The sequence below is a fragment of the Flavobacterium anhuiense genome (assembly GCF_900101855.1).
GTDB lineage: Bacteria > Bacteroidota > Bacteroidia > Flavobacteriales > Flavobacteriaceae > Flavobacterium > Flavobacterium anhuiense.
Window position 1 is genome coordinate 115,343 of sequence record NZ_FMVC01000002.1, and the last position, 47,975, is coordinate 163,317.

Here is a 47,975-nt window from a genome sequence, read left to right on the forward strand (position 1 = left end):
TTCCGAAAAACAAAGATCCAGCAGTTCCCTTTCTCTGTCTTTCATTTTTTGAACATTCATCTTATCTTTTAATTCCAGACACAGAGCTGTACGCATGACTTGCAGAAACCCAGGAGTTCCTCCATCTTCTTTAGTCTCGATCTCATCGCTGTAATGATAGCCGCCCCAGGGATTGGTAAATTTTACATTTCCTCCTCCCGGATTATCCGGAAAATCAGATCTGTATAATTTTTCATTGAAAACTAAAATCCCGCAAGTTCCGGGTCCGCCTAAAAATTTATGAGGAGAAAAGAAAATCGCATCCAATTCCTCTTCTGGATCTTCAGGATGCATATCGATTTGAACATACGGCGCCGACGCTGCAAAATCAACAAAACAATAACCATTATTCTGATGCATTATTCTGGCTAATTCATGATATGGCGTGATGATTCCCGTTACGTTGGAACACGCTGTAAATGACCCAATTTTAAGCGTTCTGTTTTTGTATTTTTTGATTTCTTCTGCCAATATTTTTGGGTCGGCCACATTGTCTTTTCCACAGGGCAAAACCACAACGTCGGCTATGGTTTCGTACCATGGAACCTGATTAGAATGATGCTCCATGTGTGTAATAAAAACAACCGGCCTTTCATCATCAAAGTTGATTTCTACATTAAAAATATTGTCTTTGGAACGCAGCCCCATAATACGCTGTAATTTGTTTAAAGCAGCCGTCATTCCAGTTCCGGCCGCTACGAGACAGTCTGATTCGGATGCATTCACATGTCTTTTGATCAATTCTCTCGCATATTGATACGCATACGTTGAAGCTTTTCCCGTCTGGCTGGAAAACGAATGCGTATTGGCAATCATTGGGCCTATTTTTCGAAGCATAATATCTTCGATAGGAAAATATAATCTTCCGCTGGCAATCCAGTCTGCATAAAGAACTTTTTGCGGTCCGTAAATCGATTCGAAAGTATGGTTGGCGCCAATTGTATTTTCTCTGAATTCAGAAAAATATTTTTCCAGTTCGCTTGGCTTTGTTTTCAAAATAGTGTCCATTTCATTTATATCTTAAGGCATTTTACTTTTTGAAGTTTTTAATTCCGCTTTGCAGCCAATTGTAATATTCTTTGACATCAGGATTGTAGGCTGAAGTTTCTGTTAAAGAATTGCTTTTGTGATCCACAATTACATAAAACGGCTGCGCATTTGCTTTGTAGGTTTTTATCTGTAAATCGCTCCATTTGTTTCCAATGGTTTTGATTTTTTTTCCAGTTGTTTCAGAAATGTATTGTTCGTTTTCAGGAAGTTCTTTTTTATCGTCCACATAAAGCGAAATCAAAACGACATCATTGTTTAAAACGCCTAAAACTTTCGGATCCGACCAAACCAATTCTTCCATTTTTCGGCAGTTTACGCAGGCATATCCTGTAAAATCTAATAAAACTGGTTTTTCTGCTTTTTTAGCGTAATCCATTCCTTTATCGTAATCGTGAAAAGTGATAATATTCTGCGGACCGTGTTCCGCCTCTGCCGGTAGCGGACCTGTTATTTTCAATTCTGAATTGCCCGAAACTCCAAGTCCGTTTGTTGATTCGCTGTATTGCATTGGAGGTGGAAATCCGCTGATTAATTTTAGCGGAGCGCCCCAAAGTCCTGGAATTAAATAAATGGTGAAGCTTAAAACAATCAATCCGAAACCTAATCTTCCAACTGAAATATGATTTAAAGGCGAATCATGAGGCAACGTAATTTTTCCGAATAAATAAAAAGCCAGCATTCCGAAAACGGCAATCCAAATTGCTAAAAAAACTTCTCTTTCCAGCCAATGCAATTGCAAAACTAAATCGGCATTGGATAAAAATTTGAAAGCCAAAGCCAATTCTAAAAATCCTAAAACCACTTTTACCGTATTGAGCCATCCGCCTGATTTTGGCAGTGCGTTTAACCATCCCGGGAAAGCTGCAAATAAAGAAAACGGCAATGCAATGGCAATAGAAAATCCTAACATTCCAACAATTGGCGCAATGCCGCCTTTTGAGGCCGCTTCAACCAATAATGTTCCTACAATCGGACCTGTGCAAGAAAATGATACGATGGCTAAAGCCAAAGCCATAAAGAAAATCCCGATCAGCCCTCCTCTATCGGCTTGCGAATCGACTTTGCTGGCTAATGAACTTGGCAATACTATTTCGAAAGCACCCAAAAACGAACAGGCGAAAACAACCAGTAAAATAAAGAAAACTAAATTAAACCAAACGTTTGTTGAGAGCGCATTCAGCGAATCGGCACCAAAAACTGCCGTTACGATTGAACCTAATAGAACATAAATAATTACGATTGAAATTCCGTAAATCATGGCATTTCTAATTCCAGCCGCTTTGCTTTTGCTTTGTTTGGTAAAAAAACTTACCGTCATCGGAATCATCGGGAAAACGCAAGGCGTCAGCAAAGCAGCAAAGCCAGATAAAAAAGCTAAAATAAAAATCGTTAGCAGTCCTCTCGATCGGGTTTTCTTTGGTGAAGCTGTAATTTCTCCTTGTGATTTTTTCTCTCCGGTCTTAGAAACAGTTTTTTCTTCCGTAATTATAGAATCTTGTTTTACTGCTGCAGTTTCCTCGGCGGAAGCCAATTTCTTCCCAGTCGGAATTTTAAAAGCCAATTCTTCTGCAGAGGGCGGCAAACAATTGCTGTCATCGCAAACCATAAAATCAACTTCAGCCGCAACATTTGAAATATTGTCTGAAATGAATTTGATTTTTTGAGTGAAAAGCGCTTTATCTTCAAAATATTTGATTTTCATATCGAAGATTTTATCCACTGTTTCGTGCCCTTTATCTTCAGTTGTTTTTCCGATTAATTCGAAATTATGCGGCTGATTTTTAAAGGTAAAAGCCGTTGGCGAAGGCCCGCCTTCTTCAATATATTGTCCGTACAGATGCCAGCCAGATTGAATTACGGCCTTCGCTTTTAAAATATATTCTTTCTCTGAAATTTTTTCTACGGATGTACTCCACTTTACTGGATTGTACATTTGCGCAAACGCACTTGCAGAAAAAAGCGACAGCAATGTTATGATGATGTTTTTCATTGTTTATAGTTTATAGGTTTAAAAAAGAGCTGTTGGCAAAAACAGCTCTTTTGGTCTTTCATAGAAAATGGCTTACTAATTCAGATTCTAAAATGAAATAATGAAAGACGACTATTAAAATTAAGTTTTCAGTCGCAGTTTTTAAGCCTTAGTCACTACAGAGGACTTTGCCAAGGTTTGAAACTTTGACAAAGTTGAATTCGTAAGACTGAAACCTGTAACTGCGAATGCAATTTATTTATCAAGAGAACCGGCTTTAATGATAATCATTTTATCCAGCTGAATGTATTTTTTGATCGCGTCGTTTACCTGCTGCAAGGTTGTTTTTTCGATATCTTTTGGATATTGATCGATGTAACTTGGCTCTAACCCTCTTTCGATGAAACTTAAAATCGTTCTTGCCATTCCGTTTGTGGTTGACATTCCCACTTTAAAACTTCCTATTAAATTGGTTTTCTTGTTTTCCAATTCTTCGGCTGTGATTCCGTTTTTTACCCATTTCTCAACCTGAACCATTGTCGCATCAAGACCTTTTTGAAATAAATTTGGGTTAAAAGAAGCATTTACGTACCAGTATCCTCCCGTTTCGATATTTCCGCCTACACCTGAAGAAATGCTGTAAGTCAAACCGTCATTATCACGAACCGTCTGCATAAGGCGCCCCGCGAAACCTGCTCCTAAAGTGTAATTTCCGATGTAAAACGGAATATAGTCGGCATCGGCCCTTTTTAAACCTGTAAACTGTCCGATATACAATTCGGCACTTGGTTTTTCTGGAATGGTTACCACTTGTGTTTTTGCCGGAGATTTTGAAGCTTCTTCAAATTTCAGTTTTTCTGTAACGCCGCCATTCCAGTTTTTGAATGATCTTTTTAGAGAAGAACTTAGGCTGGCTCCATCAGTATCGCCCACAATTACCAGACGCATTGAAGCTGTCCCGAAATATTTTTTGTGGAAAGCTTTTACTTCGTCTAAAGTTGCATTTTTGATATTCGCAATGTTGTCTTCTACGCTCAGGCTGTAATTTGGATTCCCTTTCGGATAAATCGCCTGAGATAAAGCAATGCTTCCTCTTTCGCCCGGATCGTTCAAATCCTGTTGTGTATTTCCAATAAACTGCTGTTTCAAGTTTTCGAATTCTTTAACATCAAACAACGGATTTCTCAATTCTTCAGCCAATAAAGCGATTACCTGATCTAAGTCTTTTTTTAAACATTTAAATCCGATATTGATTTTAAATGTTGATGCATTTACATTTAATGTAACGCCCAATTTTTGCAATTTTTCTGAGAATTTAAACTTGTCATTGAATGTTGTTCCTTTTGACAACATTGATGCTGTTAATGCCGGAATAACATCATTTTTAGTTTCACTTGCATAATTTCCTAACGAAATGCTTGCTGCAACTGTCACGAAATCTTTTGCCGAAGTTTTTACTGAAACCACATCGATTCCGGATATTTTTTCTCTTTTAAAAGCCGAAGCTGATTTCTCTATTAAAGTTTCTGCACTAGCAATTTCTTCTGTTGTATTTTTTACTAAAGCTGGAGCGGATGAAGTTTCCTCATGAATATGTCCTTCATCTGAATGTCTGTAATAAAACGGACCATTTTCTGGCATATAATTATTCGCTTTCGCTGAATCATTATTTTGATTTCCAGATTGTTTCGGAATAAAATATCCTGTTGTGCTTTGATCATCAACCAGATATTTATTTGCCACGCGCAGAACATCTGCGGGAGTTACTTTTTTTAGTCGGTCAACTCCTGTAATATAATCTGTCCAGTCGCCAGCTGCAATCGATTCATTTAATGCCGATGCAATCACACCAGAACCGTCGCGTGCTAAAATAGTCTGCGCACTGATTTTGGCCACAACTCTATTTACTTCGTCCTGAGTCACACCCTCTTTTTGAATTTTAGCTACAACTTCGCCGATTTTAGCATCGATGTCTTCGTGCTTTGAAGTTGCTGGAAAACCAACGCCAATGGTGAAAAGCCCGACCTCTTTAAAGTTTGATGCGCTTGCATAAGTATAAATTCCTAAACGCGTATCAACGAAAGTTTTGTTTAAAATCGCTGAAGGGCCAACACCAATAATCTGAGCCAAAATATTCAACGCAGGAAAATCTTCGTGTAAAGCGCCTGGAATTTTATAGGCTTTGTTTACAACGCCCGATTCTCCTGGTTTTCTTACTGTAATTTTACGTGCACCATATTGCTGAGGCTCTTCGGTATAAGGCTGAGGAATTGCATTTGGCGCTTTTGCAATTTTCCCGAAATACTTTTCAATCAATTCAAAAACATTCTCTTTTTTGAAATCTCCAATAATGGTTAAAGTTGCATTATCTGGCCAATAATACGTATTGTAGAAATTTCGCAATACTTCAATCGGAGCTTTTTCTATGTCCGATTTCCAACCGATTGTGGAATGGTGATACGGATGAGCAATGTAAGCCGCAGCCCAGATTTCTTTGTCTAATAAACTATTCGGATTGTTTTCGCCTCTTTCAAATTCGTTACGAACTACGGTCATTTCGGCTTCTTTATCTTCTTTCAATAATAAAGAATTACGCATTCTGTCGGCTTCGATCTGAATTGCCAATTCGATTTTATCGCTTGGCAGCGTTTCAAAATAATTTGTACGATCGTACCAAGTTGTCGCATTCAACTGTGCTCCTGTATTTTGCAGAACATCGGTAATGGTGCTTCCGTTTTTCTTATTGAAAGTCGGCGTTCCTTTAAACATTAAATGTTCTAAAAGGTGTGTTGATCCTGTGTTTCCTAAAACTTCGTGTTTAGAACCTACGCGATATACAATTTGTACGGTTGCAACTGGCGAAGCATTGTCCTGCAAAAGCAAAACGTTCATTCCGTTTGGCTGATATAAATATTCTTCGATTCCTCCTAATTCTTTTATTTTCTTGAAGTTAACCGATTTTTCCTGTGCTGACATAAGGGCGCAGAAAGCTAATGAGCAATAGCCCAGAAAGATGTATTTTTTCATTTTTTTTTGAGAATTTTTATCTTGAAGTAACTTTGTCAAAGTTTGAAACTTTGACAAAGTTGAACTGTATATTTGAATTTAAGACTTGCTGAAAATTTCTTTTAATTTAGACTGCAATTCAGCTTCTCTAAGGTTTTTAGCCACGATTTTTCCGTCAGGTCCAATTAAGTAGTTGGTTGGAACCATTTTTACACCGTATAAAACAGCTGCTTCGTTCTGCCATCCCTTTAAGTCTGAAACATGTGTCCATGTTAAACCGTCTTTCTCGATTGCTTTTTCCCAAAGTTTCTTCTTGTCGTCTAAAGAAACTCCCAAAACATCAAATCCTTTGTCATGATACGTTTTGTACGCCGCAACTACGTTTGGATTTTCTTTTCGGCATGGACCGCACCAGCTTGCCCAGAAATCTACTAAAACATATTTTCCTTTGTAATCTGATAATTTCACTACTTTTCCGTTTACGTCCGTTTGAGAAAAATCTAAAGCCGGAGAGCCAATTGCTGTTTTTTCGTTCAGATCGATTGATGCTTTTAATTTTTTTCCGTAAAATGATTTTTGAATTTCCGGAGATAAAATTCCGTAATATTCCTTTACTTTTTCCGGAGTTCCGTAGGACACAATTCTGTCTTGTATTACCAATGCTCCACCTAAATTGTCTTTATTTTTTCTAATGAATTTATCGGTCAAATCATCCGCGAAAGTGCCAAGATCTTTCCATTTTTTATCCATCATAGTTTGCTGTTCTGGAGTCAATTTTACTTTACCTCCTTGTGTCAGCGAATCAGATAATTTGTAAATAGGACCTGCAACTGCTTGTATTTTTTTGAATTCGTTATCATAATATGATTTGTAGAATCCGTTTTGCGTAGCTCCGGTTACTTTTGCTTTAAAAACAGAATCTTTTTTTGCTTCAATCGTAATGTCTTCATTATCTAAAAGAAAATATGCTCCGTATTCTTGCCCTTTAATTTTAACGGTATGGAACAATGGCTCTCCTGTTTTTCCCGTAAAAGAAAATGCACCTTCTTTTACCTTTGCAGAATCAATAATTTTCTTCTCTCCTTTTTCATCTGCATATTCCAAATAAACCATGCCTTTATCCAGTCCTGCAATTTTTCCGTTGATTGTATATCCTTCTTTCTTCGCGCAAGAAGCAAATGCCGTCGCCATTGCTACTGCAAATAGGCTAGATTTTAAAATTTTACTTTTCATGTTATATTTTTTTTGTTCGTTAGATTGCGATATTTTTTTATGGTATTCGCTATAGAACTTTGTCAAAGTTTGAAACTTTGAGAAAGTTGTTTTCAAAACTGAAAACTGTCACTGCTACTAAAATTAAGATTTCAGAAGTTCTTTCAACTTAGCTTCCAATTCTGCACCTCTCAAATTATCGCTGATAATTACACCATTATTATCAACTAAATAGGTTGCTGGAATTGCTTTTACATTAAACGCTTTGCTTACTTTATCATCGTCTAAAAGGTTATGCCACTGCATGTTTTCTTGTCCTATTGCTTTCTGCCACGCTTTTTCGTCTTTATCAATTGAAATACTTAAAATTTCAAATCCTTTTTCTGAATAAGCTGAGTATGCTGTTTTAAGATTTGGAATTTCTTTTCGGCATGGACCGCACCAGGAAGCCCAGAAATCAACCAAAATGTACTTTTTTCCAGCTGTAATGTCTTTTGCGGCATATGATTTTCCGTCTTTGTCTTTTAAAGTAAAATTGGCAATGCTTGTTCCGATTAGGGATTTCGGATTCAAATCTTTATCTAAAATTTGTCCGTAGTAACTTTTCTTTGCCGTTTCAGAAAACTGATCGTACAATGTTTTTTGATCCGGGGTAAAATAGGTGAAGTTGGTCATCATAAAAAATGGTCCCCACCATGTTTCTTTATGTTTTACAATAAGAGCTAATGTTGTTTTTTCTACTTTAGTAAAAAATGCTTTTTCTTTAGCTTCAAATATTTTCCATTGTTCTGTATTGTAAATTGAGTCTAAGGCTTTTTTATTTCCTTCTTTTCTGGCTTTGCCTACTTTACTGCTCAATTCATCTATTCCAACATGATAGTCTTTGTAATCTTTGTCTAGATCTTCTTTAAAAGCAGTTTCTTTTTTATAATAATCATGTGATTTTGAACCTGTAATTGTTACGTCTTTAAATGTTATTCGTTCACTTTCCTGATCTGAAACTGTACCAGCCGCTGTTATTTTTATTTTTGAATTTTCGACCATTACAGAAATATTTCCTTTGCTTTTACCAAAGACAACATAAAAAAAACGAGGTTCATTTAATTTTCCTGAGAAAGAAAATTTACCCTCTTTTAATGTCGTTTCAGCAACTGGCAGTTCAGAAGAATGTGTTGCTCCTGGAATTAGTTTTACAGTTGTTCCGTCGGCTAAACCAGTGATATTTCCTTCAATTGTATATGAAGAAGCCGCTGTTGAAGCGCTTTTTTTCTTTTGTGCCTGAACGTTTATAGAAACCATAAACAAACAAAGGCAAAATCCTACTATTTTATTTTGAATGACGTTCATTTTTTGATTGATATTTTTAGAAAAGCTTCCCTTTCGGAGTTTCTAATCAGGAAGCTTTTTAGTTATTATTTGGCTACATTTTGTGTGATTGTTCCGTTTCCTGGGTTCTTTATTGCCCCTTGTGGAAATGGCATTGTCCATAAATGAGAATCTGATTTTAATGTGTAAGCAGTTCCGTTTACCGTTTTGGTAAAACTTACTTTATAAATACCTTCTGCATTTAAACGACGTGCATCTGCAAAAGGAATCAGCGTGTTAATAAGTTCATTCCTTTTTGTTCTGTAAATAGCGTTTAAAGCAGTTGTTTTATCAGTAGTTGCAATGTCTTGATAATATGAAGGAAGAATACGAGTTTTGCGAACCGCATTTAAAACAGCTAATGCCTCGCTAATTTGCCCTGCTCGAGCCAGACATTCGGCTTTAATTAGATAAACCTCAACAGTTGTGATTCCACCAAAGTTGAAAGCTCCCGATAGGGTTCTTCTGTAATAGGTTTCTGCTCCAACAGTATATATTTTCCAACGAGAAATAAAACGGGCATCTCCAGCTTCAAAACGTTGTGCACGCTCTATCGGAATACTGTTTTCTGTTGTTAAATTATTAAAAGTACCATGACGATACGTGTAGTTTTCTACATAATTGTAGCTCATTGGCGATGTTGTGGTCGTATACGAATTTGGTACATCAATTATGGCTTTATTGGTATTGTAATATCCAATCCAGTCGTACAATTTATTGTTTTCTGCCAAGGCTAAATCGGCATATTTTAAAGCTTCTGTGTAGTTATTCATTTGAAGATAAACTCTTGAATAAAATGCGTAACCTGCACCTAAATTTGGGTGTAAAGGAGTTTGTGAAACTTTCAACAAATAAGGTAAAGCTTCTTTAACATCATTTAGTATAAAATCATACATTTCCTGAATTGTGACCTGCTTACTTGGTGCATTAATATTGGCACTTGTAATTAAAGGAACTGATAGTTTTGTTGAAGCAGTTGAAGCCAAATACGTATCGGCATAAAAATTAACGAGATTAAAATAGTTCATGGCGCGCAATATTTTTGCTTCTGCCCAAACTACTCTTTTTTCTGCTTCAGTCGCTTTAGTGGTATTTAATGCATTTTCTATAATTAAATTAAAAGTAGAAATACCGGCGTAACCTGAATAGTATGTTGTTTCATCTGAGACTTTCAATGCAATTCGGTCTGCATTTTCATCCCACAAATAAAGCGCATTGTATAATCTATTACTTGATAAAGTGGCAATAGTTACATATTGGTCGTTTAATAGTTGCGAAGCTCCTGTAATGTCAACTCTATGATTGGTGTATTCGTCACGCAAAAAAGCTTCATAATCTGCTAATGTAGTAGGTGATTTAAATCCTTTAGGGACATCGTCTAAATAATTTTCGCAAGAAGCAAAAGTTAATCCTAAAGCTAATAAACACGCTATTTTTTTATATATATTTTTCATCGTCTAGTTATTATAAATTAGAAATTAACATTTACACCAAAAACAAAGCTTGGAGATATAAAACCGCCCAGCATGTATTTGGCATCTCTACTTTTTGCAAATGTGTAGACATTTTCGGCGTTGAGATTGAAACGTACCCCGTCTAATTTTACTTTCTTAATAATTGAACTTGGCATTTGATAGGCTAGCGAAATGTTACTTAATCTCACATTTGAAGCATCCAAAATATTAACATCGGCATACGAATAAATGGTACGGGAATCTGAATTAAATTCTGGTTCATATTCATAAACCGCTCTTGGGACATTTGTAAAGGCTTCGTCTCCAGGTTTCATCCATCTATCGGCAATATGATTGTTTACTACTGTAATATCTGTAACATAACCTCCCATTGCACCGTTGTAATTATTATTTAACATGGGCAGAAAGGTATTTCTAACTTTATGTCCTAACTCGTAAATGAAAAGTGCTGAAAGCGAAAAGTTTTTATAATTGGCAGAAGTATGGAAAGAACCGCTATGCATTGGAACTGTAGAACCAAAATCTTTAATAGCATTTATTTGTCCTGGATTGTATTTTACTGCTGTTCCTGATGCATCATAAACTTGAGGAACTCCTGTATTACTTAGTCCTGCCCATTTGTAACCATAAATGGTGTTATAACTTTTTCCTATTCTAGGAAACGCTTGCGAATAATCCAGCTGCAGGTAATAAACAGGTGCTTCTACGTTTACATAATCTACTTCGTTTTTGTTGTAAGCATACAAAACTGAGGCATCCCAAGAGAATAAAGGTGTTTTGACAATAGTTCCTCTTAAACTCACTTCGACACCTTTGTTGGTCATTTCACCATTGTTTATGGTGTAAGTAGAATACCCCCAGCCTTCTGTTGGAATTCCTTGTGTGTTTGCTAGTAAATCCTCTCCTTTTTTATTATACAAATCGACAGTTCCGCTTAATCTGCTTTTGAAGAATGAAAAATCTAAACCAATGTCTGCAGTAGTTGTTTTTTCCCAAGATAATTCTGGATTTGGTCTTTTACTTACCGTTCCTTGATTACCTCCTACATTTGAATTAGAATTGTAATACGCTGTTAAATACGGCGCTGAATCTTTGGCTATATTTCCGCCAATACCATAAGAAGCACGAAGTTTAATACCATCTACCCAAGCAACATCAAAAAATGATTCTTTATCGATGTTCCATCCTGCTCCTGCAGACCAAGTTGGTTTATTTTGGTATTTGCTGTCGGTTCCCCAAAGGTTTGAACGATCCCAGCGAACACTTCCAGAAAGAGAATATCTTCTGTCATAAGTATAACCTCCGGTACCATAAACTGAAACATAACGGTTTTGCAATTCTTTTTCTAATGAAAATTCGTTTTGTGACATGTAGCCGCTAAAAATTGTTCCATATACTTTTAGTAAATCGGCTTGATTTATTGGAGCAAAACCTAAAGTCTGTGCATCATAACCATAGCGGGTGTTATCGTTATATTCTTGTTTAGAATGACGAATTTCCATACCTGCAATCGCAGAAAAGTCATGTTTCTCTGCAAAAGTCTGATTGAAATTTAACTGCTGACGGAAATTATAAGCGTTAGAATACTGATTCGTTTCTTTAATGATATCTCCGTAAGGCAAATTGTAAACAGCTTTATTATTAGCAATTGTGACCATACCATTTACTTTGCTTCTTACATAATACGAGTCTCTATCAAATAATTGACTAGCACGATCTGAACCAAATTCGTACTGAAACATGGCATTGTAAGTAAAGGCGTTACTAAATTTAACATTAAACTTGGCGAAGGTTCTATTTAGGAAGTTCTTGCTTTCAATAAGATTTCTTTTAAATTCATCCATTGGCGTGATATCCATGTTATAAAGACCATAAGTCTGCATAGAATTAAGCGTGAAATTATTGTAGCGAGATGCCGCTGTAGAAACAAAGTTAGTTCCGTCGTTATTTACCAGCTGATTGTATGGTAGATATTTAAACATAGGAGTATTAGCAAAATAACTCTGCGTATCTCCTTTTCCAAAATTGGTATAAGTTCCTAAATCCAGAGACAGCCAGCTGTTAATTTGTGTTGAGTTTTTCAAATTAATTCCTACCGACTGATTCTCAGAATATCTGTCTTCAAGCTGATTGTCTTTGTAAGTAATCGATGCATTAAAAGCATTAGTTCCAGTTGCTTTGCCTAAACTAAGGTTGTGCTGCAAAAAATACTGGTCGCGTTTTGCATATTTAGCAATATCATCAAAATATTTATACCCTTGCGAACCAAGTTGATCTAAACTACTGTTCATTTCTGCCATTGAAGTTTTTCCTGCATAACCATTTAAAATAGTCTGCATTCCTAAACTTGTATATACTGCATTATTTAGTAAAGATTGTGCATAAGTTGAGGCATTAGCCGTTTTCAAATTCGGGTTTCCTTCTGCCCATCCTCTTTCTAAACCAATAATATCAGCAGAATCCGTAAGATTTTCTGTGTAATTTCGATACGGCGTTATCGTTAAATTGCTTGAAAAAGAAATATTTGTTTTTCCTGCTTTTGCTTTTTTGGTTGTAATGACTACCACTCCATTTGCAGCGCGGGCACCATAAATAGACGAAGCGGCAGCATCTTTTAAAACTGTGATTGTTTCAATATCTTCTAAGTTTAAATTAGGAAGATTTTCTTCAATAGTATTGTACGGAGTTAATCTTGTATTTTCAACAGGAAAACCATCAATAACATATAAAGGTGCTGTTACGCCATTCATAGAGGTGGTTCCACGAATTCTTCCATCTTGATATCCAACAATACGTCCTTCTAAAATTTTATCTAAACTATTTAAACGCTGTTCTTGAAAATCTTTTGCTTTTAAACTAGAAAAAGATCCTGTTACTTTTTCTTCTGTAATATCCTGATAACCTGTTTTTAAGACTAAGCCTTCCAATTCCTGCACGTCTTCTTTTAAAACAACATTAATAACGCTTCTTCCTTCTACCTTTATTTCTTGTCTTACATATCCTAAATAAGAAAACGCTAAAGTAGTTTCGCTGCTTACAGCAATAATCTGATATTCACCATTAAAATCAGTATTTGCACCTCTTCCAGAACCGTTGTCAGCAACTGCTGCTCCTACCAAAGGCATTCCTTTTTCATCTGTTACTCTCCCTTTTACCATAAAATCTGCTACAGGCTTTTTCTCTTCGGGTTTTTCTGCAGAGATTTTTCTTGGCGTCAGAATAATATGGTTTCCAGATACTTTAAAATCAGTACTGGTATCATTAAAAATTTTGCTTAAAATAACTTCGATTGAAGTTTCGTATCCATTTACGTCGATTATTCGGTTCAAATCAACAGATCTTACGTTGTAAACAAATCGGTAGTCCGTAGTATATTCAAGTCTTTCAATCGCTTTGCCAACGGTCATTTTGCTGGCATTAAAAGAAATCTTATTTTTTTGAGAATAAGTGGTTCCAGCATGCATTACAGTCAATGCAGTTAACAGAAATAATGTAGTCAATTTCATTTTCAAATCAAATTTCAAAAAAGGCTTATCAAACCTGATTCTGTTCAATAGTTTTTTCATACTTTTAAAATGTTTTTTAATGTTGGTTGGTTAATTAACTGACCGCATGTACTCTACCGGGAAATGTTGGCGCATTTTCCGGTTTTTTTATAACGATCCTTTCATTTTGGATTTTTGTTACATAGGCTTCTTTAATTTTTAATTATAAATCATTAATTGTTAACTACTTAATAGTTATTTTATCCTTATCAATATTATAATCTATGGCGTAACTGTCGCTGAAATATTTCAAGACTGATTCAATCGGTTCATTGTCAAAACGGGCGTTAAAAATTTCTTTCCCGAGTGTTTTATTTCTGTTGATGAAAGTCACGTTGTATTGGCGTTCCAGTTTTTTGATGATGTCATCAAACGAAGCATTTTTAAACACCAAACTTCCTTTTATCCAATCAGTATAATAATCGGTATTAACCTGTTCGATTTTAATTTCGTTTTGTCCTTTTTGAGCAGAACCTTTAAAACCAGGCGCTAAATAAACTTGATTTTGGTTTGTTTTCTCTTCCTTATAAAGCGAAACTTTACCTTCAACCAAGACAACATCTGTACTAGGATTGTTAGAATAAGAATCTACATTGAACTTAGTTCCCAAAACCTCAACATTAACTTCCTGAGCATTTACCGTAAACGGATGACTCTTGTCTTTGCTTACTTCAAAATACGCTTCTCCAGTTAAATACACTTGTCTGTTTTGGTTTCTGACAAACTGAACCGGATATTTAAACAAGGTTCCAGAATTTAAATGCACCAAAGTTCCGTCTGATAATTGCACTTCAAATTTTTTCCCGTATGGAATTTTCAAGGTGTTGTAAACCAATTCTCCTTCAGCTAAAACTTTGTTATAAACCAATCTGTTTTTTTCTTGTTTTCCAATAATGTTTCCGTCTTTATCCGTAATATTTTTTTCTTCAGAAATATCAATATTCTCAGATGTTCCGTTACCGAATTGTAAAACAATTTCATCAACTCTTGGCACGATCACATTTTGTTTAACTTGTTCTGAGGTAGAATTTTTATAAAAATAAAATCCTCCCAGTGCCACAATCAAAACCGCTGCATACTTATAATACGATGAAAATCTCCTTTTGTAGAAAACATTATTTTCCTTCTTGATTCGCTCTGAAAGCTGTTTCTTAACTTCAGTCGAATCAAAAGTGTTCAAAGCAGTATCAATTGCATAATTGGTTTGCACAAAATCTTTAAATACAATTTGATTCTCTTCTTCTTTTAACCACTCTGTAAGCTGCTCAATCTCTTCTTGGGAAGCCTCGTTTGTGATAAATTTAACAATTAATCTCTCTGGCTTTTTTGCTATCATTTTAGTCGTTTTTAATATTATTACGAAGCCAAAAAACAAAACCCTAACAATTTGATAAAGTTTTTTTCATTTTACTGATTTTTTTATTTTTCACAAGTCTTTTCTTTCAACAAAACTCTACTAAATTAGTAGAAATTATAAATCAAAAGATTTACATTTGCATCTTCTAGGTTTTTTATTTGTAATAATTTTCAAATAGAAAAGACAAAAAAGAGGCCATTTTGACCAAATTCAGTTTACTTTTTGACCTCAAAAACTATTAATTTATATATTTGTTTTTATGAAGATTGATGATTACAGCGATAATATTATTCTAATTGAGTCTCTAAAAAATGGGGATGAAGGCGCCTACACGTATCTTATCGACACGTATCATCATAAACTTTGCGTGTATGCTAACAGCTTGGTTAAGAATATTTACAGTGCCGAAGATATTGTACAGAATGTTTTTATTAAAGTTTGGGAACACCGTACGAGATTAAAAGAAAATCATTCTTTAAAAAGTTTTCTCTACAAACTGGTCTACAATGAATTTATTGATTTGTATCGCAAAAACCAGTCTTTATTCTCTCTAGAAAAATCGTATTATGATGCCTTAAACGGAATTGTGCAGGAAGAGGATTCTGAAGCATTTCAGAGAGTTTTGAATGCAGTGAACAAAGAAATTCAAAACCTGCCTCCAAAGTGCAAAGAGGTTTTCATTCTAAGTAAAAAAGAAGGTTTAACGAATATTGAAATCGCTGAACATCTCGATGTTTCCATAAAAACAGTTGAAGCACAAATTACAAAGGCTTTTTCTATATTACGTAGTACTTTAGAAGAAAAGGTAAGAAGCGTTTTGTTTTTATTATTTTCGAATAAGAAGCTTTACTTCACAAATATGGATTCAACGGTTCAGTCGCATCTGCCATGCAAATCCGAAAGAAATTAAGAATTCGAAAATTATGCAGCCAATTTGCAAAATGATTTGAACAGGCTTGTTCCTGGCTTAAGCATCTTATTCTTTCTCAACATGTGCACAACTTAAACTCCTGCCAAGGTTCTTCCAGCAGACGAAAAACTTTTAAAACCCAAACCGTTTTGTATCCGCCATTTGATAGAACGATGATCTGCTCCACAATATTTTTCAGATATTTGCAATGTCGGATTTTAATCGTCGCTTGTGATGGACTGTGATATCGGCAGCATTAGAACCGCCTTTTATAAATATTTATTACCTTGGAGCGAAACCCTTAACTAAAACGCTTTAAACAATTTTTTCCAGAAGAAAAAACTAATGAAGAAGAAAACTGAAAAAAGAAAGCAACGTTTAAAAATTAGCCTGCAGCGCAATTAAAAAACAGCACCTCTTTCATCTATTAGAGGATAAATCTTACCGCGATAAAATAGCCCCCTCCAATAACTAATAATGGAAGAGCAATCGATAGCAGAACCAATGTCCATATAAATACTCTAAAGTAACTATACAAACTTACTTCCGATGGATCTGAAGGATTATAGATGACAGTTGCCGTCTCCCCTATTTTCCAAGCGGGAGGATCGGTTCCTTCTGCCAGTTCATATGTAACCAATCGGTTATCTTTTGTTTGAAAAGTAAAGATTGGCGCAAACACTTCGCCATCTGATTCGTACCTGTGAAGCCCAATAACAGTCGCAGTGGCTTTATTGCCATTTTTTAGAAATAGCATTGTATTGCGGAAAGAGAATATTGCCGATAGAAGGAATACTAGCCCTAGTCCCGAGATTAAATAATATTGCCACATAATTTTCTTTTTTATCTGTTCCATTTCAATTGCTTTATCATATGCCATAGTACGGGGTACGGGCATCAGTTGCCATTCACGCAATTCTGAAAATGTGGGACGCTGTCCTGCATCGCTTGTTTTTAAGACAGCATTTCGGCGGCATCGATCAGGTTTTCATCAGTGATGAATGCCCTGATGTAATCCCGCACCTCAGTGCTTCTGCTCACCTCGGTCTCGAAATAGTTGATATGGTACTGCTCATCTTTGTCAAGGATATGAATAATCTCGGTGTAGCCTTTTGAGATCAGGCTCCCTTTGAGCTTTAGGATCGTATGCTGCTGTCTCGCATCCAAATCTTTTCTCACCTGTAGTTGTATTGCTTTTTCCATTGTGAAAGATCTGTGGGTATTTTTGTTATTCTTTAATCAAATATACATATTTAGGCTGTATGCGCATTAGGCAGATGTGTTAAAAAAAAAAGCGGCAGTCTTAAAAGTGAAAATTTTAAAAGACCAGCATATAATCGTATAATAAAATGACTGTTCAGTTAATTATTTTACCTTGTCATACAATACAGGCATAGGATAAGGTGCAAAAATTAAGAACTGTACTATTAAAAAAAAGAAAATATTGCGGCATCAGTCAAATGCAGTGTGAAAGCATTCCTTTGGCTCATAGGGTTGATATTTGCCATAGATGCTTATTCCCAGGTGTCGCAGTAACCGCCTAAAGTCAATCCGGCTATTGAAACCTATGCTTTCTTGAGGGGCCAGAACTGACTTGGAAAAGTATCCATGCAGTTTCCCAGCCTGGTGATGATGTTCAACTTTGCGGCCAAATGCGGATGAAGTATTTTTCATTATTCCACTTCCAGATAGCTTAAAGTACACCTAAGCTTGGAATAGGCTGCCCGTAGAATAATAGCCTTCGGTTAGCAATGACCTTTAGTGTTCATTTTTAGGTGCGTTTAAAATTCTAGATAAAAGTTATTCGCAGATGCGACAGAACCGAAAAGATAGCCTACCGGCTATCTTTTTATTGGAGTTCAATTCTTGCTATATGTTTTTATCTATTTATTTCGAGTATGATTATACTTCGATACTTCCGATTCGATTTCCTGAATTGTTTTCTTTTTCCCTTTAGAGATCCATTCTAAAAGTTCTCCTTCAAAAAAGTACAGCTTTTTGCCATATTTATAGCTGGGGATTTTTCTCTGCCTTACAAGAGCGTAAATTGTAGGCTTTGCTTTTCCTATCAGCCGGCTCGCTTCTTCAATGCCGATGGGAATGCTTTTTTCTTTGGATTCATACACCTGCACATTCTGAATCATAAGTTTGATCTCAGCAATTTCTTTCAATAGATGAGCTACTGCTTTGGGCAGGTTATCAAAAGAGATTTCATTTATATCCATCGCCATAATTTTTAACAGTTATAGCGCAAATGAAAAAAGTGTTTCTGCTGTTCCTTTCTTCACAGCAGAAACACTTGAAAAACACAGCGCTTATAAGTATTGGCGCTTAAAAATGGGCAAAATCTTCCATAATCTTTATAAGCCCTTTCTGCTCATCATCTTTGAGATGCGTTTTAATGCTGTTCTCTTCAACATCTTTTAAAGCGTCGGCAAAAGTCAGCTTTAAAAATTTTGCGGCTCTGTCCTGTCTGCTGACCTTAAAACAGTTCCACATATTCCAGCCAAAATGATACAGATCGAGATTGGTCAGATCTTTTACTTTGACCGGTTTAATCTTTTCGAAATCTATTCCCTCAGCATATATCATTATATTCCTGCCCAATTGTTTCAGATCATCATCCGACGCATAAAGCGCGAACTCAAGCTGCGCATAACGGATTGCAGCATCAATTCTGGCCTGTTTCTGATTTTTGATTGCATTTTGCCTCTGCTCCCTAATCTGTTCAATATCTCTGGCTGAATTATTATTTTCAGACAATCCGGGTTTGGCTAAAGCGCCCTGCTGCTGCCCAATTTTTTGGAGGTCTTCATTTGGAATCAGGAGTTCAGGCGATCCATTTTTCTTTGCCTTCAAAAAACAGTTCAGCAGTCTCTCTGCCAAACCGTTCAGAAATAGGCTTAGAATTGAAAAGGCCAAAATTCCAAATCCAGTGCCTATCCAGAAAAATACGCTGGACGTATACTCATCAGCCCCCATTTCCTTCAGCACAAATCTTGCGACCGCGCCTATAAAAATGCAGACTAAAAAAAACAGACAGGTAAACTGCAATATATTCAAAGTACTTTATTTTCATTGCGCTCTTTTCTTTAAAGATTCCAACTGTATTGCCTGGGAAGCCCTGTTCTTCTTCTCATCTATCACTTTAGCGTAGATTTGAGTAGTTTTCACATTGGTATGCCCCAGCATTTTGCTGACCGTATAGATGTCTGTCCCGCTTGCCAGCTGAAGCGTTGCAAATGTATGGCGGAAGCAGTGGAAGGTGATATTTTTTTTAATGCCTGCAGATTCAACCCATTTTTTTAAAGGACGTGAAATCCACGACGGATCCGGCAGATCCTCAAAGACAAGCTGCCCGGAAAGCCTTGGCACTCCGCAGAGCTGGAAAGCCTGCTCAGAAATAGGCATATACTCAACACCCTTTGTCTTTTTCTGCGTGAAATGGAGCCTAGCCATACCATCTTCAAGATTTATATCTTTCCAGCGGAGCTTCTGGATGTCGGAATGCCTCAGACCTGTAAGCGCTGAGAAAAGCGCGGCTCTTTTAAGGATGTCCTTTTCGCAGGGCGTGTCCGCCAATGCATTCAGTTCTCCAATTGTCAGATACTCGCGTCTTGATTCCTGCTCAGGTATGCCTCTTATTTTTGACGACAGATCAACGGTTAGATATCCGTCGATAAAGGCCTGTTTTAAAGCCGCTTTAAATATTGAAAAATACCTTGCAGCAGTATTGCGGGAAAGTATTCCTTTCTTGCCACCTCCGAGCGGGGCACACAGCAGAAAAAGTTTAAATTCTTCCGCCATTCTGCCGTTAATCTGGGAAAACGCCAGCCTGCCTTTGGAATAGCTTTTCAAAAATTCTCTGGTCCGCTCCCAATTGATCTGAATGGATTTTGAACTTCTGGCGTGTCTTTTAGCCGCCACAGCGGCAACATATCTGATAAAATCCTCTTTTGCTTTTTCTTTCTGTTCAGCCAACAGGTTCTCAGCATCACTGTAAAGATCTGTATTATCGTATTCTTTCTGCCTGATTTTACGCACCCCGTCCGCATACAGCATTGCCTCGCGGTCGCTTTCGCTTCTGCACACTATTATTCCATTATCCGTCCGTCTGGGTTTATAGTATTTTATGCCCTGTGCATCTGTGCGGGCAGCTCTATTCTTGTCCCACTCCACTGTTGTCACGGATCTGTTTAAATATTCACGGATTCTCTGGGGCGTTTTCTTTCCGGAAACCTCAACAGGATAGCTTTCTATGTAGACATACCACTCTTTTCGGCCTTCTGCTTTTCGGAGGCGTACAGTCACCTTGGTTCTTGCTAATTGCTTCATATGAAATCATTTCCGTTATACAAGTTGTCAATTTCGCTTTTGGGGGCATATACATGTTTCCCGATCTGTCTGGTCGGAATTGAATATTTCCTGATATGGCTGTAGACAGAACCCTCGGATATCTGAAATCTCTGGGCTATTTCGCCGATGGAATAGCAGTCTTCTTTTTCAAGACTGTATAATTTTTTCTTTGGTGCGCTTTCAGCCACGTGCAGGCTTCGGGCAGGGCCGAACATCCCTTCCATAACTCTGCGGTCAATCCTAACAAGGCGGGTTCCCAGATTAACCGACGGAATTTTCCCTTGTTCTACAAGCCGGTAAAGTGTTCTTTTGGCAATGCCAAAAAGCATGCCAGCTTCAGGAACAGAAATAAATGCCCTGTTCGCGGGTATTTTATCTGTCAGAGCTTTGACCTCCTCTTCAATTTTAAGCCGCTTGATCTTCTGTTTGTATGCTTTTTTGCTGCATATATGTGAGCAGTAAACAGAAGTCACGGTCTTAGGCAGAAATTCCTCTCCGCAGTTAAGACATTGTTTATTTATTCTTTTCATCGCCTTTGTCTCCTCATTAAGGTACCATAAGGGTACATAAGTGCCACTTCGTCGCCTTTTAAGTGCCGGTACAAATATGGTACAAATATATGATAAAAAACGATTAAAAAACAGCAGAAATAAAAAATGAATAAAAAAGAAAAACCGCTGTAAACATTTTGTTTACAGCGGTTTAACACTTATTATTAACCGATGTTAATCAGTACTTATTTAACTTCTTCGAATTCAACGTCTTCAACATTGTCTCCAGATTGCTCTTGTTGTGGAGCAGCTTGTTGACCTGCTTGGTCGCCACCTTGAGCGTACATTGCTTCTGTAGCTGTTTTCCAAGCTGCATTTACATTGTCTAATCCTTTTTGGATTGCGTCAAGATCTTGAGATTGGTGAGCCATTCTCAATTCAGTTAAAGCGTATTCAATAGCTGTTTTTTGATCGTCTGTCAATTTATCTCCCAATTCTTTCAATTGACTTTCAGTTTGGAAAATAGTACTATCAGCTTCGTTCAATTTCTCAGCTCTTTCTTTTGCAATTCTATCTGCATCAGCATTAGCTTCAGCATCTTTTTTCATTCTTTCGATTTCTTCAGCTGTTAATCCAGAAGAAGCCTCGATACGGATATCGTGAGATTTTCCTGTTCCTTTATCAGTTGCAGAAACTTTGATAATACCGTTAGCATCGATATCGAAAGTTACTTCGATTTGAGGAACTCCTCTTGGTGCTGGTGGAATACCATCTAAGTGGAAACGACCGATAGTTTTGTTATCAGCTGCCATAGCTCTTTCTCCTTGCAATACGTGGATTTCAACAGATGGTTGAGAATCAGCAGCAGTAGAGAATACTTGAGATTTTTTAGTTGGGATAGTTGTGTTAGCCTCAATTAATTTAGTTAATACACCACCCATAGTTTCGATACCTAAAGAAAGAGGAGTTACATCAAGTAACAATACATCTTTTACATCTCCAGATAAAACTCCACCTTGAATAGCAGCTCCAATAGCCACAACCTCATCAGGGTTAACACCTTTAGAAGCTTTTTTACCAAAGAATTTTTCAACTTCGTCAGCGATTCTTGGCATACGAGTAGAACCTCCTACAAGAATTACTTCGTCGATATCAGATGTAGATAAACCTGCATCTTTTAATGCTTTAGCAACTGGCTCCATAGAACGTTTTACTAATGCATCTGATAATTGCTCAAATTTAGCTCTAGTTAATTTTTTTACTAAGTGTTTTGGTCCAGAAGCAGTAGCTGTTACGTAAGGTAAGTTTACCTCAGTCTCAGCAGAAGAAGATAATTCAATTTTAGCTTTCTCAGCAGCTTCTTTTAAACGCTGTAATGACATTGGATCTAAACGTAAGTCAATACCTTCTTCAGATTTGAATTCGTCAGCTAACCAGTCAATAATAACTTGGTCAAAGTCATCACCACCTAAGTGAGTATCACCGTTTGTAGATAATACTTCAAATACACCGTCTCCTAATTCAAGAACAGAGATATCAAAAGTACCTCCACCTAAATCGTAAACAGCAATTTTTTGATCAGTTCCTTTTTTATCTAATCCGTAAGCAAGTGCAGCAGCAGTTGGCTCGTTGATGATACGCATAACTTTAAGACCAGCGATTTCACCAGCTTCTTTTGTAGCTTGACGCTGAGCATCGTTAAAGTAAGCAGGAACAGTAATAACTGCTTCAGAAACTGTTTGACCTAAATAGTCTTCAGCAGTTTTTTTCATTTTTTGAAGTGTCATTGCAGACAATTCTTGTGGAGTATATAAACGACCGTCAATATCCACACGTGGAGTATTGTTGTCACCTTTTACCACTTTGTAAGGAACTCTTTTTGCTTCACCTTCAGTTTCTGCAAAAGTGTGTCCCATAAAACGTTTAATAGAAGCAATCGTTTTTGTAGGATTCGTTACTGCTTGTCTTTTTGCAGGATCACCTACTTTAATTTCGCCACCTTCAACAAAAGCGATGATAGATGGTGTAGTTCTTTTTCCTTCTGCGTTAGGGATAACAACTGCTTCGTTACCTTCCATTACAGAAACACAAGAGTTCGTCGTACCTAAGTCAATTCCGATTATTTTACCCATTTTTTATATATTTAATTTTTGATTTTATTTTAATAACTCAGGTGGCATAAGTCAATCTTTGTGCCAATATAAAAAACCAAATAAAATTGTCAGTTTTACTGTCGAGACTAAAAAATCGTCTGACAACATGACATTTTTAAGACATGACAAATATGGCATAACAACACAATTATATCATTATGAGCTAACACTGACTTTTTCTCCTATTCTTTTTACAGCTTACTTGATTTATAAAATTTAATAAATAACCAAACAAATTAAAATCTCTTCGATGATCACTAGTAAAAAATAATATATTTGAAAATAAATATCAAGTGACATCCCTAACATATAATTGATTGCTTTTAAGCGATTTCATATAATTTTATCACAAATTAAGCTAACGAGAAGTTTACGAATAGCATTTAATATTTTTTAAAAAATGAAGAGACACATTGCAATTTTTATTATCAATCTGATAGCTTTACTTCTTTTCATTACTTCTCTTTCAACTACCTATCATAATGTAAAGCATTTTGATAAAAGTGATATTATAACAGGAACAGTTACCAAAGTAAATTCAGTTTCGAATTATAATAAGGGCGGAACATTACATGGATTCGAATATGAAATCAACAACAATAAGAATGTTTTATATTTGACAGCATACGAAAGATTAAACTACACAATTAATGTTGGAGACAGAATAGTTTCTAAAAATTTACACGCAGGAAATACGAACTCAAAAATATTAACTATTAATGATGAAAAAATTAATTCCTATTATGGAATATTTGACTTTTTAATGTTGATCGTAGTTGTTGCAGTTCCTTTGATGTACCTTTTTTATTTTAAAATAATGAATAAAAGAAAATACATAAATAGAACTGAAGAATACAAATTGATATATAATAGAAAAAGACATAAACAGAAATAGAAGTCTGAAAAAAAAATGTATAGTTTAAAAAAGCATAATAAATGAAGTTGATAAAATTATTTTTAAACATCTAAACGAAAACAGATTACTAGATTAAACACTAATTAAAGAAGAATGGAAAACTACAGCATTATCATCTTTATACTTGCTATCGTAATAGGACTATCGGCTTTTGCAGACAAAGCAAAACTTCCCTACCCCATTCTGCTTGTGATTGTTGGAGTTGCTATTGGTTTTATTCCGACTATGCAGGAAATCGAAATCAATCCTGAAATTATTTTCCTGATTTTTCTTCCTCCGCTATTATACGATGCTTCTTTTAATATCTCTCCAAAAGATTTCAAAACCAATATCAATACTATTGGTGCTCTTGCGATTTCTTTGGTCTTTTTAACAGCAAGCGGTATCGCTGCCGTTGCTTATCTTATAATTCCAGAAATGACCTGGCCATTAGCTTTTGTTCTAGGCGCTATACTTTCTGCTACCGATGCTGTTGCAGCAATCAATATCACTAAAGGATTAAAAATCTCTCATAAAACCATTACGATTTTGGAAGGCGAAAGTTTAATTAATGACGCTTCTGCACTGGTTGCTTATCGTTTTGCCGTTGCCGCTGTAATGGGTTCTGCATTTATAATATGGAAAGCGACTTTGCAATTTATGTTTCTTTTAGGAGGTGGCTTTCTTATCGGATTTATAATGGCAAAAATCCTTTCGTTTATTTTAACCAAAGTTCACAAAAATATAAATGTGACAATCAGTTTTATGCTTTTAATGCCATTTGTCACTTATTTGGTCGCTGAACATCTGCATGTTTCTGGCGTCATTGCGGTTGTTATTTTAGGATTAGCAATTGCCAGATTCAGCAAAAAAATATTCCCTGAAAGCCTAAAAAATCAATCTCGAAACCTTTGGGATATTATCATTTTCTTGCTAAACGGATTAATTTTTATTTTAATCGGACTTAATTTCAGATACATTCTAGAAGACATCGAGAGCTATTTAATACTTCCTTACATTGGTTATGCAGCCATTATTACAATCGTGGCTTTGCTTATTCGAATGATTAGAATTTATTTGCAGAAAATCAATCTACAAAAAGCATTTCAAAAGAGTAAAAATGGAAAAAGAAAAGTAAGCGAAAATGCGCTCCTTGACTTTGGAAACAGTTTAATTATAAGCTGGTCAGGAATGCGAGGTATTGTATCGCTAGCCATTGCAATCGGACTTCCGAGATTTCTCGAAGACGGAACTCCTTTTCCGCTTAGAAATGCCATTATTTTCATTTCTGTCGCAGTGGTGCTTCTGACATTAATCGGACAAGGATTGACATTGCCATGGATTGTAAAAAAAATAAATGAAATTGAAGAAAAAAAACAGCTAAACCAATAAAATCCTGAATACACTAATTAACCAAATTTAAACCAAAACTATGGAACAAGAATTAAAAGGTCATTTTGACGAATTTGAAAAACCTGCTATTATAAGACGAAAACTATTGCCATGGTGGATAAAAGTTTTCTGCTGGATTTTTATGTTTATGGCCATTTGTGCAATTGGTTCTCTCATTACCAATCTTTTTGTTCCCAACGTAAATTTATCTCTATACGGATTCTCAACCGACACTGCTTATTCCGGAACTGGATTATTTATAATTGCCATTATGCTTTTAAAGGGATTTGTAGCCTATTCGCTTTGGTTTGAAAAACCTAATGCTATCATGATTGCCAAAATAGATGCACTTGTAGGCATTGCAATTTGTGTTGCTTCTCTTTTTATACTTCCTTTCAGCACAGGAAAAGATCATTTTTCTTTTAGATTAGAAATTTTACTGCTTATTCCCTATTACATGAAAGTAAACAAAATAGAATACGAATGGGATAATCTTGAAAGTATCTAAAAATAACGTAATTTTATGACTGCGCATTTTTGTTTAATTTAAAACGATCAAAAAATGACTTCGGAAATTCTATCCACAACACCTGATTCAGAAGTGGTAACAACACGAATTCTGAATTTCCCTCAAGAACTAGTTTTCAAGGCATGGAGCGATCCTGAGCATTTAAAAAACTGGTGGGGACCAAAAGGCTTTACAAACACTTTTCATGAATTTAATTTTTGCGAAGGCGGCAAATGGAGCTTCATCATGCATGGCCCTGAAGTTGGAAATTATGCCAACGAATGCGAATTTATAAAAATTGACAAACCGAATCTTATTGCTTGGAAACGTCATTCTAAACCGCTTTTTCAAATTCTAACCACATTTGAAACTATTTCTGAAAATGAAACAAAAGTGGTTTTTAAAATGCTTTTTGAAACCGAAGAAGAATGCCAAAAACTAAAACCTTACGTAGTTGATAAAAACGAAGAAAACTTCGACAAACTTGAAGTTGAACTGGCGAAAATGACATTGTAATACATTAATTAAAAACATAGCAAGATTTGGATTTTTTTGCTTCCTAACAAATATGATTTTTGCTTAAAAAAATTTATGGATGCAAATTTTAAAATCAAGTCTTTAAATCATACAGAGTTTTTAGGCTACTTTGAATTAACAGATCTAGAACTAGAAAAAATCGGCGCAATCAGAATGACTGTCGATAAATTTCCGGGATTTCCTTGTAGAGTAAGCCTAGAAGATGCTCAAATTAGCGAAGAAGTTATTCTTTTACCCTACAGCCATCATAAAACTACCTCACCTTATCGAGCGAGCGGACCGATTTTTATACGAAAGAAAGCCACTACAACCACTTTCGAAATCAACGAAGTGCCACTTATGTTTAATCACAGATTACTTTCGTTGCGCGGTTATGACAAAAATGGCATGATGAAAGAAGCGTCTGTGGTTGAAGGAAATACCCTCAAAGAAAGCATTATCAAGACTTTTGAAAACGAAAAAATAAAGTACATCCACATTCATAATGCAAGACCAGGATGTTATAACTGTCTAGTCGAAAGAGCATAATTGAAAGTATTTTACAACATGCTGCAAATTCAAAAACAACAAAAAAATATGCATGCATAGTAATTTTATGATATTCGTTTGTTTTTTATTCGTAATTTCGATTTCTCATTAAAATTACAATTATAAAATGGCTTCATTTGTAAAAGAAATATCTTTCCGCTGGTCAGATCTAGACCCGAATTTTCACGTTCGTCATAGTGCTTATTACGATTTTGGCGCACAGCATCGTATCGAAATCCTTGAAGAACTGGGATTAACTCTAAAAGTAATGCAGACACAAGGTTTTGGACCTGTTTTATTTAGAGAAGAATGCGTTTTCAGAAAAGAATTAAAACTTTCAGACAAAATATTCATTCATACTAAAACTTCAAAAATGAAAGCCGATGCTTCACGTTGGTCTATCATTCACGAATTTAGAAGAGATGATGATACGCTTTGCGCAACGATTACAGTAGACGGAGCTTGGATGGATACCAAACTTAGAAAATTGGCTTCTCCAACCCCAGAAATAGCGATTGAAGCTTTGAGTATTTTCCCTAAAAGCGACGATTTTGTTGGGTTATAAACCGACGATGTCATAAACTTATAAAAAATCCCAAAGACAATTGCTGACATTGCCTTTGGGATTTTTTTCTCAACAAACTTTTATTTTTAATTTCGTTATTCAAACTTTAATCCGAAGTTTACCCTTTCAAAAGTCGTACTGCAGGAAAAGGCAAAACGTCCGACATTGACAGTTCCGAAAATCCCACCAACTGAATGCCCAGAATAAAATCCTCCAGCAGAAAATCGGCGAACCTGATATTTTAAAGCAATGTCATTTACTCTCGAACTCAATTGTCCAAAAGCAATCACATTTGGGATAATTTCATAACTTCCAAAAACTTTGGGAACGAGTTTTTTATAGTAATCAAAACTTTCATCGGTATCATAATCAATTATTGATGAATGCAGATTTTCTAAATTTCCTCCAATATAGGTATTTTCAGAAAAATGCCATGAGATGCTAAAACCCGTAAAAGTCCCCTCATAACCGCTTCTAGAATCGACATATCCTATGCCAATTGTAGCTCTAAATTTATCGCAAATTTTACCGATATAACCCACATAAGTACGATCGATTTCAGACTTATCAATTCCAGCACCAAAAATAATATCGTTCTCACACATCGTAAGAGCATACTGAAAATAAGCTGAATATTGATCTTGATTTGCCGCAACAACGCTACGGCCTTTATCAAGGTCTATATTTGCAGAAATTAAGGTTGAGTTTATAACTGCGAAATCAAAAGTATTGAGTTCTTGGGCAAATGTGGGGACTGTGAGCAGGAGCAAAAGTATTGTCTTTTTCATAATACTAATATTTAAGGCTTACAACATTCTAATACTAAATTACATCCATTTTTCCTATTAATAAAAGAAGTCCTTTGAAGTGCTACATTACTCGTCAAAATGCATTATTTTCACAATCATCATCATTTAATCGATAAAATTTCAATAAATCATCGATTATTGACATCAAAAACAACGAAACCATTTTAAAAGCTTTTTTTCTGATAACTTTAAGATTTTGAGCTTTGTTTTAAAACTGGTTCGGTTTAACTTTATAAATCATTAAAAAAATTGCCTCTCAAATGAAAATCCTGAAACTATTATTCATACTCATTCCTTGCTTAAGTTTTGGCCAACAGGTAAATATAAAAGCATTAGATATTAATTTAACGAATTACGAATATCCTTTTCCTGTTCATTTTATTGAACTGAGCAACCAACGCCAGTACTTGAAAATGAGCTATATGGATATTATACCAGAAAACTATAATCAAAAAAACATTGTTTTACTGCACGGAAAAAATTTCAATGGTGCCTATTGGGAAACTACAATTAAAGCGCTAACAAAAGAAGGGTATCGTGTGATTGTTCCAGACCAAATTGGTTTTGGGAAATCTACAAAACCAGACCATTTTCAATACACTTTTCAGCAATTGGCCGAAAACACCAAAAGACTTTTAGATCATTTAGGAATTAATAAAACCACAATTTTAGGTCATTCTATGGGCGGAATGCTGGCAACGCGTTTTGCATTGATGTATCCAGAAACTACAGAAAAACTGGTTTTAGAAAATCCGATTGGTTTAGAAGATTGGAAATTAGTCGTGCCATACCAACCTGTTGATTGGTGGTACGAATCGGAATTAAAACAGAATTACGAAAGCATTAAGCAATACCAAATGGCAAATTATTATGACGGAAAATGGAATGCCGATTATCAAAAATGGGCTGAACTTGGCGCAGGCTGGACAACTGCACCAAATTATGACATTGTGGCTTGGAACTCGGCTCTTTTGTACGATATGATTTTTACACAGCCTGTTTTGTATGAATTTAAAAACATCAAATGCCCAACATTATTGATTATCGGAACGAGAGACAAAACCACCTTAGGAAAACCTTTAGTTTCTGAAGAAGTGAGAAAAACAATGGGAAATTATGCTGAATTGGGCAAGAAAACTCAAAAAGAAATTCCGAATGCAAAACTCGTTGAGATTCCAAATACGGGACATTTACCACATATCGAATCTTTTGATTCGTTTATAAAATCATTAATCGTATTTTTGAAATGATATTTTTTTTTCCGCCACGAATTACACGAATTTACACGAATTAATTTTCTAAAATCTTTAAATAAAAAATTAGTGTAATTTGTGGCGAAATCTAAAATTTAAAATCAACAATCTAAAATTAAAATTATGTTTACAATAGATCAAATAAAAGAAGCGCACTCTAAAGTTAAAACTGGTGCAGATTTTCCAAATTATATTCAAGATTTAATAATCCTTGGCGTTAAAGGGTATGACACTTTTGTACACGACGGAAGCGTTGTTTACTACGGATTAAACAATTACACAGCCGCAGCTGAAGAAAAATATCCTGAAATTAAAGTTGCTGACTATCCTAATAAAGAACTTTTTATAGAGCATTTGGTAAAGCATCAGCATGGAGAAACCGATTATATGACTTTCTGCAATCATTGCGCTCAATGCGGTATTGCGAAATGGCGTGTTGATATTGTGGAAATGACTTGCACTTATTTTGATAAATCGGAACATGAAATTTTAATCGAAAAAATCCCAGTTTAATTATTCCAACATTCATGACTATTTTTAACCAAAACCACCAAACCTTTTTTAAAAGAAGCATTTTAGTTTTTCTTTTAACGTTTTCTATGTTTGGCTTTTCGCAAAAGAAAAAAGAGAATCCAAAATTTAAAGTCGTTGCTTTTTATACCGCAAAAAATGATCAAGCGCATATCAGTTTTGTGCATGAAGCCAATAAATACTTTCCAAAATTAGCAGAAGAGAACCATTTTGAATATGATTCTACCAGCAATTGGGACAATTTAAACGCTAAGTTTTTGGCAAAATATCAGATTGTTTTATTTCTAGACACACGTCCTGAAAAAAAAGAACAGCGCGAAGCTTTCCAGAAATACATGGAAAATGGTGGGGGTTTTATCGGATTTCATTTCTCAGCATTTGCATTAAACAATTCAAGTTACAATCAAGATTGGAATTGGTATCACAATACTTTTTTAGGTTCTGGTGAATATGGAAGCAATACTTGGAGACCAACTTCGGCAGTTTTGAGAATAGAAAATCAGCATCCTGTGACCAAAAATCTACCTAAAACTTTCTCTTCTGCTCCAAACGAATGGTACAGATGGTCTAACGATTTAACCAAAAATCCGGACATCGAGATTTTATTAGCGATAGATGAATCGAGTTTCCCTTTAGGAACTGGTCCAAAAGCGCATGAAATTTGGCACAGCGGTTATTATCCTGTCGTTTGGACCAATAAAAAATACAAAATGCTATACGTAAACATGGGACATAATGATATCGATTATGAAGGCGGAACAAACAAAACCTTATCGTATACTTTTGAAAACAAAACACAAAGTCAATTAATTTTGAATGCTTTGCTTTGGCTTGGCAATTCTAAGAAAAAATAAAAATGTCTACTACTCTTTCTCCATTAATTACAGCTGAAGAATTAATTGCCAATCCTAAAATCATTCTGATTGATGCTCGAACTGGCGCAAACACTTTTGAAACTTATCAAAAAGAACATTTAAAAGGTGCGCGTTTTGTCGATTTAAATCGTGATTTGGCTGCAGTTCCTGAAAATCCAACAAATGGTGGAAGACATCCGCTGCCATCTTCACAAGATTTTGCGAAAACTCTCTCTTCATTAGGAATTTCTCCTTCAGATCATGTTGTGGTTTATGATGATAAAAACGGATCTAATTTCGCAGCTCGATTCTGGTGGATGATACGTGCGATTGGGCATGAAAAAATTCAGGTTTTAAACGGCGGTTATCCAGCAGCAATTCAAGCAGGATTTCCGACTAATTCTGGAATTGAGACTTTTGAAAAAACAATATATCCTTCGCAGGAATGGAAATTGTCTTTAGCCGATATTGAAGAAGTCGAAAAAGCCCGAAAAAACGATCAAAACATTGTAATTGATGTTCGTGATAAAAACAGATTTGACGGTCTGGTAGAACCATTGGATTTAATTGCAGGGCATATTCCTGGAGCCGTTAATGTTCCGCTAACGGAAAATCTGGATGAAAACGGATTCTTTAAACCAGCTGATGAGTTGGCTGAAAAGTATAAAGCTATTTTGAAAGATATAAAATCAGAAAACACAATCGTTCACTGCGGTTCTGGAGTTACAGCATGCCATACATTATTGGCAATGGATTACGCTGGACTTCCAATTCCGAAATTATACGCAGGTTCTTGGAGCGAATGGTCAAGAAATGACCGCGAAATGGCTTTAAAAGAAAACAAATAATACTTTACAAAAAATATAATGCAACACTGGGATATACTTTTATCAAATCAGGTAAATAAAAAGAAATTAATCGAAAATATATTAAATGGCGAAGCAACTGGAGAATTAGCCATTTTTAACAATCAAAAAGGAATATTGTTTTCTGATATTGCAATCGAAAAATTCATCGAAAAAGAGTTTCAATATGACAGTGTTGAAGCTTCGCCAGATTCGCACAGACAGCTTCGAACTTTTTCCTCTGGCGAACGTAAAAAAGAGTTTTTAAAATACTGCATCAATCAAAAACCAGATTACATTATTTTTGATAATCCTTTTGATCATTTAGACCAAGCTTCACGAGTAGTTTTAGCCGATTCGTTAAAAGATTTGACGAATGATATTGCGATTATTCAGCTTTTAAACCGTACTGTTGATGTTCTTGAATTTGTGCCCAATAAAGCTCAAATAAAAGACAATACATTCGAATTGCATCCATTTAAAAAAGCCGAAAATCATTTCAAAACATTAAATACAACAGCAATTCCAAAAGCAACAGAAACTCACATTTTTCCCGAAAATGAATTAATCAGACTCGAAAATGTTTCGGTAAGTTATGAAGAAAGAAAAATCCTGAACAACATTTCTTGGACCATCCAACAAGGAGAATTCTGGCAGTTAATCGGTCCAAATGGATCTGGAAAAAGTACCATTTTATCTTTGATTACAGGAGACAATCCGAAAGGTTTTGGGCAGAATTTATTCTTATTTGGAAGAAAAAAAGGAACCGGAGAAAGTGTTTGGGATATTAAAAAACAAATCGGAATTTACGCCACTTCAATGATGGATTTGTTTCAAAAAGGACATACATTGGAGCAAATGATTCTCTCAGGATTTTTTGACCAAATCGGATTATATACAGAACCTACAACACATCAGAAAAATATCGTAACACAATGGCTTGAAGTGATCGAAATGACACACTTGAGAAAAAAGCGTTTTATAGACCTTTCTATCGGGCAGCAGCGCGTTGCATTAATTGTTCGCGCCGTTTTAAAACATCCGCCTTTATTGATTTTAGATGAACCTGTAGAAGGTTTAGATGACGAAAATGTAGATTTGGTAATTCAGCTTATCAACACCATAAAACAAGAAACCAACGTTTCTATACTATATGTTTCTCACCGAATTGAACAAGGCCTTGCTCCTACTTCTGTTTTCGAACTTTTGCCTTCAGAAACAGGTTCAATCGGAAAAATAAAATATCATTCAGAATTAAATTAAATGAAAACAAAATTTGCAGTATTTCTCCTTTTACAATTCATCTTGATTTCGTGTTCCAGCACCATTTCAACAGTAAAAAAAGAATATACTTTAAACAATTCAAAAGAGCTAAAAATAGATTGGACAATTAATTCTAAAGAATGGATTCTAAAAAATGATACTCTTACAGGAAAAGGTTCTCTTTCACCGTGGGGCGTTTTAGTTTCAAAAAAACAGCTCCCAGAGAATTATGAAATCAATTTGAAAGCCAATATGACCAACGAATCTTTATTTGAAATTATGCTCAATTTGGATAAAGGAAAATACATTAGAACCTATTTGTATCAAATTGATCAAAATATTGTAATTGGTGATGGAGTTTATGATAAAAAAGACGATTCGTATGGCAAACGAGGCGGAAAAACCTTATTTAGAAAGCCAATGCAATTAGAAAACAATAAATGGTATGCTGTAAAAATTAAAGTCATGAACAACCAATTATCATTTTCTGTCGACGGTAAAACGAGTTTAGAATGTTCTTTAGAAAAAAGCAATCTAAACCAAAAAGGAAAATTAGGCTTTATAACCAACGGAGAAGTCAAAATAACTGATTTAAACATTAGAACACTTTAAAGCATAAGTTTAACCATTAAGATATTAAGTTAATTAAGTACTGCGCTTAATTTTCTTTGCTAAGAAAACATTAAGCTATTAGGCATATCTTAATTAATTTAATAGCTTAATGGTAAAAAAGAAAAAGCTCCATCAGGAGCTTTTTTTTAATATATTCTATGTTAAAGAATTTAATTCTCTTCTTCAGTATTATGCGACTTCACATAATTACGCCATTTCTCGATACAATCCTGAAAATCCTGAGGCAATTCTGTATCAAAACGCATTAATTCTCCCGTATTCGGATGAACAAATCCAAGCGTTTTAGCATGCAGCGCCTGACGTGGTAAGGCTTTAAAACAATTCTCGATAAACTGTTTGTATTTTGTAAAAGTCGTTCCTTTCAAAATCAAATGACCGCCGTAACGCTCGTCATTAAACAACGGATGACCAATATGCTTCATATGTGCACGAATCTGGTGCGTTCTTCCTGTTTCTAGTCTACAAGAAATAAGAGTCACATAACCAAAACGCTCCAAAACTTTATAATGCGTAATAGCAGGTTTTCCAATTTCTGGATCATCAAAAACCGCCATTTGCATTCTGTCTTTCAAATGTCTCGCTAAGTTTCCTTCAATTGTACCGCTATCTGCCACAACATTTCCCCAAACTAGAGCAATATACTCGCGTTCGGTAGTTTTAGCTTCAAATTGCTTTGCTAAATGCGTCATAGCAGCTTCTGTTTTTGCCACAACCAAAAGACCAGAAGTATCTTTATCGATTCGGTGAACCAAACCTGGGCGTTCGCTGCTGTTCATTGGCAGATTTTCAAAATGAAATGCCAAAGCGTTCACTAAAGTTCCAGTATAATTTCCGTGACCTGGGTGTACAACCAATCCCGGTGGTTTATTGATCAGCAATAACGCATCATCCTCATACACAATATCCAACGGAATATCTTCTGGATCTACCCTATTTTCAAACGGAGGATGCGACAACATGACCGTAATCACATCAAAAGGTTTTACTTTGTAATTTGATTTTACGGGAATATCATTTACAAAAATATTTCCATTAGTTGCCGCATTCTGAATTTTATTTCGTGTGGCATTCGGAATCAAATACATTAAATATTTGTCAATACGTAAAAACGCTTGACCTTTTGGGACTTCAAATCTGTAGTGCTCAAATAATTCGTCTTCCAGATCTAAATTTTCTTCAATATTATTGTTCATCACTTGGGGTTTCTGCAGGCACCGCAGTACTATCTGTTGCCTGACTTTCATCTACATAACTTGCTTTTCCATCTCCTAAAACTAAATCAATTTTAGAAGCTTTAAGCACTCTATCTCCAACTTTTAAGTTTCTTCCTTTTAAACGCATTTCCAATACCATATCTTTTCCAAGATTCGGAATATACGTAATCGTTCCTGGCTCAAGACCTAACGCTTTTAAGGTTGGCACAGCCTCACGATATGTTTTTTCGATTAAATCTGGAATTTTCACAGAAGAAAAACCAGAAGCATTAATCTTGATATAAATTTTTCTACCCACTTTTACCATTGTTCCAGGAAGCGGATCTTGCTCAACAACACTATATTTTGGGTATTCACTTCTGTAATCAACGCTATCCAATAGAACATAGTCCAAATCCAGTTCATCCAATTTCTCTTCTACTTGTTCCTCAGTCAATTTAGACAAATTCGGCACCGCAATTTCGTGTCCGTGATCTGTTGTAAAAGTTAACCAATGCATAAATAAATAACCAATAACAGCGATTATAGCTGCGGCCGCAAGCAATTGCAAGAAAAAAACTCGGCTTGTTAAATACTGACGTAAACTCATAAATTTATTTTTAATAGCGACAAAGATAAAGTATTTCGTTTCAAAAAAAATGATAATTTTGTTTAAAACAAGAAAGTCCCGAGATTGTCATCCTGAGCGAAGTCGAAGGATAATTTTTTAGGAGCTAATCCCGCTTTCGCCTATATCTTTTTGTCTGCAGAAAAAGCAGCCAAAAAGGATACCGGCTCTATCGGGGCTAGGGCACTCGGTTTCATAAAAACGATCTTTAACAGAAATTAGTACAGTTTTATTCTCGAAAGAACTATAAATATAAAGTTTGTCATCCTAACCAAAGCCGAAGGATTTACACAAAGTAAATAGACAATCTTTGTAGAGCTACTTGCGAAGATTTCTCCTCCGCCGAAATGACAATATTGAGGAAAAATCTTTTTAATTAGTGCAATTAGTGGTAAAAAACTTGAAACATTAAACTTGAAACAATTAAAAAATAAAAACATACAATGAAAAACATTGCCATCATCATGGGCGGCTATTCCAGCGAATACAAAATATCTTTAATTAGCGGAAATGTCGTGTATCAATATCTTGACAAAACAAAATACAACGGATTCCGCATTCACATTTTCAAAGAAAAATGGGTTTATGTAGACGAAAATGAAGCCGAATTTCCAATTGATAAAAATGATTTTTCAGTTACAGTAAACGGTCAGAAAATCACTTTTGACTGTGTTTTCAACGCTATCCACGGAACTCCAGGAGAAGACGGATTAATGCAGGCGTATTTTGAATTAATCGGAATGCCACAATCTTCTTGCGATTATTACCAATCGGCTTTAACATTTAACAAAAGAGATTTATTATCTGTTTTAAAACCATACGGAATCAAAACAGCAATTTCTTATTATCTGAATAAAGGAGACGAAATCAATACAGCAGAAATCGTTAAAAAAGTAGGATTGCCATGTTTCGTAAAACCAAACAAAGCAGGTTCTAGTTTCGGAATCTCAAAAGTAAAAACCGAAGCTGAATTGCCAATTGCAATTGAAGTAGCATATAAAGAAGATAACGAAATCATCATTGAAAGCTTCCTTGACGGAACTGAAGTTTCTGTGGGAGTTATCAATTACAAAGGCGAAATTATCGTTTTACCAATTACAGAAATTGTATCAGACAATGATTTCTTTGATTACGAAGCCAAATATGAAGGGAAATCGCAAGAAATTACGCCAGCTAGAATCTCTGACGAATTGACTAAAAAAGTCTCAGAAACTGCGAAACGTGCATACGAAGTTTTAAAAATGAGAGGTTTTTCAAGAAGCGAATTCATTATTGTAAACGGCGAACCACACATGCTTGAAATGAACACCATTCCAGGTTTAACAACAGAAAGTTTGATTCCGCAACAAGCAAAAGCGGCTGGAATTTCTCTAGAAGACTTATTTACAAATGCAATTGAGTTAGCTTTAAAATAAGATGCTAAGATACTAAGGTTCTGAGATTCTAAGATTTTTCAGAACCTTATTTTTTTAATACAATTGCCAGAATAAGCAATCTCGAAGTTTCGTCAAAAAATCCTTCACAAGAAAAGTTAGTATCATAGTAACTTAGAACCTAAAAAAAAATGAAAGAAATCTTTGAATGGAATAGATTATTTTACAACAATCTCCCAGAAATCTTTATTCTGGAAGTGATATTCCGTTCAACGGTAATGTTTACGATTTTACTCCTTACTTTAAAGTTAGCTGGAAAAAGAGGCGTTAAACAATTATCTGTATTTGAAACCGTAATAATTATTGCATTAGGTTCGGCAGCGGGAGATCCAATGTTTTATGAAGATGTCGGAATCATTCCGGCAGCAATGGTATTTTCAGTTATTATAATTTTATATCGATCTGTTACTTGGCTTACTGGAAAAAGCAAAAAATTTGAAGAATTCATAGAAGGAAAAACCGAATGCTTAATCAATGACGGAAAGTTTTCCTTATCAAGTTTTAAAAAAGAAAGTCTGGCACAAGACGAATTTTTCTCTGAACTTCGTGTAAAATCTATTGAGCATTTAGGACAAGTAAAACATGCCTTTATCGAACCAAGCGGAGAAATAAGCGTGTTTTTTTATCCAGACGATGAGGTAAAATACGGACTACCTATTTTGCCATCGCTGTTCAATGAAAAAAATAAAAACATCACAAAAGATGGAATTCACGCTTGCACCTTCTGCGGACACACTCAAAAGCTGACAAAAGGAACTGCAAACTGTGAAATCTGCCATAAAGATGAATGGGTGACAGCAATAAATACAAAAAGAATCACTTAGAATAAATTTTAAAAATTCTAAATAGTAAATTCCAAATAGTAAATTTCAAATTCCAATAAAAGAATTTAAGATTAAGTATAATAACTCAGTAACGTAGCATCTCAGAACCTTAGCACCTTAAATAAAATGCGAAAAGCCATATTCCCAGGATCATTTGACCCAATAACATTAGGACACGAAGACATTATCAAAAGAGGAATTCCTTTATTTGACGAAATTGTAATTGCCATTGGTGTCAATGCCGAAAAAAAATACATGTTTTCATTAGAAGAAAGAAAACGCTTTATAGAAGAAACCTTCAAAGACGAACCAAAAGTTTCGGTTATCACTTACGAAGGCTTAACAATTGATTTGGCTAAAAAAGAAAAAGCCAATTTCATTTTAAGAGGCTTACGCAACCCAGCCGATTTCGAATTCGAAAAAGCCATTGCACACACCAACAGAAAACTTTCGAAAATAGAAACTGTTTTCTTGCTGACAGCTGCAAGTACTTCATTTATCAGTTCAAGCATTGTACGCGATGTATTGCGCCATGGTGGCGAATATGAGATGCTGGTTCCAGATGCGGTTAGGGTTAAGAAGTAAAACAATAAACAATAAACCTGAAACTTGCCAGCGAAGCAAATTATAAGTAATTTCGCATTTTTAAAATAAACAACTAACAATGAGTACCGAGAGAGAATTAAGCAAACGAAGCGGATCTAAATGTGAACTTTGTGGTAATGAAGAGAATTTAAAAGTTTATCAAGTCCTTCCTACTAGAAAAGGTGGAATTGATGAAGCAATATTAGCCTGTAACACTTGTATTGACCAAATTGAAAATCCAGACAATGTCGATTTAAATCACTGGAGATGCCTTAACGACAGTATGTGGAACGAAAATATTGCTGTTCAAGTTGTAGCATGGAGAATGCTTAGCCGTATGCGTGCCGCAGGATGGCCACAGGAACTGCTTGACATGATGTACCTAGACGACGAAACGCTAGAATGGGCAAAAGCAACAGGAGAAGGAGAAGATGACGAAAATAAATTAGTTCACAAAGACAGTAATGGCGTGATTTTACAGCACGGAGATTCGGTTGTTTTAATCAAAGATCTTAAAGTAAAAGGTTCAAGCATGGTTGCTAAACAAGGAACTGCTGTGAGAAACATTCGTTTAGATCACGAAAATGCCGAATACATTGAAGGAAAAGTTGACGGACAGCAGATTGTGATTATTACGCAATACGTTAAGAAGATATAGTTCTTTTTTAGGCAACAAAGGTTCAAAGGGACAAAGATTTCTATTTGAAATCAAAACCTTTTGAACCTTTGCTGCTCTTAACCTTTAAAAAAATCTAAAAACAAAAAAGCTGTTCGATTAGAACAGCTTTTTTTTATCATATTTATTGAAAGAGACAAGTAAAAAAACTTTGTCCCTTTGTTACTTTGTTTCTTTGAACCTCAAAGAAATTATTTTTGGAATAATTTATTGATTTGGTCTTTTACGAAAGGCTCAGAAACGTTGTTTGTATCAGCATCTCTTTCTTTGCTAGAAACCATAAATTGTACAGTTGCTTTATCTGGAACTACGTTTCCTGTGTAGTGCAACCAAATGTAGTTATTTGGCAATTCTAATTTGATGTCATACAAAGGTGTTGCAGTAAATCCTCCAACAATAATGTTATAAAGATTGTTGTAGGCATTATCGATGTTTTTGAATGAAAACTTTCTTAAGTTAGAAGAATCCTCATCGTTTTGGATAATAGTGTAATACACCGTGTACTCATCTCCAATTTTTTGGATGTAATTGTTATTTACTTTTCCTAATTTCTCAACAGGAACTGTCTCTAGGACTTTAACTTGACCAAAAGATACAAAGCTAACGAACAGAATAGCAAGGGTAATAATGTTTTTCATACTGAATTTGGGGTTTACAATTTTACTGTAGCAAAAAAACATAGAATTATTGAAAAAACACCTATCAAATCATTATTTTTTTAACATAAAATTGTAAAACTTAGTTACACAATTCTAAACTATTGAAATACAACAAAATAAACATTAAAAATTCAAACACTAAATTCCAATTTCTTAATATTGCATCTTGCTTCTTGCATCTTTTACCTAACTATCCAAAATCAGTACTTTCCTCTCTTCTCATCTTCCACTTTCTTGATGACATTGCGGGCAACTTCGATTTTAAACTTCTTGCCTTTCATTTTTTCATCTTTAATATTTTTCAGAAGATCCTTTACTTTATTGTATTTTACAGCTGCAAACGAAACAAAATCTTTCACTTCAATCAGACCCAAATCGTCTTTTTCTAGTTTCCCTTTTTGAGAAAAGAATCCAACGATATCAAATTTGTTCAGTTTTGTTTTCTTTCCCCCACTGATGTAAATAGTCTGAAACTTAGGCGGACTTGGAAGCGAAACTTTTCCTTCCACATCAAAGACCTCCATTTCATAGTCTAAGTAGTCTAATTGTTTTTCACTTTCATGAATAATTACATACGCCGTTCCCGTTGCCTGCATACGCGCTGTACGGCCATTACGATGGGTAAACTCATCTTCTTTTAACGGAAGATGATAATGAATAACGTGTTTCATTTCAGGAATATCCAAACCTCTCGCAGCCAAATCTGTCGTAACCAAATACGTCACACTTCCGTTTCTGAACTGAATTAAAGCCCTCTCCCGCTCTTCCTGATCCATTCCCCCATGATAATACACCGAATAGATTCCTTTTTCGTTTAAAGTATCGCTAATACGTTCTGCAGCATCACGATGGTTACAGAAAATAATAGCCGATTCTGATTGCAGTGAGCAAATCAAATTGAATAAACTCTGCAGTTTATCTTTGGCTGGCGAAATCACCATTTTCATAGAAAGATTCGCCTTTTCTTCTTCCTCTGGAATAAAATCCAAAACCGTCGGATTTACCACTCTAGTGTATTTCGGAATCTCAATATCTGAAGTTGCTGAAACCAAAACTCTTTTATTCACTTTTGGCAATCTGCCAATGATAAAAGACATTTGTTCATGAAACCCTAATTGAAGCGATTTATCAAACTCGTCTAAAATTAAAGTCTGAATTTTATCTGTTCTAAAAGATTCTCTGTCAATATGATCGGCAATTCTTCCAGGCGTTCCAATTAAAACCGCTGGCGGATTGCTCAAGTTTTTCATTTCCGTTTCAATCGAATGTCCGCCGTAACAAATATTTACTTTGTACTGCGTTCCCATTTTCTTCCAAACCTGTTCGATCTGAAGCCCTAATTCGCGTGACGGAACCAAAATCAAACATTGAACCGATAAGATTTCTGGCTGCAATAATTCTAAAATTGGAAGTAAAAACGCTAATGTTTTTCCAGATCCTGTTGGAGAAAGCAATAAGACATTATTATCGTTCAGAATAACGTCATGAGCAGTTTCCTGCATTTCGTTGAGATTCTGAATCCCTAAATTCGAAAGTATATCGTTGGAATGGTGTTTTTTCATGCTGCAAAAGTAGTTAAAAGGTTTCAAGTTTCAGGTTTTCTTTGTTTCAAGTTGTTTAACCGCACAGATTTTATCTCTCGCAGATTTAGCAGATTTAGCGAATTTTTATCTAATATTTAAATTTAATCTGTTTGATCTGCCAAATCTGCGAGAGATAAATAACCATAAAGTATATCAAACTTGAAACCTGAAGCTTAAAACTTTAAAACAAATAAAAAACCTATATTTGATTCTTAGTTAAAACCAAAACCATGAAACTTTTTACATTTCTCTTTTTACTTTTCACCATCACCATTTCTGCACAAAACAATAAAAAATACGACACCTTTTTTGAAAAAGGAAACGGAAACCAATCGGCTTCGTATCAGGAAACTATCGCTTATTGGAAAATGCTGGCAAACGATTTTCCAACCATTCAAATGAAAGAAATGGGATTGACCGATTCCGGCGAACCTTTACACATGATTACTTTCAATCCTGACAAGGAATTTGATTTCGATAAAATCCAGAAAACTAAAGCCGTTTTGTTTGTAAATAACGGAATCCATGCGGGAGAACCTGACGGAATCGACGCCACAATGCAATTCTACAGAGATTTAGCTACAGGAAAATTGAAAGCGCCAAAAAATACCGTTTTGGTTACGATTCCAGTTTATAATATTGGAGGAGCTTTAAATAGAAATTCGACAACGCGCGCGAATCAAGACGGACCAGAAGTTTATGGTTTTAGAGGAAATGCGAGAAATTACGATTTGAATCGTGATTTAATGAAATCGGATACCAAAAACACTAAAAGTTTCGTGGAGATTTTCCAGAAAATAAATGCCGATGTTTTTATTGACAATCACGTAAGCAACGGTTCAGATTATCAATACAAACTGACGTACATCATGACACAGCACAATAAATTGGGAACGGTTTTGGGTGATTTTATGAATAACGAAATGATGCCAGCTTTAGTAAAAGATCTTCAGAAAAAGAAAATCGAAACTACGCCTTATGTCGATTCGTTTAAAGATACGCCAGACAAAGGCTTCGGGCAATTTGTAGATAGTCCGCGATATACAACGGGTTATACTTCTTTGTTTAATACAATTGGTTTTGTCGTAGAAACGCACATGCTAAAAAAATATGCCGAACGCGTAAAAATGACCTACGAATACATGAAATCGACTTTAGATTTTACTGATGCCAATTATCAAAAAATAAAAGATTTACGAGTAAAAAATTTAGAGCAATATCAGCCTAAAAAATCATACACTTTAAAATGGGAATTGGACAGCACAAAAGCAACCACTTTTTCGTTTTTAGGATATGAAGCAGGTTACAAAAAAAGTGACGCTACAACCGGAAATCGTTTGTATTATGACCGAAACAAACCGTACAAAAAAGACGTTCCGTACATCAAAGAATTTAAATCGGTTAAAGAAGTTGTGATTCCAACGGCTTATATTGTTCCGAGAGGATATTGGAATATTATTGAGCTGCTGAAAAACAATAATATCTCATTTAAGCAAATTAAAAACGATACGATTATAGAAGTAGAAAGCTACAGAATTGCAGAATTTAAAACCGCTCCGTCAGCTTACGAAGGACATTATATACACAGAAATACAACTGTAACTTCTAAAATCGTTAAAATTGCTTTCGCCAAAGGAGATTACCTAGTTCCAACGAACCAAAAAGGGGTAAAATATCTTCTAGAAGCTTTTGAACCAGAAGGTGTTGATTCATTCTTTAATTGGAATTTCTTCGATCCAATTTTACAGCAGAAAGAACATTACTCAGAATATATTTTTGAAGATACGGCTGGACAACTTTTAAAGGAAAACCCATCTTTGAAAGCAGAATTAGAAGTTAAAAAACAAAACGATCCTGCTTTTGCTAAAAATCCTGAGGCGCAGTTAGATTGGATTTACAAGCATTCTATTTACTATGAAAAGGCTCATATGCAGTATCCTGTTTATCGTGTTTTGTAGACTTGAAAAACGCATACATATTTTACAAATACTATTATGGTTTTCCGTAAAAATATATTAGAATAACCTTCTATCTTCGGACAAATAAATGGAAGTATTCCTCATTTTTTATTAATATGCATTGCCTTTTACTAAAACTTAAAACTTAATTAGACATGGCTAATAATTTTGAATCTAATGAATTTGAATATTTTAGTGGAAAAGTTCCAGACAAAACTTATGTATCTAAAAGAATAGAATCAAAGTCTCCTCAAATTGTTGACGGGAAGATAATTGATAAGATTATTCCAATAAGATATGCTTCAAAAGTTTTGGACTGTGAAAATACTTTTGAGTTTATTAAAGAAAAAGGAGAAGTTAAATTACGTGTTACTTCCGAAGGACGTCAAGAAATTACAGCAAAATTTCTAGAAGACAGTCGCGGAATTTTTATTTTACAAATTCAAAAATTTACAACTTCAACCGGCATTCCTCATAAAACATATTTTTCATTTAGAGGAAGTGAAATAAAAACTTTAATTGACTTTATTAAAAGTATAAAAGACTTACAGATTGAAGACAAAAATGGTTTTAAAATAACGGATAATGAACTAAAAAAGCTTATACTTACAAAAGAACAAGCTTTTTCAATCTATAAAGACAATCAGGTAATCTTTAAAGAAATTTTAAGAGAAAACATCTCACAAGAAGATATTTTAAATCTTGTTTTTAAAAAAGAGCAATTAGTTTATTTTGATAATTTATTAAATAATGAATCGTTTTTTGAAGAAGAAAAAGTCAGACTTAATATCACTAAAGACGAAGCGTTATGGCAAAACTTTTTTGAATTGAATACTTGGATCTTTGGTTTTGGTCTTCAATATGTAATAAATATTCCATTAGAAGCAAAAAAACTAGAACAAGTAGTTCAGGGTTATGATGCAATAAATAGAGGAAAAAGAGCTGATGCAATGATGAAATCTAAAGGCATTATAAATTCATTATGCTTTGCTGAAATTAAAACACATAAAACTAAATTATTAAATTCGGCATATAGACCAAGCGTATTTCCACCTTCGAATGAATTATCTGGCGGAGTTGCTCAAGTCCAAAAGACTATCCAAAGCTCAGTTGAGAATTTAATAAATAAAATCAATCCTACTGATAATGATGGAAACCCAACAGGTGAAGAAATTTTTCTTTATAGACCTAAATCATTTTTACTAGTAGGAACTCTTAATGAATTTTTAAGTGAACATGGTATCAATAAAGAAAAATATAGTTCATTTGAGCTTTATAGAAGAAGCATTAAAGATATAGAAATAATAACTTTTGATGAACTATTAGAAAGAGCAAAATTTATAGTTAATTCGCATGAATAACTACGTATAAAAAAAATTAAAAGAAGAAAAACTAATTGCTAAAAAGCCTAAATGCTCCAAAAGCTCTTTTTGTTTTTTCTTCCGCTTTTTTCTTCAAATTTTGTAATCCATGCGTAAGAAGAATTCACAATATCATTTTCCTTATTAGCCGAAGTAATAGTAACGTCAAATTGTATTGTAAAGTTCATATTATATTTAACTGAATCAAAAGTCATTAAAACTAACTTTCCATTAATTTTAATTTTGCTTCTTTTATTAAAATTTTCCGGTACGCGAGGTAATCCTAAATCAAATTTCTCTGCGTAATAACTCCCAGAAGCAATTGGTACTTTATCAGCTTCGTTTTCTATCGCTTCTTTTGGTTCATTTCCGAATACGTTTAAAGATATTGGATAAAACAGAAATATTGGAGCTTTCCCAACATTTTTAAATTGCAAAATTTCTGGTTCATGTAAAAACTCAAGTAAGATACTTGGAACCATGTCCATTTTTACAAGTGTTTTTTGAATTTTAAATTGTTTAGATAATAACCAAAATTGCATAACAGTCAGTACAAACATTAAGAATGCAATTAAAATGGTTATATAATCAAAATAATCACTAGTCTCTTTCTGCCCAATTAAAAGATCCAAAACTTGACTCAATTTTTCTTCCACCTTATTTCTTTAAAACGTAAAAACTTTTTAATTAAACAATAACTATTTATCCTTCAATATTTTTTCTAAATACTCAACTTTATCTTTTTCAGCTTGAATCAAACGTTCGTAAAGCTTTTTATTTTCTTCATAAGCTTCAATTAATTTATCTAGCGGATTGAAAGTACAATTATTGTTAAAAGTTCCCGCGCTTTGATCAGTAAAAGTATTAAAGTAATTAATCACACTTTCTTCTGAAAAATTCTTAATTGCTTCAACGCTAACTCCTAAAGCTTTTGCTATAGAATTTAGCTTTTCATCATCAATAGTTTCACTATTTTCCAAAATAGAAATTGCCTGTTGGTTTGTTCCTAAAGCTTGAGCCAAAACTTCTTGCTTCATGTCTCTAAGTTCACGAATACGGCTTATTTTTCGTCCTATATGGCTTGGTTTTGATAGTGTGCTCATAATTCAAAATAATATTAGGGTAATAACAAGCAATGTATTTTGCTATTGCATCTCCAACAAAAATACAATAAATATTGATGAATTATCCCAATTAATCATTTTCCTACTTATTTTTTAAATTATATATTTGAGAACAATAATTTCTTAACAATAAAAGCCTCAAGAAATGGGAATATTCGATAATCTCTTCAAAAAGAAAGAAGAAAAAACAGCTTCAGCAAATACTCAAAACAATCAAACTATCAGTTTTACTTCTGAAAATGATTTTTTAGAGAAATACGGCGCTTTGGCTTTAGAAAAACAAAGAAATTTATACAATGTAACAGGTGGACTTTCTTGGAATGTCAATATGGACGCAGAAGAAATTACTTTTGGAGATGATCTTACTTTTCCAATGCAGGTTTTGGGTTCATTTTCGCATTCGTCAGAAACTTGGCTTTGGCTTTGGGACAATAAAGCGGGCGGTTATGCAGAATCTGTTATGCAACAAGCGCTTTCATTAAAGAAATATGGAGAAGAAAATAATATTGATTTATTAAGCGTTGGAAAATTTGACGCTGTTCCAAATGATTTACATCTTATTGGAATGGTTGCTACTACAATGTTCAATTTGAGCGGTTATTATCTCGGAAATTACGGTCAGGGAACAATGGTTGTTACCCTTAAAGATGATTCAATTGACAATACTGAAAGTGAGGAATTCTCGAGAATTTTGACTGTTTTTCCAGAATTGATTTCGACTTTTGAAATTCAAAATCATAAAAATGCTTTTAACAATTATCTTTCTCAAAAAGGTTTTGAATTGACTTCAAACGGAAATGAAATTAAAGCCGAAAAGAATGGAAATGTTATTAATGCTGTTTTTAATGACGATAATCTTTTGACAAGCTTAAATGGTAATTCTTGAGCTTCGAATAACTAAAATAAGCTAAACGACCTTCTGAAACCGACTGCCCGCGTGAGGGATAGAGTTAAGCTACCGAAGTAGCAGCGAAAGCCCGACAGCAATAAAAAAAAGACCCAATGAACGCAAAGTTGATTGGGTCTTTTCTTTTATTGGTGGCACGTCCTAATCTAAGATTCTGAGATGCTAAGTTTTTAAGATTCTAAGTTTTCTTTCTTTGTCTTTAAATCTACTGGAACTTTTTTTTCTTCTTCAAACAATAATTTAATGTTTTCGTAAGAATTTTTAAGTGCTTCCTTAATTTGTTCTGGGTTTAACCACGCTACTTTTTCTATTCCTTCTTCTAATTGTCCGTGTGGTGTTCCGTCAAAATCAGAAAACATTTCGAACCAATGCGTGATTTTAAGTTTGTATTTTCCGTTGCGTTTAAAGATATGATAGGTTTTTTGAAGTTTATTCGTAATACGAAGCTGGTTTACTCCTGTCTCCTCCTCTACCTCACGCATAGCCGTCGCTTCAATGTCTTCCCCTTTCTCGATGCCGCCTTTTGGCAGATCCCATTTTCCGTTTCTAAAGATAAATAAGACTTCGCCTTTCTTGTTGTAGACAAAGCCTCCGCCTGCCTTATTTACCGGAATTTTGGCTTTTAGGGTTTTCATCATCTCACTTTCGTCGGGATGATATAGAATCGCTTTTTGAATTTTATTTTGAAAAATTTTTATAATAAGCTGTTCGATATCAATACTCTCCAACAAGAACAATTGGAAATCTGTTTCCTTCGAGATTTCATTTGTCAAAAAAAGTGGTTTGTCGTTTACAAAAACTTTATACATTTGTACTATGATTTTTAATAAAGATACTGCCGAAAAAACAGCCGAATTGCTTTTGCAAATAAATGCAATTAAATTGAATCCCGAAAATCCTTTTACATGGGCTTCTGGTTGGAAATCTCCTATTTATTGCGATAATAGGTTAATTCTTTCATTTCCGAGCATCAGAAACTATGTTCGTGATGAGTTTGCTAAAAACATCGAAAAACAATTTGGAAAGCCTGATGTGATTGCTGGTGTTGCTACTGGAGCCATTGGAGTTGGAATTTTAGTTGCCGAAAGTTTGGGCCTTCCGTTCGTATATGTGCGTCCAGAGCCTAAAAAACACGGAAGACAAAACCAAGTGGAAGGTTTTTTACAAAAAGGACAAAATGTTGTGGTTGTAGAAGACTTAATCAGTACTGGAAAAAGCAGTTTACTAGCTGTTGAAGCTTTAAGAAACGAAGGCGCTAATGTTAAAGGTATGGCGGCTGTGTTTACTTATGGTTTTGGCGTTGCCGAAGAAAACTTCAAAGAGGCTAATGTTGATTTATTCACATTGAGCAACTACGAAAACCTATTAGATCTAGCAGTTCAAAAACAATATATTACAGAAGATCAGCAATCGACTCTTCAAGAATGGAGCGTAAGCCCATCAACTTGGGGACAGGAGTAAGATTTTAGATTTTAGATTTTAGATTTTAGATTTTAGATTTTA

At 34.8% G+C, this 47,975-nt stretch carries 44 protein-coding genes (1 of these 44 cut by a window edge); 21 read left to right on the plus strand and 23 right to left on the minus strand.

All coding sequences use genetic code 11. The annotated features are described in order from the left end of the window. From BLP44_RS04960 to BLP44_RS04995, 8 genes are all read right to left on the minus strand, one after another. Positions 1–1,047, minus strand: partial view of an aminotransferase class V-fold PLP-dependent enzyme gene (locus tag BLP44_RS04960; RefSeq protein ID WP_091130101.1) — the 5' portion only. 447 nt of this gene lie to the left of the window's left edge; only the first 1,047 of its 1,494 coding nucleotides appear in the window; the start codon lies at positions 1,045–1,047; its stop codon lies off the left edge, out of view. A gap of 22 nt (positions 1,048–1,069) precedes the next feature. Then, positions 1,070–3,079, minus strand: a complete 2,010-nt coding sequence (locus BLP44_RS04965; protein WP_091130105.1) for a protein-disulfide reductase DsbD family protein — start codon at positions 3,077–3,079, stop codon at positions 1,070–1,072. A 234-nt stretch (positions 3,080–3,313) separates the two neighbouring features. Continuing rightward, entirely contained in the window at positions 3,314–6,085 is a 2,772-nt protein-coding gene (locus tag BLP44_RS04970; protein ID WP_091131348.1) for a M16 family metallopeptidase, read from the minus strand. Positions 6,086–6,163: 78 nt separating this feature from the next. Further along, on the minus strand, positions 6,164–7,297 hold the full coding sequence (locus tag BLP44_RS04975; protein WP_139159176.1) for a TlpA disulfide reductase family protein: 1,134 nt from the start codon (positions 7,295–7,297) through the stop codon (positions 6,164–6,166). A 123-nt stretch (positions 7,298–7,420) separates the two neighbouring features. After that, positions 7,421–8,623 (minus strand): TlpA disulfide reductase family protein, encoded by a 1,203-nt coding sequence (locus BLP44_RS04980; RefSeq protein ID WP_091130113.1) that lies wholly within the window; start codon positions 8,621–8,623, stop codon positions 7,421–7,423. Positions 8,624–8,688: 65 nt separating this feature from the next. After that, a complete protein-coding gene (locus tag BLP44_RS04985; protein ID WP_091130116.1) occupies positions 8,689–10,095 on the minus strand; it encodes a RagB/SusD family nutrient uptake outer membrane protein in 1,407 nt (468 codons plus the stop codon). A 17-nt stretch (positions 10,096–10,112) separates the two neighbouring features. Continuing rightward, complete coding sequence (locus tag BLP44_RS04990; RefSeq protein ID WP_091130120.1) at positions 10,113–13,682, minus strand: SusC/RagA family TonB-linked outer membrane protein; 3,570 nt, start codon at positions 13,680–13,682, stop codon at positions 10,113–10,115. A gap of 163 nt (positions 13,683–13,845) precedes the next feature. Further along, the gene (locus BLP44_RS04995) at positions 13,846–14,997 is read right to left on the minus strand and encodes a FecR family protein (RefSeq protein WP_091130123.1); all 1,152 of its coding nucleotides are present in this window, start codon (positions 14,995–14,997) and stop codon (positions 13,846–13,848) included. A 280-nt stretch (positions 14,998–15,277) separates the two neighbouring features. Here BLP44_RS04995 and BLP44_RS05000 point away from each other — a divergent pair, with 280 nt between their 5' ends. After that, positions 15,278–15,928 carry an RNA polymerase sigma factor gene (locus tag BLP44_RS05000; RefSeq protein WP_244511681.1) on the plus strand — a complete coding sequence of 217 codons (651 nt, stop codon included), beginning with the start codon at positions 15,278–15,280 and terminating at the stop codon, positions 15,926–15,928. Between the two features lie 427 nt (positions 15,929–16,355). Here BLP44_RS05000 and BLP44_RS05005 read toward each other — a convergent pair whose 3' ends face one another. The 7 genes from BLP44_RS05005 to dnaK form a co-directional block, all read right to left on the minus strand. Further along, on the minus strand, positions 16,356–16,826 hold the full coding sequence (locus BLP44_RS05005) for a DUF3592 domain-containing protein (protein WP_244511682.1): 471 nt from the start codon (positions 16,824–16,826) through the stop codon (positions 16,356–16,358). 56 nt (positions 16,827–16,882) lie between these two features. After that, positions 16,883–17,131 (minus strand): hypothetical protein, encoded by a 249-nt coding sequence (locus BLP44_RS05010; protein WP_091130126.1) that lies wholly within the window; start codon positions 17,129–17,131, stop codon positions 16,883–16,885. A 680-nt stretch (positions 17,132–17,811) separates the two neighbouring features. Next, positions 17,812–18,153 carry a helix-turn-helix domain-containing protein gene (locus BLP44_RS05015; protein ID WP_091131355.1) on the minus strand — a complete coding sequence of 114 codons (342 nt, stop codon included), beginning with the start codon at positions 18,151–18,153 and terminating at the stop codon, positions 17,812–17,814. 106 nt (positions 18,154–18,259) lie between these two features. Next, the gene (locus BLP44_RS05020; RefSeq protein WP_244511684.1) at positions 18,260–18,991 is read right to left on the minus strand and encodes a hypothetical protein; all 732 of its coding nucleotides are present in this window, start codon (positions 18,989–18,991) and stop codon (positions 18,260–18,262) included. A 12-nt stretch (positions 18,992–19,003) separates the two neighbouring features. Then, positions 19,004–20,263 (minus strand): site-specific integrase, encoded by a 1,260-nt coding sequence (locus BLP44_RS05025; RefSeq protein ID WP_091130130.1) that lies wholly within the window; start codon positions 20,261–20,263, stop codon positions 19,004–19,006. Beyond that, the gene (locus tag BLP44_RS05030; protein ID WP_091130134.1) at positions 20,260–20,814 is read right to left on the minus strand and encodes a helix-turn-helix domain-containing protein; all 555 of its coding nucleotides are present in this window, start codon (positions 20,812–20,814) and stop codon (positions 20,260–20,262) included. The genes BLP44_RS05025 and BLP44_RS05030 overlap by 4 nt, the downstream gene beginning before the upstream one ends. A gap of 206 nt (positions 20,815–21,020) precedes the next feature. Further along, on the minus strand, positions 21,021–22,907 hold the full coding sequence (gene dnaK / locus BLP44_RS05035) for a molecular chaperone DnaK (RefSeq protein WP_008462816.1): 1,887 nt from the start codon (positions 22,905–22,907) through the stop codon (positions 21,021–21,023). A 421-nt stretch (positions 22,908–23,328) separates the two neighbouring features. On the opposite strand from dnaK, the gene BLP44_RS05040 reads away from it, so the two are divergent. The 6 genes from BLP44_RS05040 (at position 23,329) to BLP44_RS05065 (ending at position 27,353) form a co-directional block, all read left to right on the plus strand. Next, complete coding sequence (locus BLP44_RS05040) at positions 23,329–23,823, plus strand: hypothetical protein (protein ID WP_091130137.1); 495 nt, start codon at positions 23,329–23,331, stop codon at positions 23,821–23,823. A gap of 114 nt (positions 23,824–23,937) precedes the next feature. Further along, complete coding sequence (locus BLP44_RS05045) at positions 23,938–25,215, plus strand: Na+/H+ antiporter (RefSeq protein WP_091130141.1); 1,278 nt, start codon at positions 23,938–23,940, stop codon at positions 25,213–25,215. A gap of 40 nt (positions 25,216–25,255) precedes the next feature. Beyond that, a complete protein-coding gene (locus BLP44_RS05050) occupies positions 25,256–25,723 on the plus strand; it encodes a hypothetical protein (RefSeq protein ID WP_091130144.1) in 468 nt (155 codons plus the stop codon). A gap of 54 nt (positions 25,724–25,777) precedes the next feature. Next, complete coding sequence (locus BLP44_RS05055) at positions 25,778–26,239, plus strand: SRPBCC family protein (RefSeq protein ID WP_091130148.1); 462 nt, start codon at positions 25,778–25,780, stop codon at positions 26,237–26,239. Between the two features lie 75 nt (positions 26,240–26,314). After that, entirely contained in the window at positions 26,315–26,788 is a 474-nt protein-coding gene (locus tag BLP44_RS05060; protein ID WP_091130152.1) for a DUF1203 domain-containing protein, read from the plus strand. A gap of 127 nt (positions 26,789–26,915) precedes the next feature. Continuing rightward, positions 26,916–27,353, plus strand: a complete 438-nt coding sequence (locus BLP44_RS05065; protein WP_091130156.1) for an acyl-CoA thioesterase — start codon at positions 26,916–26,918, stop codon at positions 27,351–27,353. Between the two features lie 95 nt (positions 27,354–27,448). Here BLP44_RS05065 and BLP44_RS05070 read toward each other — a convergent pair whose 3' ends face one another. Beyond that, positions 27,449–28,141: a hypothetical protein gene (locus BLP44_RS05070; protein ID WP_091130160.1), complete on the minus strand. Its 693-nt coding sequence runs from the start codon at positions 28,139–28,141 to the stop codon at positions 27,449–27,451. A 281-nt stretch (positions 28,142–28,422) separates the two neighbouring features. Between BLP44_RS05070 and BLP44_RS05075 the strand changes: the two genes are divergently transcribed. From BLP44_RS05075 to BLP44_RS05100, 6 genes are all read left to right on the plus strand, one after another. Then, on the plus strand, positions 28,423–29,412 hold the full coding sequence (locus tag BLP44_RS05075) for an alpha/beta fold hydrolase (protein ID WP_091130163.1): 990 nt from the start codon (positions 28,423–28,425) through the stop codon (positions 29,410–29,412). Between the two features lie 126 nt (positions 29,413–29,538). Next, positions 29,539–29,928 carry a DUF1398 domain-containing protein gene (locus BLP44_RS05080; protein WP_008462809.1) on the plus strand — a complete coding sequence of 130 codons (390 nt, stop codon included), beginning with the start codon at positions 29,539–29,541 and terminating at the stop codon, positions 29,926–29,928. A 14-nt stretch (positions 29,929–29,942) separates the two neighbouring features. Next, the gene (locus BLP44_RS05085) at positions 29,943–30,800 is read left to right on the plus strand and encodes a ThuA domain-containing protein (protein ID WP_091130168.1); all 858 of its coding nucleotides are present in this window, start codon (positions 29,943–29,945) and stop codon (positions 30,798–30,800) included. Positions 30,801–30,802: 2 nt separating this feature from the next. After that, the gene (locus BLP44_RS05090) at positions 30,803–31,648 is read left to right on the plus strand and encodes a sulfurtransferase (protein WP_091130171.1); all 846 of its coding nucleotides are present in this window, start codon (positions 30,803–30,805) and stop codon (positions 31,646–31,648) included. Positions 31,649–31,666: 18 nt separating this feature from the next. Next, complete coding sequence (locus BLP44_RS05095) at positions 31,667–32,908, plus strand: ATP-binding cassette domain-containing protein (protein WP_091130174.1); 1,242 nt, start codon at positions 31,667–31,669, stop codon at positions 32,906–32,908. After that, positions 32,909–33,520: a 3-keto-alpha-glucoside-1,2-lyase-like domain-containing protein gene (locus BLP44_RS05100; protein ID WP_091130177.1), complete on the plus strand. Its 612-nt coding sequence runs from the start codon at positions 32,909–32,911 to the stop codon at positions 33,518–33,520. It begins immediately after the preceding gene. A 170-nt stretch (positions 33,521–33,690) separates the two neighbouring features. Here the strand turns inward: BLP44_RS05100 and BLP44_RS05105 are convergent, their stop codons facing one another. Both BLP44_RS05105 and BLP44_RS05110 read right to left on the minus strand, forming a co-directional pair. Beyond that, on the minus strand, positions 33,691–34,734 hold the full coding sequence (locus BLP44_RS05105; RefSeq protein WP_008462803.1) for an RluA family pseudouridine synthase: 1,044 nt from the start codon (positions 34,732–34,734) through the stop codon (positions 33,691–33,693). Further along, complete coding sequence (locus tag BLP44_RS05110; protein ID WP_008462802.1) at positions 34,724–35,344, minus strand: PASTA domain-containing protein; 621 nt, start codon at positions 35,342–35,344, stop codon at positions 34,724–34,726. Before BLP44_RS05110 ends, BLP44_RS05105 begins: the two co-directional genes overlap by 11 nt. Positions 35,345–35,805: 461 nt before the next feature. On the opposite strand from BLP44_RS05110, the gene BLP44_RS05115 reads away from it, so the two are divergent. From BLP44_RS05115 to BLP44_RS05130, 4 genes are all read left to right on the plus strand, one after another. Continuing rightward, positions 35,806–36,777, plus strand: a complete 972-nt coding sequence (locus tag BLP44_RS05115) for a D-alanine--D-alanine ligase (RefSeq protein WP_066032148.1) — start codon at positions 35,806–35,808, stop codon at positions 36,775–36,777. 149 nt (positions 36,778–36,926) lie between these two features. Beyond that, entirely contained in the window at positions 36,927–37,619 is a 693-nt protein-coding gene (locus BLP44_RS05120) for a DUF421 domain-containing protein (RefSeq protein WP_091130181.1), read from the plus strand. A 126-nt stretch (positions 37,620–37,745) separates the two neighbouring features. Beyond that, entirely contained in the window at positions 37,746–38,204 is a 459-nt protein-coding gene (coaD, locus tag BLP44_RS05125) for a pantetheine-phosphate adenylyltransferase (protein WP_026729362.1), read from the plus strand. Between the two features lie 79 nt (positions 38,205–38,283). After that, positions 38,284–38,862: a PhnA domain-containing protein gene (locus BLP44_RS05130; RefSeq protein ID WP_091130184.1), complete on the plus strand. Its 579-nt coding sequence runs from the start codon at positions 38,284–38,286 to the stop codon at positions 38,860–38,862. A gap of 209 nt (positions 38,863–39,071) precedes the next feature. Here the strand turns inward: BLP44_RS05130 and BLP44_RS05135 are convergent, their stop codons facing one another. Further along, on the minus strand, positions 39,072–39,518 hold the full coding sequence (locus BLP44_RS05135; protein ID WP_008462792.1) for a hypothetical protein: 447 nt from the start codon (positions 39,516–39,518) through the stop codon (positions 39,072–39,074). Between the two features lie 221 nt (positions 39,519–39,739). Then, positions 39,740–41,101 (minus strand): DEAD/DEAH box helicase, encoded by a 1,362-nt coding sequence (locus tag BLP44_RS05140; RefSeq protein WP_091130188.1) that lies wholly within the window; start codon positions 41,099–41,101, stop codon positions 39,740–39,742. 251 nt (positions 41,102–41,352) lie between these two features. Here BLP44_RS05140 and BLP44_RS05145 point away from each other — a divergent pair, with 251 nt between their 5' ends. Beyond that, positions 41,353–43,080 carry a M14 family metallopeptidase gene (locus BLP44_RS05145; protein WP_091130192.1) on the plus strand — a complete coding sequence of 576 codons (1,728 nt, stop codon included), beginning with the start codon at positions 41,353–41,355 and terminating at the stop codon, positions 43,078–43,080. 155 nt (positions 43,081–43,235) lie between these two features. After that, positions 43,236–44,441: a Shedu immune nuclease family protein gene (locus BLP44_RS05150; protein ID WP_091130195.1), complete on the plus strand. Its 1,206-nt coding sequence runs from the start codon at positions 43,236–43,238 to the stop codon at positions 44,439–44,441. Positions 44,442–44,488: 47 nt separating this feature from the next. On the opposite strand, the gene BLP44_RS05155 is transcribed toward BLP44_RS05150, so the two are convergent. Beyond that, positions 44,489–45,097 (minus strand): hypothetical protein, encoded by a 609-nt coding sequence (locus BLP44_RS05155; RefSeq protein WP_091130199.1) that lies wholly within the window; start codon positions 45,095–45,097, stop codon positions 44,489–44,491. Positions 45,098–45,139: 42 nt separating this feature from the next. Continuing rightward, complete coding sequence (locus tag BLP44_RS05160) at positions 45,140–45,544, minus strand: helix-turn-helix domain-containing protein (RefSeq protein WP_091130202.1); 405 nt, start codon at positions 45,542–45,544, stop codon at positions 45,140–45,142. Positions 45,545–45,710: 166 nt separating this feature from the next. On the opposite strand from BLP44_RS05160, the gene BLP44_RS05165 reads away from it, so the two are divergent. After that, on the plus strand, positions 45,711–46,451 hold the full coding sequence (locus BLP44_RS05165; protein WP_091130206.1) for a DUF6882 domain-containing protein: 741 nt from the start codon (positions 45,711–45,713) through the stop codon (positions 46,449–46,451). A 191-nt stretch (positions 46,452–46,642) separates the two neighbouring features. Here BLP44_RS05165 and BLP44_RS05170 read toward each other — a convergent pair whose 3' ends face one another. Then, positions 46,643–47,281 (minus strand): NUDIX hydrolase, encoded by a 639-nt coding sequence (locus BLP44_RS05170; protein ID WP_091130209.1) that lies wholly within the window; start codon positions 47,279–47,281, stop codon positions 46,643–46,645. Positions 47,282–47,288: 7 nt separating this feature from the next. Here BLP44_RS05170 and pyrE point away from each other — a divergent pair, with 7 nt between their 5' ends. Continuing rightward, positions 47,289–47,933 carry an orotate phosphoribosyltransferase gene (gene pyrE, locus BLP44_RS05175; protein WP_091130212.1) on the plus strand — a complete coding sequence of 215 codons (645 nt, stop codon included), beginning with the start codon at positions 47,289–47,291 and terminating at the stop codon, positions 47,931–47,933. Positions 47,934–47,975: the final 42 nt, after the last annotated feature.

What these genes read in the sequence shown, in the direction of transcription:
- BLP44_RS04965 (WP_091130105.1), bottom strand. Translation starts at nt 3,079, where the DNA reads ATGAAAAACATCATCATAACATTGCTGTCGCTTTTTTCTGCAAGTGCG.
- BLP44_RS04970 (WP_091131348.1), bottom strand. Translation starts at nt 6,085, where the DNA reads ATGAAAAAATACATCTTTCTGGGCTATTGCTCATTAGCTTTCTGCGCC.
- BLP44_RS04975 (WP_139159176.1), bottom strand. Translation starts at nt 7,297, where the DNA reads ATGAAAAGTAAAATTTTAAAATCTAGCCTATTTGCAGTAGCAATGGCG.
- BLP44_RS04980 (WP_091130113.1), bottom strand. Translation starts at nt 8,623, where the DNA reads ATGAACGTCATTCAAAATAAAATAGTAGGATTTTGCCTTTGTTTGTTT.
- BLP44_RS04985 (WP_091130116.1), bottom strand. Translation starts at nt 10,095, where the DNA reads ATGAAAAATATATATAAAAAAATAGCGTGTTTATTAGCTTTAGGATTA.
- BLP44_RS04990 (WP_091130120.1), bottom strand. Translation starts at nt 13,682, where the DNA reads ATGAAAAAACTATTGAACAGAATCAGGTTTGATAAGCCTTTTTTGAAA.
- BLP44_RS04995 (WP_091130123.1), bottom strand. Translation starts at nt 14,997, where the DNA reads ATGATAGCAAAAAAGCCAGAGAGATTAATTGTTAAATTTATCACAAAC.
- BLP44_RS05000 (WP_244511681.1), top strand. Translation starts at nt 15,278, where the DNA reads ATGAAGATTGATGATTACAGCGATAATATTATTCTAATTGAGTCTCTA.
- BLP44_RS05005 (WP_244511682.1), bottom strand. Translation starts at nt 16,826, where the DNA reads ATGCCCGTACCCCGTACTATGGCATATGATAAAGCAATTGAAATGGAA.
- BLP44_RS05010 (WP_091130126.1), bottom strand. Translation starts at nt 17,131, where the DNA reads ATGGAAAAAGCAATACAACTACAGGTGAGAAAAGATTTGGATGCGAGA.
- BLP44_RS05015 (WP_091131355.1), bottom strand. Translation starts at nt 18,153, where the DNA reads ATGGATATAAATGAAATCTCTTTTGATAACCTGCCCAAAGCAGTAGCT.
- BLP44_RS05025 (WP_091130130.1), bottom strand. Translation starts at nt 20,263, where the DNA reads ATGAAGCAATTAGCAAGAACCAAGGTGACTGTACGCCTCCGAAAAGCA.
- BLP44_RS05030 (WP_091130134.1), bottom strand. Translation starts at nt 20,814, where the DNA reads ATGAAAAGAATAAATAAACAATGTCTTAACTGCGGAGAGGAATTTCTG.
- dnaK (WP_008462816.1), bottom strand. Translation starts at nt 22,907, where the DNA reads ATGGGTAAAATAATCGGAATTGACTTAGGTACGACGAACTCTTGTGTT.
- BLP44_RS05040 (WP_091130137.1), top strand. Translation starts at nt 23,329, where the DNA reads ATGAAGAGACACATTGCAATTTTTATTATCAATCTGATAGCTTTACTT.
- BLP44_RS05045 (WP_091130141.1), top strand. Translation starts at nt 23,938, where the DNA reads ATGGAAAACTACAGCATTATCATCTTTATACTTGCTATCGTAATAGGA.
- BLP44_RS05050 (WP_091130144.1), top strand. Translation starts at nt 25,256, where the DNA reads ATGGAACAAGAATTAAAAGGTCATTTTGACGAATTTGAAAAACCTGCT.
- BLP44_RS05055 (WP_091130148.1), top strand. Translation starts at nt 25,778, where the DNA reads ATGACTTCGGAAATTCTATCCACAACACCTGATTCAGAAGTGGTAACA.
- BLP44_RS05060 (WP_091130152.1), top strand. Translation starts at nt 26,315, where the DNA reads ATGGATGCAAATTTTAAAATCAAGTCTTTAAATCATACAGAGTTTTTA.
- BLP44_RS05065 (WP_091130156.1), top strand. Translation starts at nt 26,916, where the DNA reads ATGGCTTCATTTGTAAAAGAAATATCTTTCCGCTGGTCAGATCTAGAC.
- BLP44_RS05070 (WP_091130160.1), bottom strand. Translation starts at nt 28,141, where the DNA reads ATGAAAAAGACAATACTTTTGCTCCTGCTCACAGTCCCCACATTTGCC.
- BLP44_RS05075 (WP_091130163.1), top strand. Translation starts at nt 28,423, where the DNA reads ATGAAAATCCTGAAACTATTATTCATACTCATTCCTTGCTTAAGTTTT.
- BLP44_RS05080 (WP_008462809.1), top strand. Translation starts at nt 29,539, where the DNA reads ATGTTTACAATAGATCAAATAAAAGAAGCGCACTCTAAAGTTAAAACT.
- BLP44_RS05085 (WP_091130168.1), top strand. Translation starts at nt 29,943, where the DNA reads ATGACTATTTTTAACCAAAACCACCAAACCTTTTTTAAAAGAAGCATT.
- BLP44_RS05090 (WP_091130171.1), top strand. Translation starts at nt 30,803, where the DNA reads ATGTCTACTACTCTTTCTCCATTAATTACAGCTGAAGAATTAATTGCC.
- BLP44_RS05095 (WP_091130174.1), top strand. Translation starts at nt 31,667, where the DNA reads ATGCAACACTGGGATATACTTTTATCAAATCAGGTAAATAAAAAGAAA.
- BLP44_RS05100 (WP_091130177.1), top strand. Translation starts at nt 32,909, where the DNA reads ATGAAAACAAAATTTGCAGTATTTCTCCTTTTACAATTCATCTTGATT.
- BLP44_RS05105 (WP_008462803.1), bottom strand. Translation starts at nt 34,734, where the DNA reads ATGAACAATAATATTGAAGAAAATTTAGATCTGGAAGACGAATTATTT.
- BLP44_RS05110 (WP_008462802.1), bottom strand. Translation starts at nt 35,344, where the DNA reads ATGAGTTTACGTCAGTATTTAACAAGCCGAGTTTTTTTCTTGCAATTG.
- BLP44_RS05115 (WP_066032148.1), top strand. Translation starts at nt 35,806, where the DNA reads ATGAAAAACATTGCCATCATCATGGGCGGCTATTCCAGCGAATACAAA.
- BLP44_RS05120 (WP_091130181.1), top strand. Translation starts at nt 36,927, where the DNA reads ATGAAAGAAATCTTTGAATGGAATAGATTATTTTACAACAATCTCCCA.
- coaD (WP_026729362.1), top strand. Translation starts at nt 37,746, where the DNA reads ATGCGAAAAGCCATATTCCCAGGATCATTTGACCCAATAACATTAGGA.
- BLP44_RS05130 (WP_091130184.1), top strand. Translation starts at nt 38,284, where the DNA reads ATGAGTACCGAGAGAGAATTAAGCAAACGAAGCGGATCTAAATGTGAA.
- BLP44_RS05135 (WP_008462792.1), bottom strand. Translation starts at nt 39,518, where the DNA reads ATGAAAAACATTATTACCCTTGCTATTCTGTTCGTTAGCTTTGTATCT.
- BLP44_RS05140 (WP_091130188.1), bottom strand. Translation starts at nt 41,101, where the DNA reads ATGAAAAAACACCATTCCAACGATATACTTTCGAATTTAGGGATTCAG.
- BLP44_RS05145 (WP_091130192.1), top strand. Translation starts at nt 41,353, where the DNA reads ATGAAACTTTTTACATTTCTCTTTTTACTTTTCACCATCACCATTTCT.
- BLP44_RS05150 (WP_091130195.1), top strand. Translation starts at nt 43,236, where the DNA reads ATGGCTAATAATTTTGAATCTAATGAATTTGAATATTTTAGTGGAAAA.
- BLP44_RS05160 (WP_091130202.1), bottom strand. Translation starts at nt 45,544, where the DNA reads ATGAGCACACTATCAAAACCAAGCCATATAGGACGAAAAATAAGCCGT.
- BLP44_RS05165 (WP_091130206.1), top strand. Translation starts at nt 45,711, where the DNA reads ATGGGAATATTCGATAATCTCTTCAAAAAGAAAGAAGAAAAAACAGCT.
- BLP44_RS05170 (WP_091130209.1), bottom strand. Translation starts at nt 47,281, where the DNA reads ATGTATAAAGTTTTTGTAAACGACAAACCACTTTTTTTGACAAATGAA.
- pyrE (WP_091130212.1), top strand. Translation starts at nt 47,289, where the DNA reads ATGATTTTTAATAAAGATACTGCCGAAAAAACAGCCGAATTGCTTTTG.